The organism is Nocardioides pacificus, assembly GCF_054775955.1.
In genome coordinates this window covers 456685-513766 of record NZ_BAAHCI010000015.1, presented here as the reverse complement: position 1 = coordinate 513766, position 57082 = coordinate 456685, and the positions used below count along the sequence as shown (strand labels likewise).

The window sequence follows — 57082 nt, the reverse complement described above, 5'->3', positions numbered from 1 at the left end:
GTGGCCGCGCCCTCGCTGCCTCGGACGGTGACCACGGCCCTGCCGGCAGCGCGCGTGGTCGGCGCCTTCCCGACCTTGACAGCGAGCGCGGGCCGCACCTTCGCGGGCGCCTGCAGGGCCGACCAGTCGATGGTGACCGGGGTGACCGTGTCCTGCGTGGTGCTCGAGTGCGTGTGCGCCTGCCAGGTGAACACGGCGTACTCCGTGCCGGGCGTCAGCTTCTCGGTCGGCGCGACCAGCGACGCGGCGAAGGTGCTGCCGGTGAACCGGCTGGCCATCACCCAGTCGACGACGGCGAAGGGCGACGTGCCGCTCTCGCGGTCGGAGAAGTCGATCTCGGTGTCGGCCGGCGCCAGGCCGACGTAGACGCCGTTGTCCCCCGGGTTGGTCGCCGGGTTGAAGCCCACCCCTCGGACCCCGACGGTGACACCGTCCGCCTGCGACGCAGCGGTCACCGTCGCGGTGACGGTCGGGACGGCCACGGCGCTGACGGCCCCGGGCCCCTTCTTCGCGTCCGAGCCGGCGCCGCTTGCATAGAAGTGGGCGCGCACCCCGGGGGTGAGCTGGCCGAGGAAGTCGGGGTGGAAGCTCTGGCCGTCGACCGGCTTCCCTTCGGCGATGCCCAGCTCGCTGGCGCGCGCCGAGCCGGCCGGCAGCACGCCGGCCCAGTCGAGGGTCGCGCTCGTGCCGCCGGCACTCGTCGTGGCACCCCCGAACTCGGCCACGGTGACCCGCGTCGGCTCGGTGCTGGAGGCGGGGTTCCCCATCGCGGCGGCGTTCGTCGCGGACACCACGGCCGTGACCGCACCGTCGCCGTCCGCCTCGACCGTGACCTGCGGCTCGGCGATCGTGACGGCGTAGTACTCGGTCCCCATCATCGCGAACGAGCCGCGCACGCTGCCGTCGTAGGAGTAGGTCACGTCCCCGTCGGCGGCGACGCTCGTCGCCTCGCCCGGGAAGGAGAAGACCTGGGCGTCGGCGTCGAACGACGCCCCTCCGGTCAGCGCCCGGGTGGAGAGGTGGTCGACGAACTGCTGGGAGATCGACCACGTCAGCGACGGTGCAGCGACGGGGTCGGCGGCCTGCGCGGCCGGGCCGGCCAGCGCAAGGACCGAGGTCGCCAGCACTGTGGAGAGGCCGGCAGCGACGAGCCGCGACCTCAGACGGGTGGGAGTGGACATGGGTGTTCCTTTCGTGGGTGCACAGGGAGAGGGAGCAGGAGAAGGAGCGCGGCCGCCAGCAGCAGCCCGCCCCCGAGCCACCAGAGGCGCTCAGACGACCTGGGGACGGTCGGCCCTGGGGCGGTGGCGGACGACGCGGCCGTGAGTTCGACGGTCCGGGGGCCCTGACGCAGGCCCGGACTCGACTCCTCGGCGGCGGCGGGGACCGGTCCGGGGGCCGCTGCGGGGGCAGACCGGCTCGCGACGGGGATCGGTGCAGGATCCGCGGGTGCAGGGCTCGCCGGCGGCACGACCACCGGGTTCTCCACCTCGGGCTCGACGGGCACGTCAGTCGTCGGAGGCGGCGCCGCGACCTCGGCCGTCGACCAGCTCACGGTGAGTGGCAGCGGGGCCTTGGTCTCGTCGGAGCGCAACCCGGTGGAGTACCAGAACTGGTCGACCCCGAGATCGCGGAGATAGCCCACGAACGACGCGGGGAAGGCGCCGGCGTGCGGGCCGCTCAGGTCCTGGGGCTGGCTCCCGTCCACGCGGACACCGTGATAGGCCGGCGCCGCGGTGAGCCCGAGCTCTCCCAGGGTCACCGAGGGCAGGTCCGCGATGGTGACCCGCCGCGGCGCGGCCGGCGTCCAGCTGCCGGTGTCGTCGCGGTCGGCGACGAACCCGCCGAGGACCGCGGTGACGCTGCCCCTGCCGTCGGCCACCTCGAGGACGGGGTCGCTCACCGTGAACACGGAGTTGCCCGCGTAGTAGACGACCGTGAAGGTCCCCCGCCAGACGAGGCTCGCCGTACCGGCTGCCACGTCGACCGTCCCCGATCCGCCGCGGATCGCGACCGCGTGGTCGCTGAAGGGTCCGTAGACGCCGATCGGTGCACCGGCCGGCGAGGTCGCGAGACCGGCCCAGCTGGCGCGCCGCCACCCCGCCCCCGTCCGCTTCTCGACGGTGACCGTCCCCTGGGCCGCCCGCCACTGCGACTGCTTGAGGCTCGCGCCGCCCCGACCGGGATCGGCGACGCCTGCGGCCAGGAAGTTGATCGCGGCCGGGTTGTGGGAGCGCGCGTTGCTCTGGTTGCTCACGCCCCAGCGGAAGACCGCGCCGCTGACCTCGCGCGGCACCGCGGGGTCGGGGCTCTGCGCCGGCTCGGCGCTGGACGGCCCGACGCCGAGCCCGAGACAGACGAGGGCGAGCGCCACCAGGACGGCCGCGAGGTCACGCCGACGCACGACGCCTCCTCATCAGACGGACGACGGTGACCAGGAGCGAGGCCAGGAGGATGCCGGCCGCCACGCCGAGGAACACCCGGGGCGCCGTCGCTGCCTCCTGCACGGCCACCCGCTCCGCCGCCAGGGTTCCCGGCTCGGGTTCACCCTCCAGCCCCGGGGCGGCCGGAGCAGCCGCGAACCGGACGGACGGAGCCCGGTCGACCCCGAAGAGCCGCAGCTCATGGGTGCCTGCCCCCAGGTCGGCAGGCAGCGACACCACCCCGGCGAGCTGGCCGGTGTCACCGACGACGAACGGGCCGCTCGCGGCCAGCCCGTCGTCAAGGACCACCGACACCTGCTCGCCCGGCACCAGGTTGCTCGCGCTGAACGCCAGCACGTGGCCGGCGCGCGCCGAGTCACGATCGATCGCCAGGCGAGGGCGGCCCCGCGCGGACGGGCGCTCGGACTCGTCGCTGCCCGCGACACCGGGACGCCCGGCTGTCCCCGCCGTCCCGCCGGTCCCCGACTCCCGGGCCGCGCCCTGACGCACGCCACTCTCGCCGTACAGGTCCTTGACCACGACCGGGGTGAACGTCTCGTTGGTCGCGTTCTTGACGCCGTGGGCACCGACGGTGATCACTCCGCAGGTGACCCTGCGGCAGTCGACCGTGCGGACCGTGCCGTTGCGCCCGACGGCCTCGAAGACCGGGCCGGGCACGAGGAGCTCGGCCGACCAGTCACCGGTCTCGCTCATCGTGCCGCCGTTGGCGGAGTCTGCGGTGTCGGACCCGGGGAACGCGACGAAGCGCTGGAAGCCCTGGTTGGCCCGGGCCTCGCCGTCGGGCACGTAGACGTAGTCCTCCCCCGAGACGCCTCCCTTGCTGGGCCGCCAGCTGCCACTCGCCGTCCCGAACCACACGTAGATGCCACCGTGACCGCCGCGCACCGACTGGAAGCCACGGCCGCTGACCGTCAGCGTCGTGGAGTACGACGCGTCGATGGCCGCGCCGGACCCGGCGGCGTCGATGCTCACCCGGGCGGATGCCTGTGCCGGTGCCGGCACGACGAGCAGGGCCGCCAGCACGGACAGCAGCAGGGCGAGGACACGGGCCTTCATGGGCGCTCCTGGGGGACGGGGAGCCGCGGGCTCCGGACGGGTACGACGAGCAGCTGGTGGTCGTGGGCGATGACGTCGACGGGGTGCTGGTAGACCTCGCTGAGCAGCGGGCCGGTGAGCACGTCGGCGGGCGGGCCGCAGGCGCGGACGTGGCCGTGGGAGAGCACGCAGACCCGGTCGGCGTGGGCCGCGGCGAGCGAGAGGTCGTGCAGCACGACGACGACCGCGGCGCCGGCGCGGGCGCTCGTCCGAGCCACCTCGAGCAGCTGCTCCTGGTGCTTGATGTCGAGGGCCGCGGTGGGCTCGTCGAGGAGCATCACCGGCGCCTCCTGCGCGAGCAGCCGGGCGAACGACGTCCGCGCCTGCTCACCGCCCGACAGCGTCGGGAAGAGCCGCTCGGCCAGGTGGGTGACGTCGCCGGACTCCATCGCGGCGTCGACCACCACGTCGTCGTCATCGGCGCGGGTGGTGCGGTGCCACGGCGTGCGGCCCATCCGGACGACCTCGTGGGCCCGGAAGCCGAACGACAGCCCCTGCTTCTGCAGCAGCACCGCCCGCTCCCGCGCCAGGTCGCGTGCCGAGTGCCGCGCCAGTGGAGTGCCCCCGAGGTCGACGCTGCCGGTGGTGGGGACGGTGTCGCCGGACAGCACGGAGAGCAGCGTCGACTTGCCGGCGCCGTTGGGGCCGACCAGCGCCAGGACCTCGCCGGTCCGCACATCGAGGTCGACGTCGCGCAGGATCGGCGCGCCCCCGAGCACCACTCCGACGCCACGCGCGCTCAGCGCCACCGCGGCCCGCGCACTCACGGCCGCGCTCACGCCCAGCCCCCCGCCGTACGACGCGCGCGGCGCAGCAGCCAGAAGAAGAACGGGCCGCCCACCAGTGAGGTGAGCATCCCGATCGGCAGATCGGCGTAGGCGATCGCGGTGCGGGCCCAGAGGTCGGCGAGCACCAGGAGCACCGCACCCCCGAGGGCGCTGGCCGGGATCAGCAGCCGGTGTCCGGGGCCGACGATCATCCGGACCAGGTGCGGCACCACGAGGCCGACGAAGGCGATGACGCCGCAGAACGCCACCGCGCCCGCGGTCAGCACCGCGACGACGACGATGCTGACCAGCCGCAGCCGCTCGACGTCGACGCCCACGTGACGCGCGGCGCGGTCGCCGAGCGCGAGCAGGTCGAGGCGTCGCGCGAGCAGCAGCGCCCCGGCCAGGCCGACGAGCGTGAGCGGCAGCGTCACCATGACGTACTCGCCACGCGAGCCGTTGAGGCTGCCGAGCTGCCAGAAGACGATCTCCTCGCGGGCCTGGGTGTCTCCGAGGAACATCAGGAAGGCCAGCCCCGCGCCGGTCATCGCGTTGATCGCGATGCCGGTCAGCACCAGCGTCACCACCTCGGTCCGGCCCGCGTCGCGGGAGAGGACGTAGACGAGCAGCGTGGTGATGAGCCCGCCCACGAAGGCGGCGAGCGCGACAGTCCACGGGCCGGCGAAGGTGAGGTCGAACACGATGACGCAGGCCGCGGCGACGGCGGCACCCGAGGAGACGCCGACGACGCCGGGCTCGGCGAGCGGGTTGCCGAAGACGCCCTGCATCACGGCGCCGGCGGTAGCGAGCGCCGCGCCCGCGAGCACCGCCATCGCGACCCGTGGGAAGCGCACCTGCCACAGGGTGTTGTCGCCTTGGGGGTGGCTGGGCATCGGGCCCAGGTCGAGCCCGATCCGGTGCAGGACCGAGCCGAGCACCTCGCTGGAGGGGATCGCCAGCTGGCCGTTGCCTGCGGAGGCCACGACGGCCGCGAGCAGCCCGCACACGAGGACCGCGTAGAGACCGGTGCGGGTGGCGAGCACGCTCACGAGAGGGCGTCCGGGGCATGCACGGCGACGGCCAGCGCGTTGAGCACCTCGGCCGTGCGCGGGCCGTAGCCGAGGACCAGGGAGTCCTCCATGTCCACGAAGCGCTCGTGCTGGCCGGCAGGGGTCTGGGCCAGGGCGGGCAGCCGCTCGAGCAGACCCTCGACGCCGCCGGCCGACTCGAGGCCGTGGCTCATCATCACGATCAGGTCGGGCTGGGCCGCGATGAGCCCCTCGTCGGTCACCGGCTTCATGCCGGACCAGCCGATCTCCTCGGCGACGTCGTAGGCCCCGACGGCCTCGAAGAGCGAGTCGGCCCCGGAACCCGTGCCGAACATGTAGTAGACGCCGGCGTTGCCACGCACGTAGAGGAAGACCGCCCGCAGCCGGTCGCGCTGCTCGGCGGGAGCCACCGCCTCGATCTGCGCCACCACGTCGTCCACCTCGCTGCGCGTGCGATCGGCGAGCTGCCGACCCGCGCCCGGTACGCCGAGGGCCGCGGCGGTCTGCTCGATCAGCGAGCCGACGTTGTCCAGGGAGCGCTCGGCGTCGAGCACGACCACGGGGACTCCCGCGTCACGCATCTGCAGCACGACGTCCCAGGGCCCCAGCGAGGTGTCGGTGATGATCAGCGTGGGATCCAGGGCCAGGATCGCCTCGGCGTTGAGGTCGTGGCCGCCCTGCGTGACCAGGGGGAGGTCGGCGGCCTCGGGGAACTGCGTGGAGACGTCGCGACCCACCAGCCGGTCCCCGAGGCCGAGCTCGAAGACGGTCCGCGACAGCGTCCCGTGGACGTCGAGGGCGAGCACGCGGGACACGTCGCGGACCGTCACCCGGGTCCCCTGGGCGTCGGTGAGCGTGACCGGCAGCTGGGGGCGGGCGTCCGACACGGGGGAAACGGGCGCCTCGGCGACCCCGGCAGTCACGGGGCCCTCCCAGCTGCGCGGATCGGCCAGGGGCTCCACCGTGGACAGGGGCGGTGCGACGGTAGTCGCTGCCCCGCCCCCAGCCCCTCCCTCGTCGGCACCGCTCCGGTCGATCCCGCAGGCGCTGACGAGCAGGACGAGTCCGCCGGCGCACAAGGCTGCGACACGGGCACGGCCTCGCCGGGGCTGGGCTAGATGCCGGGTCCGACGCCGGGTCGGGGCCGCGGACGCACGGGAGAGAGCAGGCACGGAAGAGGGCTCCTGGTGAGGACAGGTGACGATCCCAAGGGACCAAGTAAGGTGAACCTAACATTACTAAGGCAAGCCTTACCTAATGGTCCAGACGTTTCCTGACGTACTGTCAGAATCGTGCTGACGTCGTGTCAACATGGGATCGTCCCGATTCCCGCCCCACCCCGCCTCCGGAGCCGCGCATGAACGTCCTCGAGCCCGTCGTCCTCGACCGCCCCCTCTCCGTCGCCATGCGGGAGGGATCGCAGGCTCAGCACACGGCAGCGGAGAACGCTTCGTTCACCTCCGAGCTGCTCGAGGGCCGCATCAACGAGCAGGGCTACGTCGACTACCTGCTGTGCCTCACCGAGGTCTACGGCGCCTTGGAGGCCGTGGGCCGAGAGCTCGCCGGCGACCCGATCGCGGCCGCGGTCCTCGATCCCGACCTGGACCGCGCCGAGTCGCTCGCGAACGACCTCGCGTACTGGGCACACAGGCTGCCAAGCGACTCCGCAACTGCGTCCGCCAGCCCGTCCGCCAGCCCAGCCGCCGCGGCGTACGCCGAGCGGGTGGGCGCGTCAGCGACCTCGCCGCTGCGGTTCGTGGCGCACCACTACACGCGCTACCTCGGGGACCTGTCGGGCGGCCAGGTGATCGGCCGCATCCTCGACCGGACCTTCGACCTGCAGGGGTGCGGCGTCGCGTTCTACGACTTCGCGGCCATCGCCAAGCCCAAGCCCTACAAGGACCGCTACCGGGCGCGTCTTGATGCGCTGGACCTGAGCGTCGAGGAGCGCCAGGTGGTCGTCGACGAGGTGAAGGTAGCCTTCCGGCTCAACCAGGACCTCTTCGAGGAGCTGGGCCAGAACTTGGACGCCTACCGCCGCTGACCCCTCGCGGCACGAGAGGTCAGCGATGCGGATTCTCGTCACCGGAGCCGCCGGCAGCATCGGCCAGGTCGTGATGCCGGGCCTGTGCAACCACGGCCACGAGGTCGTCGGCCTCGACCTGCTTCCCGCCCCCGAGGGGTACGACGGGCAGTGGCACACCGTGGACGCGACCGACGCCGACGCCGTCGCGGCCGCGGTCGGCGCCCAGCCGCTCGACGCGGTGGTGCACCTGGCCGGGATCCCCGACGAGACCGACCTCCCCGGGGCACTGGCCAGCCACGTCGTGACGACCGCCGCCCTGCTCGATGCGATGCTCACCCACGGGGTCCCGCGGATCGTCTACGCCTCCTCCAACCACGCGGTGGGCCGCACCCCGCGCCGACCGGACACGGACCTGCTCGGTGTCGACGCCCGCCCCCGGCCGGACACGTTCTACGGCGTCGGCAAGGTGGCGGCCGAGGCACTGCTCAGCCTCTATGCGGACCGCTACGCCCTGGACGCCGTGGCGTGCCGGATCGGCTCGTTCCTGCCCCAGCCGGAGACGCGTCGCCAGCTGGCCACCTGGCTCTCGCACGACGACTGTGTGCGGATGGTCGACGCAGCCCTGACGACGCCCGCCCCCGGCTTCGCGGTGCTCTACGGCATCTCCGCCAACACCCGCGCCTGGTGGGACCTCGCGCCCGGTCGCGCGCTGGGCTACGAGCCGCGCGACGACGCCGAGGCCTTCGCCACCGCGATCGGGGAGACGCCCGACGACGCTGCGGAGGCGGCGTACGTCGGTGGGCCGTTCGCGGGGCAGGCTTTCTACCGCAGCGCGCTCCCGCTCGCTGAGTCCTGAGGGGCGAAAGCGTTGTAACTCGGCGCGAATAAGGTAAAGACTTCGCCGCGACGTACTGTCGGACCCACTCGCGCATGAGCGTCAACCGACCTCCACATGCGGAGCCCGCCCTGAGAGCAGGCCAGCATGTCGCCCCGCCCCCGCACGTCAGCCCTCCGCCCCTCTGCAGTGGGCACCGCCGCGGCCTCACTGGCCGCGTTGCTCGTCGGGGGCCTCGCCCTCGTCGCCGTGACGCCGGCCCACGCCGCCGATCCGATCGGGCTGGGCACCGCCCGCTCCTACGCGGTCCTCGCGGCCAGCAAGGTGGCGAACACCGGCGGGACCGTCGTCTCAGGGGATCTCGGGCTCACCGGCACCGACTTCACCGGGTTCCCCCCGGGTGTGGTCACCGACGGCACCACCCACATCACCGACGCGGAGGCCGCCCGCGCCGCTCTCGACGCGAACACCGGCTATCTGCAGGCGGCGGCCGCACCCACCGACAGCGACCTGACCGGCTCGGACCTCGGTGGGATGACCCTGACTCCGGGCGTCTACGAGGACACCTCGACCCTGCAGCTCACCGGCGCCCTGACCCTGGACGGGCAGGGCGACCCCGACGCGGTCTTCATCCTCAAGGCCGGATCCAGCCTCACCACGGCCCCCGGCGCCCGCGTCGTCCTGACCGGCGCCGCGTCACCGTGCAACGTCTTCTGGCAAGTCACGAGCTCAGCCACCCTCGACACCGACACCGAGTTCGTCGGCACGGTGATGGCGCTGGCGTCCATCACCGTGAACAACGGCGCCACCATCGAGGGGGCCGTGCTCGCGCTCAACGGCGCGGTCACGTTGGACGACAACGTGATCACCCAGCCCGGCTGCGCGGACCGGGTCGCCGCTCCGACGTCGAGCGCCACGCCCACAGCATCCCCCTCCCCGACTGCAGCCCCGACTGCAGCCCCGACCCGCCCGTCGGCCACCGAGACGATCACCCCGTCGAGCACTCCCAGTCCGGCCGCCACGGTCCCCGGGACCTCGTCGCACGGTGACGTCGTGGTCCCGAGCGGACACCCCGAGACCGGGCGCACCCCGTCCGCGCGTCGTACCCCCTGAGGTCCGCACGCGTCGCCGCGGCCGTCTCGATCGTGAGCGCGGCGGTGATCCTGGGCGGGTCGGCCGCGCTCACGGCCGCGCAGGACCGCGACCCCGCAGCGGGGCGCGCCGACGACTCGGCCGCCACACAGGTCACGACGGCCACCCTCGTCGACCCCCCGCCCCCGGCCTCATCCCAGGCCTCGTCCCCCGCCCGACCCCGGCACCTGCGGATCCCGGAGATCGGCGTGTCCACCCGACTGTTGAGCCTCGGCCTCAACGCCGACGACAGCGTCGAGGTGCCCAGCGACGAGCAGGCCCTCCTCGCCGGCTGGTACGACCAGGGCACGATCCCCGGGCAGCCCGGGTCCGCGGTGATCCTCGGGCACGTCGACTCCACCTCGGGCCCCGCTGTCTTCCACCGCCTGGCCGACCTGCGTACGGGCAGCGCGGTGGAGGTGGCGCTCGCCGACGGCTCGATGGCGCGCTTCCGGGTCACGCACGTCGAGACCTATGCCAACGCGGACTTCCCGGCACAGAGTGTCTATGCCGGCAGCCCCGGCCGGACGACACTCAACCTCGTGACCTGCGGAGGCGTGTACGACGCGCAGCGCGGCGGCTGGCAGAGCAACGTCGTCGCCTACACCGAGCTCGACACCACCCGCCCCTGACCCCCGTCCTGACTCCCGTCCCTCACCCCGGCCTTGAACCCGGCACGTCCGAGGCGTTCACTCGTCCCATGACCTCCCTCGGCATCCGCGTCCTCGGCTCCACCAGTCCCCTCACCGTCTCGACCCTCGGCCTCGGCTGCATGGGGATGTCGGAGTTCTACGGAGCCCGCGACGAGGCGGAGGCGATCACGACGATCCAGCGCGCGCTCGACCTGGGCGTCACGTTCCTCGACACCGCCGACATGTACGGCCCCTTCACCAACGAGATGCTCGTCGGCAAGGCCATCGCCGGGCGGCGCGACGGCGTCCAGCTCGCCACGAAGTTCGGCAATGAGCGGCTGCCCGATGGCACCCGGCTCGGCATCAACGGCCATCCCGACTATGTCCGCAGGGCCTGCGACGCCTCCCTGCAGCGTCTCGGCGTCGACCACATCGACCTCTACTACCAGCACCGCGTCGACAAGACCGTCCCCATCGAGGACACCGTGGGCGCGATGGCCGAGCTGGTGGCGGCCGGCAAGGTGCTCCACCTCGGCCTCTCCGAGGCGTCGGTCGACACCATCCGGCGAGCCCACGCCACCCACCCGATCACCGCGCTGCAGACCGAGTACTCCCTGTTCACCCGGGACCTCGAGGACGAGATCCTGCCCACGATCCGCGAGCTGGGGATCGGCCTGGTGCCCTACTCCCCGCTCGGCCGCGGCCTGCTCACCGGTGCGATCACCAACGAGGAGGCCCTGAGCGAGGACGACTCCCGTCGGACCGCCTACTTCCCGCGTTTCCAGGGCGAGGCGCTGGCCAGCAACCTCGGCCTCGTCGCGCGGATCACCGAGCTGGCGCAGGAGAAGGGCATCACACCCGGGCAGCTGGCCCTCGCCTGGGTGCTCGCCCAGGGCGACGACGTCGCGCCGATCCCCGGCACCAAGCGGGTCCGCTACCTCGAGGAGAACGCCGCCGCGGCGGACGTGACCCTGACCGCCGACGATCTCACCGCGCTCGAGACCGCCGTGCCGCGCGGGGCCGTCGCGGGAGCACGCTACGGCGACATGTCCTCCATCGACTCCTGAGCGGCCAGCCGCTGCCGGAGCCCCGCGAGGCACCCGGCCATCATCCGGTCGTGGTTCCAGCGCAGCACCGGGCGCGCGACGTACGACGCGGCTCCGAGCAGGCGGCCGGTGACCCGGACGTCCTGCTCGAAGTCGACGCGGGTCCCCCCACCCTGCCCCCCGTCGCCAGCCCCGGACTCCTCGGTGAGCCGGAAGCGCACCTCGCCCTCGAGGTCACCCGCGATCGTGGTCTCCAGGACCGGCGGCTCGCGGTGGACCGCGTGCAGCTGCAGCTCGAGGGTGTAGGGCAGCACCGAGCGGCACAGCACGAGCGCGTCGTCCGGGCCGAGCCCGGCGACGGCGACCACCTGCGGCCACCAGCGCGGATAGTGCTCGAGGTCGCTCAGGTGGCGCGCCACGGAGTCCACCGGGTGCGGGAGGTGCCAGGAGTCACGGAACGAGTAGGTCGCCACGCACACATCCTGCCGACCCCACCCACGCACGGGCGCAACGCGTCCTTCGTCACTGTCGGCGGGGTGCTCGCGGCGTACCGATGTGACGGCATCCGTCCAGGCGCTACCGTGCCGTCATGACCACTGTCGACGTCTCGAACCTGCTGGACCTCGCCCGCGCCTGGATCGCGGAGGACCCCGACGACCAGACCCGCACCGAGCTGGAGCAGGTCGTCGCGGCCGTCGAGGGGGGCGCTGACCCCGGCGACCTGGCGGACCGGTTCGCCGGCACGCTGGAGTTCGGCACCGCCGGGCTGCGCGGCGCGCTGGGTGCCGGCTCCAACCGGATGAACCGCGTCGTGGTGACCCGCGCGGCGGCCGGGCTCGCGACGTACCTGCTCGACAGCGGGGTGCCCACCGGCTCCAGCGTCGTCATCGGCTACGACGCCCGCCACAACTCCGACGTGTTCGCCCGTGACACCGCCGAGGTGATGGCCGGTGCCGGGCTGCGGGCCCTCGTGCTGCCCCGTCCGCTCCCGACGCCGCTGGTGGCCTACGGCATCCGCGAGCTCGGTGCTGTGGCGGGCGTGATGGTGACCGCCAGCCACAACCCGCCGCAGGACAACGGCTACAAGGTCTACCTCGGTGACGGCTGCCAGATCGTGCCGCCGGCCGACGAGGAGATCGCGGCACGGATCGCAGCGGTCGGCCCGCTGGCCCAGATCCCCCGCGGCACCTCCGGCGAGATCCTCGACGAGCAGCTCGTCGACCGCTACCTCGACACCGTCGCCGGGCTGGCCGGTGACGGCCCCCGCGACCTCGAGATCGTCTACACGCCGCTTCACGGCGTCGGTGGGACCTCGGTCGTCCAGGTGCTGGAGACGGCCGGCTTCAAGGCTCCCCACGTCGTGCCCGAGCAGGAGCAGCCCGACGCCGACTTCCCGACCGTCGCGTTCCCCAACCCCGAGGAGCCGGGCGCGATGGACCTGGCTCTCGCCCTGGCCGCGAGCACCGGCGCCGACCTCGTGGTCGCCAACGACCCCGACGCCGACCGCTGCGCCGCGGCCGTGCCCGGGCCCCAGGGCTGGCGGATGCTGCGCGGCGACGAGGTGGGCGCACTGCTCGCCAAGCACCTGCTCGACAGCGGCAAGGCCGGCGTCTACGCGGCCTCCATCGTGTCGTCGTCACTGCTCGGCCGGATGGCGGCGGCAGCGGGACAGCCCTACACCGAGACGCTGACCGGCTTCAAGTGGATCGGTCGCCTCGACGGACTGGCCTTCGGCTACGAGGAGGCGCTGGGCTACTGCGTCGACCCCGAGCACGTGAAGGACAAGGACGGGGTCTCGGCGCTGCTGCTGCTGTGCGAGCTCGCCGCCTCGGTCAAGGCGCAGGGCCGCACCCTCACCGACGTGCTCGACGACATCGCCATCGAGCACGGCCTGCACGCGACGGACCAGCTCTCGGTCCGGGTCGCCGACCTCGCGATCATCGGGCAGGCGATGCAGCGGCTGCGCGCCACGCCCCCCACCTCGCTGGGCGGCCTGGCCGTCGAGCGGATCGACGACCTCTCGCTGGGCTCCCCGGAGCTCCCGCCCACCGACGGCCTGCGCTACCGGCTCGCCGAGGGTGCTCGGGTGATCGTCCGGCCCAGCGGCACCGAGCCCAAGATCAAGTGCTACCTCGAGGTCGTCGTCCCGGTGGAGGACTCCTCGGCTGGTTCCGTGGACGCTGCGCGGATCGCCGCCGCGGGCCGCCTCGACGCCGTCCGCAACGACATCAAGGCGGCCGCGGGACTGTGATGGGACTGTGACCGCTGGGGGCGGCGGAGAATCGGTGCCGGCGAGGCCGGCGACCTATGCTGGATCGGTGACGAGCACCCCAAGCGCTGCCCCTCCGGTCGCCCCCTCGACCACACCCTCGGCTGCACCGTCGGGAGCGGACTTCTCGGACATCACCGGCTCCGAGTCCTCGCTGCGCCGCTTCCTGCACGGCCTGCCAGGTGTCGACCAGGTCGGCGCGGACGCCCGCGCGGCCACCCTCGGCTCGCGGTCGATCAAGGCCGACTCGAAGGCCTATGCCCTCGACCTCGCGATCCGGATGGTCGACCTGACCACGCTCGAGGGGCAGGACACCCCCGGCAAGGTCCGGGCGCTGGCCGCGAAGGCGCTGCGGCCCGACCCCGCCGACCCGACCTGCCCGCGCACCGCGGCGGTCTGCGTCTATCCCGACATGGTCGCGCACGCGAAAGACGTCGTCGGCGACCTGGTCAACGTGGCCGCGGTGGCGACGGCGTTCCCGAGCGGGCGCGCCGCTCTCGACATCAAGCTGGCCGACACCCAGGACGCCGTCGAGGCGGGTGCCGACGAGATCGACATGGTCATCGACCGTGGCGCGTTCCTCCGCGGTCGCTACCTCGACGTCTACGACGAGATCGTCGCGGTCAAGCAGGCCTGCGGCGACGCCCACCTCAAGGTGATCTTCGAGACCGGCGAGCTGCAGACCTACGACAACGTACGACGCGCCTCGTGGCTGGCGATGATGGCCGGCGCGCACTTCATCAAGACCTCGACCGGCAAGGTGCAGCCGGCCGCGACCCTGCCGGTCACGATGATCATGCTGCAGGCGGTGCGCGACTTCCGCGACGCCACCGGGCAGATGGTCGGGGTGAAGCCCGCCGGCGGGATCAAGACCGCCAAGGACGCCATCAAGTACCTCGTGACCGTCAACGAGGTCGCCGGCGACGACTGGCTCGACCCGCACTGGTTCCGCTTCGGCGCCTCGAGCCTGCTCAACGAGCTGCTGATGCAGCGGACCAAGATCAGGACCGGCCGCTACTCCGGCCCCGACTACTTCACGCTGGACTGAGGACGATGACCTTCGAGTACGCACCCGCCCCCGAGTCGCGCAGCATCGTCGACATCCAGGAGTCCTACGGACTCTTCGTCGACGGCGTGTTCGGCGATGGCAACGGCACGCCGTTCAAGACGATCAACCCCGCGACCGAGGAGGTCCTGGCCGAGGTGGCCGAGGCCGACGCGGCCGACGTGGACCGCGCTGTCCAGGCGGCTCGGCGCGCCTACGACCGGGTCTGGTCGAAGCTGCCCGGCCGCGAGCGCGCCAAGTACCTCTACCGGATCGCCCGACTGATCCAGGAGCGCAGCCGCGAGCTCGCCGTCCTCGAGACGCTCGACAACGGCAAGCCGATCCGCGAGGCCCGCGACGTCGACGTACCGACCGCTGCCGCGCACTTCTTCTACTACGCGGGCTGGGCCGACAAGCTGGAGTACGCCGGCTACGGGAGCAACCCGAGCCCGATCGGCGTGGCGGCCCAGGTCATCCCGTGGAACTTCCCGATGCTGATGCTGGCCTGGAAGGTCGCGCCGGCTCTGGCAGCGGGCAACACGGTCGTGCTCAAGCCGGCCGAGACCACCCCGCTGACGGCACTGCTCTTCGCGGAGATCTGCCAGCAGGCCGACCTCCCGCCCGGTGTCGTCAACATCGTCACCGGCGCCGGCGAGACCGGACGTGCCCTGGTCGCCCACCCGGACGTCGACAAGGTCGCCTTCACCGGCTCCACCGACGTGGGCCGCGAGATCGCCAAGGCGGTCGCCGGCTCGCGCAAGCGGGTCACCCTCGAGCTCGGGGGCAAGGCCGCCAACATCGTCTTCGACGACGCTCCCATCGACGAGGCCATCGAGGGCATCGTCAACGGCATCTTCTTCAACCAGGGCCACGTGTGCTGCGCGGGCTCGCGCCTGCTGGTGCAGGAGTCGGTGGCCGAGGACGTCCTCGACCGGCTCAAGCGCCGGATGGGCACGCTGCGCGTCGGTGACCCGCTCGACAAGAACACCGACGTCGGCGCGATCAACTCCGCCGAGCAGCTGGCCCGCATCCACGAGCTCTCCGACATCGGCGAGACCGAGGGCGCCGGCCGCTGGTCGCCCGCCTGCGAGCTGCCCGACCGGGGCTTCTGGTTCCCCCCGACGCTGTTCACCGGCGTCACCCAGGCCCACCGCATCGCCCGCGACGAGATCTTCGGCCCCGTGCTGTCGGTGCTGACGTTCCGCACCCCGGCCGAGGCGGTCGAGAAGGCCAACAACACGCCCTTCGGTCTCTCCGCCGGCGTCTGGACCGACAAGGGCTCGCGGATGCTGTGGATGGCCGACAAGCTGCGCGCCGGCGTGGTGTGGGCCAACACGTTCAACAAGTTCGACCCGACCAGCCCCTTCGGCGGCTACAAGGAATCGGGATACGGCCGCGAAGGTGGCCGCCACGGCCTGGAGGGGTACCTCAAGTGATGGCGAAGCGCGACAGCTCGGACAGCACGCGGATCGATGTCCGCAAGACCTGGAAGCTCTACATCGGCGGGGCCTTCCCCCGTTCGGAGTCGGGCTACTCCTACGTCGTCAACGACGCAGAGGGGAACTTCGTGGCCAACGCCTCCCTGGCGTCACGCAAGGACGGCCGGGACGCCGTGGTGGCGGCCCGCAAGGCGTTCGGCGGCTGGTCCGGCCGCACGGCCTACAACCGCGCGCAGATCCTCTACCGCGTCGCCGAGGTGATGGAGGACCGCCGCCCGCAGTTCGTCCACGCGGTGCGCCAGGCCGAGGGGCTGAAGGAGGCCGCAGCCGAGGCGGTCGTCGACCAGGCCATCGACCGGCTGGTCTGGTACGCCGGCTGGGCCGACAAGATCGGCCAGGTCGTCGGCAGCGCCAACCCCGTCGCCGGCCCCTACTTCAACCTCTCCAGCCCCGAGCCGACCGGCGTGGTCGCCGTGCTGGCGCCGCAGCGCTCGTCCCTGCTGGGCCTGATCAGCGTCCTCGCGCCGGTCATCGTCACCGGCAACACGGCCGTGGTCATCTCCTCCCACGAGCGCCCGCTGCCCGCGGTCACGCTCGCCGAGGTGCTGGCCACCTCGGACGTGCCCGGCGGGGTCGTCAACCTGCTCACCGGCTCGGCCGCCACGATCGCCCCGTGGCTGGCCGCGCACATGGACGTCAACGCGATCGACCTCACCGGTGTCGCCGGTGACGCCGAGCTCGCGACCTCCCTCGAGGTCGCGGCCGCCGAGAACCTCAAGCGGGTACGACGCGCGCCCGACGCCGAGCCGGACTGGAGCGCCGCGCCGGAGCTGTCCGCGATGACGGACTTCCTGGAGATCAAGACGGTCTGGCACCCGATCGGGACCTGAACCCGGTTTGTCCGCCCTCGGGGGCGGGTAGGCCTCGGCACACGACCGGGTGTGCAGACGAGGGGACCGATGACCGACTACAGCCAGCTCGAGGACCAGCTCGACAAGGTCGGCGAGGCGGCCGTCGAGGCCGCCATGCACTTCCTGGGGTTCCGCGAGGGATCCTGCGCGGAGGGCGAGTTCCGCAGCACCGTCAACCTGACGCTGCCCGAGGGCGGCGGCTTCAACCCGGTGGACATGATCGTCACCTATCCGGGAGGTGACTGGTACGCCACCGACGGCTACAACAAGGTGCCCTTCGAGCAGACCAGCTGGGCCGGCTCCTTCAGCCCCCCGTTCGTGGCCCGGCCGGTCTACAACATGTGGCGCGGCGGCGTCACGGCGGCCTTCGCCAACTGGAAGGACCTCCCCCACCCGCGGGAGTTCAACGCGCCGATCGAGACGATCCGGTCGGTCGCCAAGAGCCTCAACGCCGGCGGCGCCTCGATCAACGGCGCGGGCGAGGAGATCGAGATCGACGGCGGGGACCTGGTCCTCGACGGCTACATCAGCTACATCGGGCGCGAGCTGGCGCAGTTCAACGGCACCATGATCGACACCTTCGACGCCAACTACGCCAGCCGGGTGCGTCCGACGGTGGCCGGCCAGCACGTGCTCACCTGCGTGCTCGGGACCATGTTGGCCGGGGAGCAGGAGGCGTGGAAGCGCACCCGCCAGGACGTGATCGACCTGGCCGTGCAGGCCGAGGCCGCCTTCAAGGGCCTCAAGACCCGACAGTCCGCCGACTGGAAGCAGGTGCTGCAGGTGGCGGGCACCGTCGCGGCGGCGGCCAGCCTCTTCGCGACCGGCGGGGCCGCAGCCCCGGCCATCGGCGCGGCTCGGACCGTGCTCACGATCGTGACGGGCTTCGTCCCGGACGCGCCCGACAAGGCCGAGGCCGAGCTGTCGGGGAGCACCCCTGGCGACGTGCTCGAGTCCATCCGCGACAGCCTGCGCACCTTGAACACCGCCCTGTTCGACCAGGAGGACGCCTTCCACCAGTGCGGCAAGCGCGCCCTGGACGCCATCGAGGCCAACCGGCAGTACTTCGACATCGCTACTCCCACGGACTTCCTGGAGAACAACGGCGGGGAGTACTTCAAGGCTGGGGAGAACCTCACGGTCCTGATGCCGCACCTGCGCCAGATCGCCGCCCGCTTCGACCTGATCGCGCAGGCGCAGTCCGATGCCGCCGCGTCGCTGGAGGCCGCCGACGGCAGTGGCAAGTGGACGCGCTGGTCGAGCCTCGGCTACAGCTACAACGGTCACTACGACTCCTGGAAGGATCTCTACACCGCGCTCGACGACGCACTGTCGGGCTCCGCGAAGGAGATGCGCGACGTGGCGGAGCGGCTGGTGCTGGTCTCCTATGACTTCGAGGCCACCGAGGAGCAGATCGAGGCCGCCATCCGGCAGGCCACCGAGCAGGTCAGGGACGCCCAGCCGGAGTACTGAGCGGTCATCCCCCTCCCCGGGGTCCGGAACCCCTGCGGCAGAATGGCCCGGTGCGCGCTCGAGTGATCGTCCTGGCCGGGCCCTCGGGCTCCGGCAAGTCGCGGCTCGCCGAGCGGCTCGGGCTCCCCGTCCTCCGGCTGGACGACTTCTACCGCGACGGCAGCGACGCACACCTCCCTCGCATCGAGCACGGCGCGAACGCCGGGATGGTCGACTGGGACGACCCGGCGTCCTGGCTGCACGACGACGCGCTCGAGACCCTCGAGACGCTCTGCCGCGAGCAGCGCGCCGAGGTGCCGATCTATGAGATCGCCCAGGACGGTCGCTGCGGCTCACGCCCCCTGGACCTCGGCGGGCACCGTCTCTTCGTCGCGGAGGGGATCTTCGCCCAGGAGATCGTCCCGGCCGCCCGGACACGCGGCCTCGTCGCCGCGGCGTACTGCGTCCACCACCACCCCCTGGTGACGTTCTGGCGCCGGCTCACCCGCGACCTGCGCGAGCACCGCAAGCCTCCCCTTGTCCTCGTACGACGGGGCATGGCGCTGATGCGCGACCAGCGCCGGGTGGTCGAGCACGCCGTGGAGCTGGGCTGCACGCCGATGCGGCCGCACGACGCCTACGACGCCATCCAGTCGCTCGTCCACGCCTGAGCCTCCCGTGGACCCCGCCGTGCCCTTCCCCGCAGGTCTGGTCCAGCCCGACCAGACGACCTGCGGTCCGGCCGTCGCGGTCACTGCGCGGATGCTCCTGGAGCCGGCCTATCGGGCGTGGGTCGCGCAGGGCACTCCCCCGGCCTCCCGGTTCGTCCACGAGGTCGCGTCCACGCACGCACGGCTGGCGTCGTGGCTGGGGCCGGACGGCCGGCCCCAGCTGCCGTGGCCCCGGGCGCTCGGCACGGCCCCGTGGGCCCTGGCCCGGTTGCTGACCGCGCACGGCGCCCAGCCGCGATCGTCGTACGGCGTGCGGCCGGTGTGGCCCACCCGGCGCGGCCGCTCGCGTGCCTTCGACCGGCTGGTGGCCACGCTCGTCGCCGGGGCGCCCGCGCCGCTCTTCGTCGGCAACAGCCGGTCCCCGCGCCACGTCGTACTCGTGGTCGGCGCGGAGCCCGGGCGGCTGCGCTGCTACGACCCGGCCCGGGGGCGGCCCGTCGACGTGCTGCGGAGCGCCTTCGTCGACGGGCCCCTGAAGGTCTCGGGCTGGGCCGTCCCCTGGCTGGTGGTCGTCCCGGTCAGGACGGGTCGGCGTACCACGGCTTGATGACGCCGTCGATGATCGCCAGCCGCTCGTCGAAGGGCAGGAACGCCGACTTCATCGCGTTGATCGTGAACCAGCGCAGGTCGTGCAGCGTGTAGCCGAACGCCTCGACCAGGGACCACATCTCGGCCGTCATCGAGGTGCCGCTCATCAGGCGGTTGTCGGTGTTGACCGTGACCCGGAAGCGCAGCTCGCTCAGCAGCCCGATCGGGTGCTCGGCGATGGAGGCGGCGGCCCCGGTCTGCACGTTGGAGGCCGGGCACATCTCCAGCGGGATCCGCTTGTCGCGCACGTAGGCCGCCAGCTTGCCCAGCTCGACCGTGCCGTCGTCGTGCACCGTGATGTCGTCGATGATCCGCACGCCGTGGCCGAGCCGGTCGGCGCCGCACCACTGGATGGCCTCCCAGATCGACGGCAGCCCGAAGGCCTCGCCGGCGTGGATGGTGAAGTGGGAGTTCTCGCGCTGGAGGTACTCGAACGCGTCGAGGTGACGGGTGGGCGGGTAGCCCGCCTCCGCTCCGGCGATGTCGAAGCCCGCGACGCCGCGGTCGCGCCAGGCCACGGCCAGCTCGGCGATCTCGCGCGAGCGGGCCTGGTGGCGCATGGCCGTGAGCAGCTGGCGCACCACGATGCGGGAGTCGGCGGCGGTGGCCTCGTCGAAGCCGCGCTGCACGGCGCCCACCACCTCGTCCAGGCTGAGCCCACCGGTGACGTGCTGCTCGGGCGCATAGCGGATCTCGGCGTAGACGACGCCGTCCGCAGCGAGGTCCTCGACGCTCTCGCGGGCCACGCGGGTCAGCGCGTCGGCTGTCTGCATGACCGCGACAGTGTGGTCGAACGTCTCCAGGTAGCGGGGCAGCGAGCCGGAGTCCGCCGACTCCACGAACCAACGCCCCAGGGAGTCCGCGTCGGGCGCGGGCAGCTCGTGCCCGATCTCCGCGGCCAGCTCGATGATCGTCGACGGACGCAGCCCGCCGTCGAGGTGATCGTGCAGCAGCACCTTGGGCGCGCGGTGGACCTGGTCCCGGGTCACAGGCGTGGCGGCGGTAGGTTCGGCGAGGGAGTCGGACGTCGTTGTCATGGGCGTCATTCTCCCACCCGACCATCACAGCCGCAGAACCAAGGGAGCAGACGAATGCGCGTGTTCACCACCCTCGACGAGGTCGCCGCCGCGGTCGGCGAAGAGCTCGGCACCAGCGAGTGGGTTGAGATCGACCAGGAGCGGGTCAACCAGTTCGCCGAGGCCACCGGGGACCACCAGTGGATCCACGTCGACGTCGAGCGCTCCAAGGACGGCCCCTTCGGCGGCACCATCGCGCACGGCTACCTGACGCTCTCGCTGGTGCCGTGGCTCGGCAGCCAGGTGTTCAGCCTGGACACGCCGGGAGCGAAGCTCAACTACGGCGTCAACAAGGTCCGCTTCCCCAACCCCGTCCGGGTCGGATCGCGCGTGCGTGCCACCGTGTCGGTCGGCGAGGTCACCGACCTCCCGGCGGGCAAGCAGCTGACGCTGAAGTACGTCGTGGAGATCGAGAACGAGTCCAAGCCCGCCTGCGTCGCCGAGACCGTCGTACTCCTGCTGCCCTGAGCGCCCGCCCCCCATGTAACGCGGGGTTATGCCGTCCACCACAGCGAAATAGCGCTGCGGCAGTTCGGATAACCCCGCGTTACATGGGCGGGGGCGGCGATCAGGAGATGCGGTCGATCAGCAGCGGCTGCGCCTGGTACGACGCGCGTTCGCCGATGTCGTAGCCGCCCTCGAGGCTGGCCAGGGCCCGCTCGAAGCGCTCGGGCTCGTCGGTCAGCAGAGTGAACAGCGGGGCCCCCGCGACGACCTCGTCGCCGGGGCGCGCGTGCCAGATGACGCCGGCGCCGTCCTGGACCGGGTCCTCCTTCCGGGCGCGACCTGCGCCGAGGCGCCAGGCGGCCATCCCGACGGCCATCGCGTCCAGTCGGGTGAGCACGCCGGTGCTGGGCGCGGTGACGACGTGCGACTCGCGCGCCGTGGCCATGGGGGCCTCGGGATCGCCGCCCTGGGCGCGGATCATCGCCTTCCAGGCGTCCATCGCCGAGCCGTCGGCGAGCTTGTCGGCGGGGTCGATGCCGGTGACGCCCGCACCGGCGAGCATCTCCCGGGCCAGTGCCAGCGTGAGCTCGACGACGTCGGCCGGGCCGCCACCGGCGAGCACCTCGACCGACTCCGCGACCTCGATCGCGTTGCCGGCGGTGAGCCCCAGCGGGGTCGACATGTCGGTCAGCAGCGCGACCGTGTGCACGCCCGCGTCCTTGCCGAGCGCGACCATCGTCTCGGCGAGCTCGCGAGCCCGGTCGAGGTCCTTCATGAAGGCGCCCGTGCCGACCTTGACGTCGAGGACCAGCGAGCCGGTGCCCTCCGCGATCTTCTTGCTCATGATCGACGAGGCGATGAGCGGGATGGCCTCGACGGTGCCGGTCACGTCACGCAGGGCGTAGAGCTTCTTGTCGGCGGGAGCCAGTCCGTCGCCGGCCGCGCAGATGACCGCACCCACGGACTCGAGCTGCGCCATCATCTCCTCGTTGGAGAGCAGCGCGCGCCAGCCCGGGATCGACTCGAGCTTGTCGAGGGTGCCGCCGGTGTGGCCCAGCCCGCGCCCGGACAGCTGCGGGACAGCCACGCCGCAGGCGGCGACGAGCGGGGCCAGCGGCAGCGTGATCTTGTCGCCGACGCCGCCCGTCGAGTGCTTGTCGGAGGTGGGGCGCGAGAGGGCAGAGAAGTCCATCCGCTCCCCCGAGGCGATCATCGCGGCGGTCCAGCGGGAGATCTCGCGCCGGTTCATGCCGTTGAGGAGGATCGCCATGGCCAGCGACGACATCTGCTCGTCAGCGACCGCTCCGCGCGTGTACGCGTCCACCACCCAGTCGATCTGGCTGTCACTCAGCTCGGCCCCGTCGCGCTTGGCGACGATGACCTCCACGGCGTCGTGCTGCGCCATTGCAGCCGTCCTTCCCTCGGGCGCCCCTCGGCGCCATGTCGTCGGTCCCCCTGCGGGACCCATTGAATCGTGCAGGACTCAGCCGCTGACCGGCACCCGGTGGTAGCCGCGCAGCACGAACGTGCCACGCGACTCGGGCTCGCCCGCCAGCCGCAGGTCGGGGAACCGCTCCCACAGCGCGGCGACCGACTCGGCCAGCTCCATGCGTGCCAGCGGCGCTCCCAGGCAGAAGTGCACGCCCACACCGAACGCGAGGTGCGGGTTGGGGTCGCGCGCGACGTCGAACTCGTCGGGATCCGCGAAGGCGGCCGGGTCGCGGTTGGCGGCACCGAGCAGGGCGGCGATCTTCTCGCCCTCGCGGACGACGACACCCCCGACCTCGACGTCCTCGGTCGCCGTCCGCTCGAAGAGCTGCAGCGCCGAGTCGAAGCGCAGCATCTCCTCGACGGTCAGCGGTACGTCGGGACCGGGGCGCAGCCCGCGTCGCAGCATCGCGGTGAGCCCGTTCCCGAACACGTTCACCGAGGCCTCGTGGCCGGCGTTGAGCAGCAGCACGGCCGCCGCCACGACCTCGTCGGAGGTGAGCTCGGTCCCGACCAGGTCGCTGATCAGGTCGTCGGTGGGGTGGGCCCGCCGCTCGTCGGCCAGCTCGCGCACCAGGCCCGCGAAGTCCACCGACGCCGCGACGGCCGCGTCGACCACGCTCTGCGGCGGCGCCGCCTCATACATCCGCACGATCGCCTGCGACCAGTCGCGCAGCGACGGCGAGTAGGAGCGCGGGACGCCCAGCAGGTCCGCGATGACGAGCACCGGCAGCGGCTCGGCATAGTCGCCCACGACGTCGAACGACGTCGCGTCGACCTCGTCGAGCAGCTCGGTGGCCAGCTCCCGCACCCGCGGGCGCAGCCGCTCCACGTGTCCCCGGCTGAAGACGCGCGCCACGGGACGACGCAGCCGGGTGTGCTCCGGCGGCTCGTTCTCCATCATCTGGTTGCGGTGGAGCAGGTTGAACGGCTCCAGCACGTCGGTCGGCTGGCGGTCCTGCCACAGCCGCCCCAGCCGCCGGTCGCGCTGGACGGCGCTCGTCGCGGCGTGGCTGAACGTCACGTAGCGCTGCGTCGGCTCGTGCCACGCCACCTCGTGGCGCGCACGCTCCTGAGCGAAGAAGGGATAGGGATCGGCCACCACCTCGGGCGAGCTCAGGTCGAGGTGCGTGGTGGGTGAGTCAGTGGGGGTCAGCAACGGTGTTCAGGTCCTCAGGTCCGAAGGCGTCGGGCAGCACCTCGTCCATGCGGCGCAGACCGGAGACGGTCCACAGCAGCAGGCTGGGGCCGCCGTTCTCGAAGAGCAGCTGGCGACAGCGGCCGCACGGCATGATGACCTCGCCGCGGCCGTCCACGCACACGAAGTGCGTCAGCCGTCCGCCGCCCGTGATGTGGAGCTGCGAGACCAGCCCGCACTCCGCGCACAGTCCCACGCCGTACGACGCGTTCTCGACGTTGCAGCCCGTGACCACGCGGCCGTCGTCGACGCGGGCGGCAGCCCCGACCGCGTAGTGCGAGTAGGGGATGTAGGCCCGGCTGGCAGCCTCGACCGCGAGCGTCTTGAGCGCCTCCCAGTCGAAGTCGCCGACGGGACCGCCGTGGGGGCCGTCCGGGCCGGCCGCAGCCGGCCCGGACGTCTCGTGGGCAGCCATGGCTAGCCCGCCGATCCCTTGCGATAGATCTCACCGTCTGCGGCCGGCATGCGTAGCCGTTGGGCTGCGAACGCGAGGACCAGCAGGGTGATGACGTAGGGCGTCATCGCGGTGAAGTCACCGGGCACGGTGTCGATCGAGAAGTAGACGGCGCCGAGCACGACGCCCACCATCATCATCACAGCCATCGTGACCTTCTGGCCCTGACGGACCTGCCAGATCCCGTAGGCCAGCGCGAGCACCGCCAGCGCCAGCAGCAGCGCGTGCACGGACTCGCCGCCGCTGCGCAGACCCAGCGCCTGGGTGTAGCCGAAGAGGCCCGAGCCCGTGAGCAGCCCACCGGGGCGCCAGTTGCCGAAGATCATCGCGGCGAGGCCGATGTAGCCACGACCACCGGTCTGGCCGTCGCGGTAGTTGCTGGAGGCGACCAGGGCCAGGAAGCCGCCGGCGAGGCCGGCCATGCCGCCCGAGATGAGCACCGCGGCGAACTTGTAGCGCAGCACCTTCACTCCCAGCGACTCGGCGGCCGTGGGGCTCTCACCCACCGAGCGCAGGCGCAGACCGAACGACGTACGCCACAGCAGGACGTAGGTCAGGAACAGCAGCAGCAGGCTGACCACGACGAGCATGGAGAGGTTCGTGACCAGGGCCCGCAGCAGCGCCGAGACCTCGGAGACGAAGAACAGGTTCTTGTCCTCGATCTCGCCGAGGGCGTCGCTCAGTGGGCCGATGGTGATCGACTGGACGTCGTCGAGCTTCGGCGACTGGGTCTGGCCACCACCGGGCAGGTCCGCGAAGGTGAGGTTCGCGAGGTACTGCACCGCACCGAGCGCGATGATGTTGATGGCGACACCCGAGATGATGTGGTCGACGCCGAACGTCACGGTGGCGACCGCGTGGATCAGGCCGCCGATCGCGCCGAGCAGGATCGCCCCGGCAACGCCGGCCCAGGCACCGTAGTGGTAGCCGAAGAAGCCGGCCCCGTAGGTGCCGAGCACCATCATGCCCTCGAGGCCGATGTTGACGACGCCGGCGCGTTCGGACCAGAGACCGCCCAGACCGGCCAGCATGATCGGCATGGTCGCGATCAGCGTCGCGGACAGCGTGCCGCTCGACGCGACGTCGTCGGCCCCGGTGACCAGGCGCAGGAGCGAGAGCAGGAGCAGGATGCCGCCGATGGCCAGCAGGATCCATCCCACCGAGAGCTTGCGACGGGGGGCAGGCTTGGCCGCCTCGACCTTGCCCGTCGCGGTTGCGGGGACGCTCATGCCGAGACCTCCTTGGTCAGGTTCGTCGACGGACCACCGTCATCGGTTGGTGCTTCGGAGTCGAGCGCCTGGGCGACCCGGCGCTGCTCGACGCGGACACCGGCGCGTCGGACCACCTCGTAGGAGATCACCACGGTGAGGACGATGACGCCCTGGGTGATCGCGACGATGTCCGGGGAGACGCCGACGACGATCTGGAGCTTGTTGGAGCGCTCGTCGAGGTAGGCGAAGAGCAGGGCGCCCAGGGCGATGCCGGCGGGGTGGTTGCGCCCCAGCAGCGCGACCGCGATGCCCGCGAACCCGAGTCCGCCCTGGAACGTCGATCCATAGCTGAAGGAGCTGCCGAAGATGATCGGCAGACCGACCAGCCCGGCCATGCCGCCCGAGATCAGCATGGCGGTGATCGTCATCTTCTTGACGTTGATGCCGCTCGCGACCGCGGCCGTCGTGGACGCGCCGGTCGTGCGCAGGTCGAAGCCGAAGCGGGTCTTGTTGATCACGAACCAGAAGAGGAAGCCCGCGAAGATCGCGATGAAGAGGAACCCGTAGACGTCGGTGCCGGGACCGTCGCCGATCGAGAAGCTCGGGATCCGGCTGCTCTCCGGGATCTCCTTCGTGGCGATGATGTTGCTGCCCTCCTCGCGGACGGCGGCCTTGCGCAGGAAGTAGGCCACCACCGAGGTGGAGATGGCGTTCAGCATGATCGTGCCGATCACCTCGCTGACGCCGCGGGTGGCGCGCAGGACACCGGCGATGCCGGCCCAGGCGGCACCCACGAGGATGGCCGCGAGGATCGCGAGGGCGGTGTTGAGGTAGCCCGGGAGCCAGGCCTCGCCGGCCACCACGGCGGCGACGAAGGCCGCGATGCGGTACTGACCGTCGACGCCGATGTTGAAGAGGTTCATCCGGAAGCCCACCGCGACGGCGAGACCGGAGAGATAGAGCACGGTGCCGTTGTTGATGATGTTGGCGGTGTTGCGGGTCTCGGGGACCGACAGCAGGGTCGACCACACCTCGCCCACCGGGTCGCCGGCGACGATCAGCACCAGGCTGGTGATCGCGAATGCGGCGATCAGCGCGAGCACCGGGGCGGCGAACCCCAGCACCATCTTGGTGATCCGCGGTGTCATGCCTTGTCCTCCCCTGCTCCGGTCATGGCGGAGCCGAGCTGTTCGGGTGTGACGGTGGCGGGGTCGAAGGTCCCCACCATCCGTCCGCGCAGGATGACCTCGATCCGGTCGGACAGGCCGATCAGCTCGTCGAGGTCGGCGGAGATGAGCAGCACCGCCAGGCCCGCCTTGCGGGCGCGCTTGATGTGGTCCCAGATCGCGGCCTGGGCGCCGATGTCGACGCCGCGGGTCGGGTGGGCGGCGACCAGGAGGATCGGCTCGCTGCTCATCTCGCGGCCGACGATCAGCTTCTGCTGGTTGCCGCCGGACAGGGCGCGCGCGAGCACGTCGGGTCCGGGGGTACGCACGTCGTACTCCTCGATGATGCGGATCGTGTCGTTGCGCGCGGCGCGCTTGTCAATGAGACCGTGCTTGTTGGAGGGCTGGCGGGTCTGGTGACCCAGCACGCGGTTCTCCCACAGCGGCGAGTCGAGCAGCAGGCCGTGGCGGTGCCGGTCGGCGGGGATGTAGCCCACGCCGGCCTCGCGGCGATCGCGCGTCGACAGGTCGGTGAGGTCGCGGCCGCTCAACGAGATCGTCCCGGACGCTCCGGGCCGCATGCCGATGATGGCCTCGACCAGCTCCTCCTGGCCGTTGCCCTCGACGCCAGCGATGCCGAGGATCTCGCCGCGGTGGATGTCGAAGGAGATGCCGTCGAGCAGCGCCCGGCCCCCGGTCGTGCTGGGCAGGCTCACGTCGGCGACGCTGAGCAGGACCTCGTCGGTGACCGTGGAGCTCTCGGTGCTCGGGGAGGGGAGCTCGGAGCCGACCATCAGCTCGGCGAGCTGGTGGGAGTCGACCGTGGAGGCGGGGACCGTCGTGACGGTGGTGCCGCCGCGGATCACCGTCACCTCGTCGGCCACGGAGAGGACCTCGTCGAGCTTGTGGGAGATGAAGATGACGCTGAGTCCCTCGGCCTTGAGCTCACGCAGGTTCCCGAAGAGCTCGTCGACCTCCTGCGGGACGAGGACTGCGGTGGGCTCGTCGAGGATGATGATCTTGGCGCCGCGGTAGAGGACCTTGAGGATCTCCACGCGCTGGCGCTGGCCGACGCCGAGCTCCTCGACGAGGGTGTCGGGCTCGATCCCGAGCCCGTAGGCCTGGGAGAGCCGCTCGATCTCGGCACGGGCACCCGAGCCGATGCCGTGGAGCTTCTCGGCCCCGAGGACGACGTTCTCGAGCACCGTCAGGTTGTCGGCGAGCATGAAGTGCTGGAACACCATGCCCACGCCGGCCCGGATGGCGTCGGCGGGCGAGGACAGCGAGACCGTCTGACCGTTGAGCTCGATGGTCCCGGAGTCCGGGGCCTGGACGCCGTAGAGGATCTTCATCAGCGTCGACTTGCCGGCGCCGTTCTCCCCCACGATGGCGTGGATGGTGCTGCGACGCACGTCGATGTTGACGTTGTCGTTGGCGATGACGCCGGGGAACCGCTTGCCGATGCCTTGGAGGCGGACGACCAGGTCACCTGCGGGTGCTTGCGCGGGGCTTGACACGACGCGCATCTCCTTCCGGGGGCGGTGGCTGAGCACGTGTTCGCCCCGGGGAGGTGGGGGACGGGCGACATCGTGTCAGACAGGAGTGGTCCGGGGGTACGCCGCGTGGGCGGCGTCCCCCCGGACCACGGAGTTGATGAGAGGTTGCAGACTACGGAGCGGTCGGGACCGTGATCTCGCCGTCGATGATCTGCTGCTTGTACTCGTCGAGCTGCTCGGAGATGTCGTCCACGAAGCCACCGGTGGTGGAGTAGCCGACACCGTCGACCGAGAGGTCGTAGACCTTCTCGCCGGCAACGTCCTCGCCCTCCTCGAGGGCCTTGAGGTAGTTGTAGACGGCGACGTCGATGTTCTTCAGCATCGAGGTCAGGATGACGTCGCGGACCGACTCGTCGGCGGTGTTGTACTGGTCGGAGTCGACACCGATCGCCCAGCCCTCGGCCTCGGAAGCGGCCTCGAAGACACCGCCACCGGAGCCACCAGCGGCGTGGTAGACGATGTCAGCGCCACCGTCGAACATGCCGGTCGCAGCGGTCTTGCCCTTGGCCGGGTCGGCGAAGCCGGAGAAGTCCGGCGCCTGGCTGAGGTACTGCGTCTCGACCGTGATGTCGGGGTTGACCGTCTCGGCACCAGCGATGTAGCCGGCCTCGAACTTCTGGATGAGCGGGGTCTCGACGCCACCGACGAACCCGATGGTGTCGGTCTCCGTCTTCAGCGCGGCGGCCGCACCGACCAGGAAGGAGCCCTGCTCCTCGGCGAAGACCAGGTTGGCGATGTTGTCGCCCTGAGCACCGGAGTCGTCGATGATCGCGAAGTTGACCTCGGGGTACTCCGGGGCGACCTTGGCGACCGACGCGGAGTAGGCGAAGCCCACCGCGATGACGGGGTTGTAACCGTTGTCGGCGAAGACGCGCAGACGCTCCTCACGAGCGGTCTCGGCCTCACCGTCCTTGGCCTCGGACTCCTCGGTCTCGAAGCCGAACTCCTCCATGGCCTGGTCCATGCCCTTGGCGGCCGAGTCGTTGAACGACTGGTCACCGCGGCCACCGACGTCATAGGCCATGCCGACCTTCAGCTCGGACTCGCTGGCGTTGTCGGATCCGCCATTGCTGGTCTCATTGTCATCATCGTCGCTACCGCAAGCGGACAGGGCGAGAACCCCTGCCGTCAGCACAGCTGCGAACTTCGTCGTACGACGCAAGACGCCTCCTCAGGCTCTGTGCGCCTCATGTGGGGCGCTACATGGTCACCTAACCATGCCGTCAGGGCCGTCGCTGACAACTGCGCCGAACCGTTATCAGGCAGTGACCACAGGTCCCGTCGGGCGCGGGACCTCAGTCCCGTCGACCCCTGTCCCAGAGTCCCGAATCCCCCATTTCAGGCGCGATCCGCCGGACGGGTTCAGACAGGCGCGAGGCTGATCAGGGCCGCATGGGCGAGCACGCCGCTGGCGATCAGCAGCGCCCCCTCGTCGACGCGCAGGTTGCCCTGGTGCAGGTCGTAGGTCGGACCGCCGGGCGTGCGCGTCCCGAGCCGCCCCATCGCTCCCGGGACGCGGTCGAGGTACCACCCGAAGTCCTCTCCGCCCAGGCTCTGCTGGGTCGAGACGTGACCCACCGAGCCGACCACCCGCTCGACGGCGCGACCCAGGAGCCCGGTGCACGCATGGTCGTTGACCACGGGCGGGACACCGCGCTGATAGCCGACCTCCGCGTGCACGCCGTACGGCGCGACGATCTGCTCGACCAGCTCGCGCACGAGGTGCTCGGCGTCGGACCACGCGACGGCGTCGAGCATCCGCACGGTGCCGGCCACCCGCCCGGTGTCGGGGATGACGTTGTGCGTGGCACCCGCGCGGACCAGCCCCCACACGACGCTCGCGCCCGCACGAGGGTCCAGCCGGCGCGACAGGATCGCGGGAAGCTCGGTGACCAGCTTGCCCAGCGCGAAGGTCAGGTCCTCGGTCAGGTGGGGCCGCGAGGTGTGGCCGCCGGCCCCGCGCAGCCGGACGTCGAGCTGGTCCGCGGCTCCGGTGAGCGGCCCCTCGCGCAGCCCCACCTGACCGACGTCGAGGGTGGGGTCGCAGTGCAGCCCGAAGACCTGGCCCACCTCGTCGAGGGCGCCGAGCCCGATCAGCCGCAGCGCGCCTCCCGGCATGACCTCCTCGGCGGGCTGGAACAGCAGCCGCACCCGCCCCTGGAGCAGACCCTGGCGGTGCAGGGCCGCCAGCGCGATCCCCGCGCCCACCAGTCCCACGGTGTGCACGTCGTGCCCGCAGGCGTGCGCGACGCCCTCCACGGTGCTCGCCCACGGGTCGCCGGTGGTGTCCTGCACGGGAAGGGCGTCGAGGTCGGCGCGCAGCGCGATCCGCTGGCCCGCGTCGCCGAGGTCCGCGATCAGTCCTGAGCGCGGGAGCGCGGTGATCTTCCAGCCGACGTCCTGCAGACGCTGCGAGACGAGGGCGGAGGTCCGCGCCTCGTGCCACGACAGCTCGGGGTGGGCGTGCACGTCGCGACGCATGGCGATGAGCTCGTCCGCGTGGTCGTGGAGCACGGAGGTGAGCAGGCGTGAGGCGTCGGAGGCTTCCGGAGCGGAGGTGGACATCGCGGTCAACTCTAGTTCAGCGGTCGTCAGCCGTGCGTTTCCACTGCCGTCTCCCCCTGGCCCCGCGTCCCCGCGTCGTACGCCGCCAGGATCCGGTCGGCGGCCTCGGGAGCCGCCATCTCGCCGGCCAGCACCGCCTCGTGGACCTCGTCACGGACGGCGGCCACGGCGGCCGAGCGCCGCAGCCGCTGGTCGAGCTCGTCGCGGACCAGGGCCCAGGTGAAGTCCAGCTGCTGACCGGCGCGCTTGTGCGCCAGCCCCTCGTCGCCGAGATGCTCGCGATGGGCCAGCACCCGCTCCCACAGGTCGCTCACGCCGGTGCCCTCCAGGGCCGAGCAGGTGACGACCGGCGGCGCCCACTCCCCCCTGCCGTGCACCAGCCGGAGCGCGCCGGCCAGCTCCCGGGCGGCGCCGCGCGCCTCCTGCTCCCGGTCGCCGTCGGCCTTGTTGACCGCGATCACGTCGGCGATCTCGAGGATGCCCTTCTTGATGCCCTGCAGCTGGTCGCCGGTGCGAGCCAGCGTGAGGAAGAGGAACGTGTCGACCATGCCGGCCACGGTCACCTCGGACTGCCCGACGCCGACGGTCTCGACCAGCACGACGTCATAGCCCGCGGCCTCGAGGACGATCATCGCCTGGGTGGTGGCGCGCGCGACACCGCCGAGCGTCCCGGCCGACGGCGAGGGCCGGATGTAGGCGTTCGGGTCGGCCCCGAGGCGCGCCATCCGGGTCTTGTCCCCGAGCACCGAGCCTCCCGTGCGCACCGACGAGGGATCGACCGCCAGCACACCGACCCGCTGGCCCGCAGCGGTCAGCTCGCTGCCGAGCGCCTCGATGAAGGTGGACTTGCCGACGCCGGGCACGCCGGAGACGCCGACCCGGATCGCTCCCCCGGCGTCGGGGGTGAGGTCGGCGAGGAGCTCGCGCGCCGCGGCGCGATGGTCGGGGCGCGAGGACTCGACCAGCGTGATCGCGCGGGAGACGTCGGCGCGGCGCCCCTCACGGATCCCCGCGAGGAGGGCCGCCACGTCGACGGCGCGCGAGCGCCGGGAGGAGGCTTCGGCCATCAGTCGGCGAGCTGCGCCGACAGCTTCTCGAGCAGCTCGAGACCGGCCTCCGCGATCACCGTGCCGGGCAGGAAGACAGAGGCGGCCCCCATGTCCCTGAGCGTCTGGACGTCGTCGGGCGGGATGACCCCGCCGATCACGATCATGATGTCCGGACGGCCCTGCTCGGCCAGGGCTGCCTTCAACGCAGGCAGCAGCGTGAGGTGGCCCGCGGCGAGCGATGAGACACCGACGACGTGCACGTCGGCGTCGATCGCCTGCTGCGCGACCTCCTCCGGGGTGGAGAACAGCGGCCCCACGTCGACGTCGAAGCCCATGTCGGCGAAGGCCGTCACCACGACCTTCTGTCCGCGGTCGTGACCGTCCTGGCCCATCTTGGCGACGAGGATGCGGGGACGGCGCCCCTCGTCCTCCTCGAACTTCTCGGTTGCCTCGAGGACGGCGGCGAGCTTGCCGTCGGAGGCGTCGGCGGAGGCGTCGCGATACACGCCGCTGATCGTACGGATCACCGCCTGGTGGCGGCCATAGACCTTCTCCAGCGCCTCGGAGATCTCACCCACGGTCGCCTTCGCCCGAGCGGCGTCGACGGCCAGCTTGAGCAGGTTCCCGTCCAGCGAGCCCCCCTCCTGGTGGCCGGCCGCGGCCGAGTTGGTCAGCGCCTCCAGCGTGCGTCGTACGTCGTCGTCGTTGCGCTCGGCGCGCAGCCGCTCGAGCTTGGCGACCTGCTGGCGGTAGACGTCGTCGTTGTCGACGCGCAGGACGTCGAGCTTGTCCTCGGCAGCCAGGCGGTAGGTGTTGATGCCGATGACCTTCTGCGCACCGGAGTCGATCCGGGCCTGGGTGCGGGCCGCGGCCTCCTCGATGCGCATCTTGGGGATGCCCTGCTCGATGGCCTTGGCCATGCCGCCGGCGGCCTCGGCCTCCTGGATGTGGGCCCAGGCCTTCTCGGCGAGGTCGTGGGTGAGCCTCTCGACGTAGTAGGAGCCTGCCCACGGGTCGATGATCCCGGTCGTGCCGGACTCCTGCTGCAGCAGCAACTGGGTGTTGCGCGCGATCCGGGCCGAGAAGTCGGTCGGCAGCGCGATCGCCTCGTCGAGGGCGTTGGTGTGCAGCGACTGGGTGTGCCCCTGGGTCGCGGCCATCGCCTCGATCGCCGTGCGCTGGACGTTGTTGAACACGTCCTGGGCGGTGAGCGACCAGCCGGAGGTCTGGCTGTGCGTGCGCAGGCTCAGCGACTTGGGGTTCTTCGGGTCGAACTCCCGCACCAGCCGCGCCCACAGGGCCCGGGCGGCGCGCATCTTGGCGACCTCCATGAAGAAGTTCATGCCGATCGCCCAGAAGAAGCTCAGCCGCGGCGCGAACTTGTCGATGTCGAGGCCGGCCGCCAGGCCCGCCCGGATGTACTCGACGCCGTCGGCCAGCGTGTAGGCCAGCTCGAGGTCGGCGGTCGCGCCGGCCTCCTGGATGTGGTAGCCGGAGATGGAGATCGAGTTGAAGCGCGGCATCTTCGCCGAGGTGTAGCTGAAGATGTCGGAGATGATCCGCATCGACGGCAGCGGCGGGTAGATGTAGGTGTTGCGGACCATGAACTCCTTGAGGATGTCGTTCTGGATGGTCCCCGTGAGCTGCTCCGGCTTCACCCCCTGCTCCTCGGCCGCCACGATGTAGAGGGCCAGGACCGGCAGCACGGCGCCGTTCATCGTCATCGACACCGACATCTCGTCCAGCGGGATGCCGTCGAAGAGGGTGCGGGCGTCGTAGATCGAGTCGATCGCCACGCCCGCCATGCCGACGTCGCCGCGCACCCGGGGGTGGTCGGAGTCGTAGCCGCGGTGGGTCGCGAGGTCGAAGGCGACGCTCAGCCCCTTCTGACCGGCCGCGAGGTTGCGGCGGTAGAACGCGTTGGACGCCTCGGCGGTGGAGAAGCCGGCGTACTGACGCACGGTCCAGGGCTGGGTCGTGTACATCGTCGGGTAGGGCCCGCGCAGGAACGGCGTGAGGCCCGGCCAGGTGTCGAGGGCGTCGAGGCCCTCGAGGTGCTCGGGGCCGTAGACCGGCAGGATGTCGATGCCCTCGGGTGAGGGCCACGGCGCGGTCCCCGACTCGACGGCCGGCTTCTCGCCTGCCGAGCCGGTGACGGCCCTCTCCCCCTCGAGCGGGAGCCCCGCGAAGCTCTTCGGAATACTCATGCCAGGTTCTCCCTCGTGCGGGTGAGGAACGCGAGTGCGTCGACCCCGATCGAACAGCTGTCGTCGACCGCGAGCCCGTCACCGACGGACTCGGGCTTGCCGGCCAGGATGATCCAGCGGGCGCCCGCCTCGCGCAGCGCGGAGACCAGCTCGCCGGCCCACGCGGCGTACGTCTTGTCGGCGCCGGCGAGGCACACCACCGGCTGACCGGCGTAGGAGGCCAGCACGTCGGCGACCCCGTCGGTCGCACCGGCGAGCTCCACGCGGATGCCGCCGGCGGCGAACAGGTTGGTGGCGAAGGTCGCGCGGGCGGTGTGCGAGGCGATCGTGCCCATGGTCGCGAGAAAGACCGGCGTGGTGGCCGGCTCGTCGCGCAGCGCCTCGAACGGCGCCCCGTAGCGGCGTACGGCGCTCGCGGCCGGGTGCGGCTCGCGCTCGGGCAGCACCTCGTCGAGGTTCGGGAACTCGCTCACGCCGGTGATCGGGCGCTTGCGCCGGGCGATCTCCTTGTCGCGGCGGGCGGCGACCTCGTCGATGCGCGCCTGCAGGGATCCGTCCGCCAGCGCGGCGGCGATGCCTCCGGCCTCCTCGATGCGTCCGAACTCCTCCCACGCCACGCGGGCGAGGTCGTCGGTCAGCTTCTCGACGGCGTAGGAGCCGCCGGCCGCGTCGGTCACCTTCGCGACGTGCGACTCGGAGATCAGCAGCGAGGAGGTGTTGCGGGCGATCCTGCGGCCGAACGCGTCGGGGACGCCGAGCGTCGAGTCGAACGGCAGCACCGTGATCGCCTCCGCTCCCCCGACACCGGCGGAGAAGGTGGCGACGGTGGTGCGCAGCATGTTGACCCAGGGGTCGTACTTGCTCATCATCGGGCGGCTGGTGACCGCCTGCTGGCGCTGGCCGCCGGCGTCGGCGGACGCTCCGCTCAGCTCGGCCACCCGGGCCCACAGGCGGCGCGCGGCCCGGAGCTTGGCGATCGTGGGGAACTGCTCGTCGGTGGCGGCGTAGCGGAACTCGATCAGACCGAGCGCGTCATCGACGCCGATGCCGGCCGCCTCGAGCGCCCGGAGGTACGCCGCCCCGACGGCGAGGCTGTAGCCCAGCTCCTGGCCCTCGGAGGCCCCGCGGTCGTGCACGGCGGTCCCGTCGACCACCAGGCCCAGGACACCCGCCTCACGGGCGAGCTCGGCGATGCGGGCGAGCGCGGAGAGGTCGACGTCGAGGGATGCCCGCACCGCGGCGGCGACGGGGTCGGCGCCGAGGTTGGTGCCCTCGGCAGGGCTGACGCCCCGCTCGCGCAGCACGGCCAGCAGGGCCTCGGCGGCACCCACCTGGTCACCGGGCGCATCGAGGACCACCGGCGCCAGGTCCAGCAGCACGCCGTCGAGCACGGTGTCGAGGTCGCCGGCCGCGAGGCCCTCGCCGATGCCGACCCACAGCGAGGTGGCGCCGTTCTCGAGGTCGACCAGCACGGACTCGTTGGCGGCCTTGGCCGCCGGACCGTCGACGTGCACACGGATGTCCCAGCCGGTCTCCGGGCGGGTCACGACCCGGCCCCGCGTGAACGGGGCCGCGCCGGCGTCGCCGAGGGCCGGGAGCCCCTCGACCGCCTCGGCGGTCCCGATCGGGGCGACGGATATCCCGTCGAGGGTCGTGCGGGACAGCTTGTCCCACACAGTGGAATCGGAGTCTTCGTCTCGGAGCCGTCCCGACTTGCGCAGCACGGCGGCGGTGATCTTCTCCCAGTCCGCCGCGGTGTGCCGATCCTCGGGAGACGCCAGAGCGAGTCGGTCCTGCTCGGAGCCAGAGGTCATGTGGGCAGGATAGAACAGCCCGCGCGGGGTCCGTGACGGGTCCGAATCCACGCGGGACGATTGGTGCCTTTGGTCCCGGCCGGCGGGTCGGACGACATTGACCGACGGGTAACAAGGCATAAGTCACAGGGTCCGCACCCCCAGCCACCGCCAAGTGCCGGTACGGTGACCTCTTGTGGCAACCCCGACTCTCGTAAACGGCAGCCGGTCGACGCGATCCACGATCGCGCTGAAGATCCTGATGGCCGTCAGTGGCCTGATCTTCGTCGGCTATCTCCTGCTGCACATGTACGGCAACCTCAAGGTCTTCAACGGGCAGGAGGCGTTCGACGAGTACGCCCACCACCTGCGGACCTTCGGCGAGCCCATGCTCCCCTACAGCGGTCTGCTGTGGGCGATGCGCGTCCTCCTCATCGCTGCCCTGGTGGGACACGCCTACGCGGCGTTCCAGCTGTGGGCGCGGGCGAAGAAGGCACGACCGACCAAGTACGTCATGAAGAAGGCGGTGGCAGCGACCCTCTCCTCGCGGATGATGCGGTGGGGCGGTGTCGCCCTCCTGTTCTTCGTGGTGTTCCACATCCTCCACCTGACAACGCACACCATCAACCCGGCCGGCGACTACGACTCGCCGTACTCGAACGTGGTGGAGTCGTTCCAGGAGTGGTGGGTGACGCTCATCTACCTGTTGGCCCTGGCTGCCCTCGGGATGCACCTGCGCCACGGCGTGTGGAGCGCGTGCCAGACCCTGGGCTACACCAACACCGCCAGGTCCCGCGCCCGCGCCAACTTCGCCGGCGTGGCCGTCGCGGTCATCATCGCCGGCGGGTTCGCCCTCGTTCCCCTGGCCGTTCTCGTCGGCCTCGTCGACTAAGGGCTGATTCCATCCATGACAACACTCAAGGACTCCGACCTCGTGTCTGATGCAGCCGGGTACTTCACCCTGGGCGAGCCGATCGCCGACACCAAGGCACCCGCCGGGCCCCTCGCCGAGAAGTGGTCCCGGCGCAAGTTCGAGGCTCGCCTCGTCAACCCCGCCAACCGCCGCAAGATGTCGGTGATCATCGTCGGCACCGGCCTGGCCGGCGGCGCCGCCGCCGCCACGCTGGGCGAGGCCGGCTACGTCGTGAAGTCGTTCTGCTACCAGGACTCGCCGCGTCGTGCCCACTCGATCGCCGCACAGGGCGGCATCAACGCCGCCAAGAACTACAAGGAGGACGGCGACTCCACCCAGCGTCTCTTCTACGACACCGTCAAGGGCGGTGACTACCGCGCCCGGGAGACCAACGTCTACCGGCTCGCGGAGGAGAGCGCCAACATCATCGACCAGTGCGTCGCCCAGGGCGTCCCCTTCGCCCGCGAGTACGGCGGACTGCTCGACAACCGCTCCTTCGGCGGCGTGCAGGTCTCCCGCACGTTCTACGCCCGCGGCCAGACCGGTCAGCAGCTGCTGATCGGGGCCTACCAGGCCATGGAGCGCCAGGTGAAGGCCGGCACCGTCACGCAGTACACCCGCCACGAGATGCTCGAGCTGATCATGGTCGACGGCAAGGCTCGCGGCATCGTCGCGCGCGACATGGTCACCGGTGAGATCCAGACCCACCTGGCCGACGCGGTCGTGCTCGCCACCGGCGGCTACGGCAACGTCTTCTTCCTCTCCACCAACGCGATGGGCTCCAACGTCACCGCGTCGTGGCGTGCGCACCGCAAGGGCGCGCTGATGGCGAACCCCTGCTACACGCAGATCCACCCGACCTGCATCCCGGTCGCCGGCAGCCACCAGTCCAAGCTCACGCTGATGAGCGAGTCGCTGCGCAACGACGGTCGGATCTGGGTGCCCAAGCGCGCCGAGGACTGCACCAAGGACCCGCGTGACATCGCCGAGGAGGACCGCGACTACTACCTGGAGCGGATCTATCCCTCCTTCGGCAACCTGGTCCCCCGCGACATCGCGTCGCGACAGGCCAAGAACATGTGCGACGACGGCCGCGGCGTCGGCCCCGAGGTCGACGGCGTGCGTCGGGGTGTCTACCTCGACTTCGCCGAGGCGATCGGCCGGCTCGGCAAGGACGCGGTCGAGGCGAAGTACGGCAACCTCTTCGACATGTACGCGCAGATCACCGGCGAGGACCCCTACACCACGCCGATGCGCATCTACCCCGCCGTGCACTACGTGATGGGCGGGCTGTGGGTCGACTACGACCTGGCGTCCAACCTGCCCGGTCTCTTCGTCGCGGGCGAGGCGAACTTCTCCGACCACGGAGCCAACCGCCTCGGCGCCTCGGCGCTGATGCAGGGCCTCGCGGACGGCTACTTCGTGCTCCCCAACACGATCCGCGACTACCTCGCGGACGCGCCGTTCGACAAGATCGACGAGAGCCACCCGGCGGTCGTCGAGGCGCGTCAGTCCGTGGAGTCGCGCATCGCTCAGTTCCTCAGCACCAACGGAACCCGCAGCGTCGACAGCTACCACCGCGAGCTCGGCAACATCATGTGGGAGTACTGCGGCATGGAGCGGACCGAGGAGGGCCTGAAGAAGGCCATCGGCCTGATCCAGGCGCTGAAGGCGGACTTCTGGAAGAACGTCAAGGTGCTCGGCACCGCGGACAGCCTCAACCAGTCCCTCGAGCGAGCCGGCCGCGTGGCCGACTTCATCGAGCTCGGTGAGCTGATGTGCGTCGACGCCCTCAACCGCCGCGAGTCCTGCGGCGGCCACTTCCGTGCCGAGTCCCAGACCGAGGACGGCGAGGCACTGCGCGACGACGCCAACTTCGCGTACGTCGCCGCGTGGGAGTGGGGTGGCGATGACGGCCAGCCCGTCCTGCACAAGGAAGACCTGGTCTACGAAGCCATCGAGATGAAGCAGCGGAGCTACAAGTGAGACTGACCCTCAACATCTGGCGCCAGCCCAACTCCTCGTCGCCGGGCAAGATGCAGACCTACGCGGTCGACGAGGTCTCGGAGGACATGTCGTTCCTCGAGATGCTCGACGTCCTCAACGAGGATCTCAACGCCAAGGGCGAGGACCCTGTGGCGTTCGACTCCGACTGTCGCGAGGGCATCTGCGGCGCGTGCGGCCTGATGATCAACGGCCAGGCGCACGGCCCGGAGGTCACCACGACGTGCCAGCTGCACATGCGCTCCTTCAAGGACGGTGACGAGATCACCATCGAGCCGTGGCGCGTCGACGCGTTCCCCGTGCTCAAGGACCTCGTCGTCGACCGTGGGGCGCTCGACCGGATGATCCAGCAGGGCGGCTTCATCTCCGTCAACACCGGATCCGCTCCCGACGCGCACGCGGCGCCGGTGCCGAAGAACAAGGCCGACCGGGCCTTCGACGCCGCCACCTGCATCGGGTGCGGCGCCTGCGTGGCCGCCTGCCCCAACGGGTCGGCCTCGCTGTTCGTCGGCGCGAAGATCACCCACCTCGGCGAGCTCCCCCAGGGGCAGCCGGAGCGCGACACCCGCGTCGTCAACATGATGGCCCAGCACGACCACGAGGGCTTCGGTGGCTGCACCAACATCGGTGAGTGCACCGCCGCCTGCCCCAAGGGGATCCCGCTCGACGTGATCTCCCAGCTCAACCGGGACCTGCGCACCGCGATGAAGCACGGTCTCTGAGCAGACCCGCAGCACGACACACGAGCCGCCCGGAGTCCTCGACTCCGGGCGGCTCTGTCGTCACGTGGGCCTCACGCCTTGGGCCTCACGCCGTGCGGGCTCACTCCGTGCGCGTCGCCCGCCAGGCCCTGAGCCCCAGTGCCCCCAGCGCCGCCGCGATCGCGAAGTTCACGACGATCAGCACCGTGTGCGCGACCCAGTAGCCGGTCGCCCGCTCCTCCCCTGCCTGGTAGGCCTCCAGCAGGTTCCTGGCGAAGTTGCCGAAGGAGAAGACGTTCCAGGCGGCGACGGCCAGCAGCAGCATCGCGTGCTTGCGTTCGAACCTCACGGGTGGGGATCCTTTCGACGGCGGATGGCGACCAGCGCCAGCGTCGCGGCCCCTCCGGCCGCGAAGATCTTGCCCCGTTCGGCCAGCGAGGGGCCCCGGGGGCCGGGGAGCTTGCGCAGCTCGACCCGGGTGGCGGCGATGCGGGCCGCCTCACGCTCCTGCTCCCGCTCGCGGCGCAGGCGCGCCCGCTTCGCGGTGTGTGCCCACGACGCGGCGAAGAGCACCACCCGCGAGAAGTAGTTGATCCAGACCGCGACGATCAGGGCGATCCCGAACGCCTGGAAGGCCGGCTGGCCGCGCGTGCTGGCAAGCAGCAGCCCGGAGAGCTCCTTGAGCAGCTCGAAGCTGAGGGCTCCCAGCAGGGCGCCCTTCCACAGTGACAGTCTCGGGGTGTCGGAGTCGGCCAGCAGCCGGAAGAGCAGGTAGAACAGCAGGGCGCTGGCGGCCACGCCGATCACGATGGTGAGCACGAGCAGCAGCGGCGCGAGCTCCGTGCCCAGGCGGACCAGCTCGAGGGCCTGCTCCGAGAACCCGCGCACGAAGCCGGACACCGTCACGCTGAGCAGCAGCGCCGCGCCCACCACGACCAGGGTGAGCAGGTCGCGCAGCTTGCCGGCCACGAAGCTGGGCTGCTCGTCGTCGGGGAGCTCGAAGACCGTTCGCAGGCCGTTGCGCATCGCCGAGAGCCAACCCAGCCCGGTGTAGAGCCCGGCCACGAATCCCACGAGCCCGACCGCGCCGGCCGCGTCCTCGATGTCGGCGAGCGACAGGTCACCCTCGTCGGGGCCCAGGATCCCGGGCAGCACCTCGTTGAGCGCGCGGACGAGGTCGATGCGGACCTCGGGGTAGGCCTTCGCCACGAACCCGACCACGAAGAACGAGAGAGCCAGGATCGGGAAGAAGGACAGGAAGCCGTAGTAGGTGATGCTGCCGGCCAGGACGTTGCCCTTGACCGCCAGGTAGTGCTGCACCATCCGCACGGCATGGTCGACCAGCGGGCGACGCAGCCGTGCCGTCTCCAGCCTCCGGGAGGCGCGGCTCGCCAGGTCGCTCATGGCTCAGCAGACCGAGGTCACGTCGTGGGTGAGGGCGCGCGGAGGGGGAAGTCCTCCGTGGGCTTCCAGCCCACGTCGGCATCGTGGACGTAGAGGTGGAACTGGCGGGCCTCGAAGACGCACTCGAACTCGGCGAGCTCCTCGAACGCCCGGTCCAGGGCCTCGTCGGAGAGGTGATGGGCCACGGTGACGTGCGGGTGGTAGGGGAAGTCCAGGTCCACCGCCAGCGGCCCGCGTCGTACGGCGATCGCGAGCTGCTCGCACTCGGAGATTCCCTCGGCGACCATCACGAACACCACGGGCGAGACCGGCCGGAAGGTCCCCGTGCCCCGCAGCCGCACCCGGAAGCCGTGTCGCTGCGCGGAGACCTCGCGCAGGTGCTCGACCACCGCCGAGAACTGCTCGTCGGGCACCTCGGTCGGGGGGATCAAGGTGATGTGCGTCGGGATCTTGGCCGCGGTCGCGTCGCCGATCGACGTCCGGTAGTCCTGGAGCTGCTGCGCCCAGGGCTCCGGCAGGGCGAGGGCTACTCCGATGGTGGGCACGCGGACGACCCTACTGCGCCACGAGCGGCACGAAACCGACCCGGTCGTAGACGTCGCGCAGGGTGGACTCGGCGACGGCGTTGGCCTTCTCGGCGCCCTGGCGCAGGACCTTGTCGAGCTCGCCGCGATCAGCCATCAGCTCCAGGGTGCGGTCCCGGAAGGGCGTCACGAAGTCGACCACGACCTCCCCGAGGTCCTTCTTGAGGTCGCCGTAGCCGCGTCCCTCGTACTCCTGCTCGAGGGCGGTCACCTCGCGGCCGGTGAGCGCAGAGAAGATCGTCAGCAGGTTGCTCACGCCGGGCTTGTTCTCCGGGTCGAAGCGCACCACTGCCTCGGAGTCGGTGACCGCGGAGCGGATCTTCTTGGCGCTGACCTTGGGGTCGTCGAGCATGTCGATGATGCCGCCCGCCGACGACGCCGACTTCGACATCTTGGCGGTGGGCTCCTGCAGATCGGTGATCTTCGCCGTGGCCTTCATGATGTAGGGCTCGGGGAGCCGGAAGGTCTTCTTGTAGCGGTGGTTGAACCGCTGGGCCAGGTCGCGGGTGAGCTCGAGGTGCTGGCGCTGGTCCTCGCCCACCGGCACGAAGTGCGGGCGATAGAGCAGGATGTCGGCGGCCTGCAGGATCGGGTAGGTGAAGAGGCCGACGCTGGCCGCGCCCTCGCCGCCCTTGGCGGACTTGTCCTTGAACTGCGTCATCCGCCGGGCCTCACCGAAGCCGGTCAGGCACTGCAGCACCCAGCCGAGCTGGGCGTGGGCCGGCACCTGGCTCTGCACGAAGATCGCGGAGCGCTCGGGATCGACGCCGGCGGCGATCAGCTGGGCCGTCGAGCGCAGGCAGCGCTCACGCAGCACCTTGGGGTCCTGCTCGACCGTGATCGCGTGCAGGTCGGCGATGAAGAAGAACGGCTCATGCTCGTCCTGCAGCGTCACCCACTGACGCAGCGCCCCGAGGTAGTTGCCGAAGTGGAACGAGTCGGCCGTCGGCTGGATGCCCGAGAGGATGCGTGGGCGGCGGTCAGTCATGGGGGGCGCTGCGGAGGGCATGGCGCGATTGTTTCATTCCTGCTCGGTCTGCGGCGGGTCCGGGTAGGACGGCTCGCGCAGACGCCGCACCACGCCGTACTGCCGCACGCCGGCGGGCGCGTGGCGCACTGGGTCGAAGCGCAGCTCGGGATCGTCCTCCCCCGGCTCGGCGACCTCGAGGAAGCCGCGCCGCGTCCAGGCGCCACCGGGGCGCGACGTGGAGAGCTCGAAGCGCAGGTGGGCGCCGGGCGGAGCGCCGACCGGCGTCAGGGAGAGCAGCAGCGGTCCGCCCGCGGTCGCGACCGGCAGCAGCGAGGTGAGGGCACCGTCGTCGACGGCGATCCGCGGCAGCAGCACGTGCCGGGTCGCCACTCCGAGGCCGGTGCTCGCCACCAGCAGGTCCGCATCCCGCCCGGTCGCGGGGTCAGGCACGCGGATCGCCAGACCCCAGATGTCCGGAACAGGCGCAGGCAGACCCACCGCGCGGGAGATGCGGACGCGGCAGGCGTGGGAGCCGGGTCGGTCGAGCAGGGCGACACCGGTCTCCTCGCCGGCCGCCTCGATCACCAGCGTCGCGTCGGCGACCTGGCCGCGCGGGTGCAGCGACCGGCCGTGAGCGAGGCCGGTGCGCAGGGCGCCGACGACGGTGAAGGCACCGCGCAGGCCGGCACCGATCAGCCGAACGGGGGCGGTCGCGTCGAGCGTGGGGGCGGGCATGGGTCGCACTCCTCGGGTCGGCGTCGAGTGATGGGTACCCCTCAGTCGGTGGGACACACCTGCGCGCCGCGCCGTACGTCGCGCTGGTGCAGCCCGGCGGAGACGAGCAGGACGGCGAGGCCGACCACCGAGAGGCCCGCGCCCACCAGAGCCGGTGCGCGGTAGCCCAGACCAGCAGCGATGACGAGCCCGCCGAGCCAGGCGCCCAGGGCGTTGGCGAGGTTGAGCGAGGCGTGGTTGAGCGCCGCGCCGAGCGTCTGCGCCTCGCCGGCCACGGCCATCAGCCGCAGCTGCAGGTTGACGACCAGGACGGAGCCGGTGACCGTCACCAGGAAGGCTCCGCCGATGGCCCACCAGCCGAGAGGCGTGAGCAGCGCGAAGAGCAGCAGGACCAGCCCCATGGCCACCGAGGAGAGCAGGAGCGAGCGGAAGACCGACCAGTCGGCGAGCACGCCGCCCAGCCAGGTCCCGACGATCATGCCGAGTCCGAACACGAGCAGGAAGACGGGCACGGCCGAGGAGGTCAGCCCGCCCACCTCCGTGATCGTGGGCGAGATGTAGGACAGCACCGCGAACATGCCGCCGAAGCCGACGGCACCGACCGCGAGGGTGAGCCAGACCTGGGGGCGGGCGAGGGCGCCCAGCTCGCGGCGACCGGTGGCGGCCCGGTCCCCGGCCACCGACGGCACGAAGAGCAGCACCAGGAGCACGGTGAGCGCCCCGAGCACGGTCACCGCCCAGTAGGCCGATCGCCAGCCGAGATGCTGCCCCATCCAGGTCGCTGCCGGCACGCCGGCGACGTTGGCCACGGACAGGCCCATCATCACGCTGGCCACGGCGCGACCCCGGCGCTCGGGGGTCGCGAGGCTGGCCGCGAGCAGCGAGGCGACACCGAAGTAGGCGCCGTGCGGGAGACCCGCGACGAAGCGGGCGCCGGCGAGCGTGGCGAAGTCCGGGGCCACGGCGCTCGCGGCGTTGCCCACCGCGAAGGCGACCATCAGCCCGACCAGCACCGCGCGACGCGGCAGACGGGCGAAGAGGAACGCGAGCAGGGGTGCTCCGACCACCACCCCGAGGGCGTACGCCGAGATGATGTGGCCGCTGGTGGGGATGGAGACACCCACCCCGTCGGCGATCTCCGGCACCAGCCCCATCGTGACGAACTCGGTCGTGCCGATCGCGAAGCCGCCGGTGGCCAGGGCCAGCAGGGCCAGGGCGAAGTGGGCCGGTCGACGGGGGGAACCGTCCAGCGTCGGGCCGATGTCCTCGGGCGCGATCGTGGAAGGGGGCACTCAGCGTGGAACGACCCGCGCGGGGACGCTATTCCGTCCTGGGGTGTGACACGAGCCGCTCGACGCGGACGCCCCCGCCCCGAGTGCCTGCCACAGGGGCAGGTGCTCGGAACGAGGGCGTCGGGTCAGGCGCGGAGCGGGTCGCTCAGGCCAGCTGCGCGAGCGCCGCGTTCAGCGTCGCGGAGGGACGCATCACGTCGGCGGCCTTCTGCGCGTCGGGCTGGAAGTAGCCGCCGATGTCGGCGGGCGAGCCCTGGACCGCGAGCAGCTCCTCGTTGATCTTGTCCTCCTGCGAGCCGAGGGTCTCGGCGAGCTGGGCGAAGGCGGCGGCGAGCTCCGCGTCCTCGCTCTGGGCGGCGAGCTCACGTGCCCAGTAGAGCGCGAGGTAGAAGTGGCTGCCCCGGTTGTCGATCTGACCGGCCTTGCGGCTGGGCGACTTGTTCTCGGTGAGGAAGGTCGCCGTCGCCCGGTCGAGGGTGTCGGCCAGGATCTGCGCGCGCGGGTTGTCCGAGGTCTGCGCAAGGTGCTCGAAGCTCACCGCGAGCGCGAGGAACTCGCCCAGGCTGTCCCAGCGCAGGTGGTTCTCCTTGACCAGCTGCTGGACGTGCTTGGGGGCCGAGCCACCGGCGCCGGTCTCGAAGAGGCCGCCGCCGTTGATCAGCGGGACCACCGAGAGCATCTTGGCGCTGGTGCCGAGCTCGAGGATCGGGAACAGGTCGGTGAGGTAGTCACGCAGCACGTTGCCGGTCACCGAGATGGTGTCCTCTCCGCGACGGATCCGCTCGAGGGAGAACTTCGTCGCCTCGACCGGAGACATGATCTCGATCTGCAGGCCCTCGGTGTCGTGCTCGGGGAGGTACTGCTTCACCTTGGCGATCAGGTTGCGGTCGTGGGCACGGGTCTCGTCGAGCCAGAAGACGGCCGGCGTGCCGGTGGCGCGGGCGCGGGTCACGGCCAGCTTGACCCAGTCGCGGATCGGGACGTCCTTGGCCTGGCAGGCGCGCCAGATGTCACCGGGGGCGACCTGGTGCTCCATCAGCACCGTGCCCGCCGAGTCGAGCACCTGGATGGTGCCGGCGGTGGGCGCCTCGAAGGTCTTGTCGTGGCTGCCGTACTCCTCCGCCGCCTGGGCCATCAGACCGACGTTGGCGACCGAGCCCATGGTGGTGGGGTCGTAGGCGCCGTTGGCGCGGCAGTCGTCGATGACGACCTGGTAGACGCCGGCGTAGCTGCTGTCCGGGATGACGGCGAGGGTGTCGGCCTCGTTGCCGTCGGGGCCCCACATGTGGCCCGAGGTGCGGATCATCGCGGGCATCGACGCGTCGACGATGACGTCGCTGGGCACGTGGAGGTTCGTGATGCCCTTGTCGGAGTCGACCATGGCCAGCTTCGGGCCCTCGGCGAGGTCGCGGTCGACGACGGCCTTGATGGCGTCGGCGTCGGGCAGCGAGGAGGCCGCGTTCAGCAGGGCGCCGAGGCCGTTGCTCGAGCTGACGCCGGCGGCGGCGAGCTGCTCGCCGTACTCGGCGAAGAGCTGGGGGAAGAACGTCTCGACGACGTGGCCGAAGATCAGCGGGTCGGAGACCTTCATCATCGTGGCCTTGAGGTGCACCGAGAACAGGACGTCGTCGGCCTTGGCCCGGGCGATCTGGGCGGCCAGGAACTCGCGCAGCGCCGCGACGCGCAGGACGGTGGCGTCGACGACCTCGCCGGCCAGCACGGGGGTGGACTCCTTGAGGACGGTCGTGGTGCCGTCCTCGGCGACGAGCTGGATCTTCAGCGTGTCGTCGGCCTCCATGACCAGCGACTTCTCGTTGTGCCGGAAGTCGTCGTCCGACATCGTGGCGACGTTGGTCTTCGAGTCGGCGGTCCAGGCCCCCATCGAGTGCGGGTTGGTGCGGGCGTACTGCTTGACCGAGGCGGGGGCGCGGCGATCCGAGTTGCCCTCGCGCAGCACCGGGTTGACGGCGGAGCCCTTGACCTTGTCGTAGCGCGCCCGGGCCTCCTTCTCCTCGTCCGTGGACGGGGAGTCGGGGTAGTCCGGAAGGTCGTAGCCCTTCTGCTGCAGCTCGGCGATGGCCGCCTTGAGCTGCGGGATCGAGGCGCTGATGTTGGGGAGCTTGATGATGTTGGCCTCGGGCTTCTTGGCCAGGGCGCCCAGCTCGGCGAGGGCGTCGTCGATGCGCTGGTCCTCGGCGAGGCGCTCGGGGAAGCTGGCGATGATGCGCCCGGCGAGCGAGATGTCGCGGGTCTCGACCTCCACACCGGCGGTCGAGGCGAAGGCCTCGACGATCGGCAGGAAGGAGTAGGTGGCCAGCTGCGGCGCCTCGTCGGTGAGCGTGTAGATGATCTTGGCCATGGGTGCGGCGACTCCTGGAATGTGGGACGCCACTCCTCGGGTGCGAGGCGGAGCGTCGGTGCGTGCCTGCATATTTCGCTTGACGTCAAGATACCTGACGGTGCTACACCTGCCAGCCTTGCACCCACCCGGCGCCCCGGCAACGCGGCTGGCAACGCACGTCTGGGGGAGACCGAGGAGCGGAACTGGTTTCGCGGGGCGTGCGCATGGGAAGGGCGGTGGCAGCACGCGAGCGGTGACGCTCGCGCCCGAACACCTGAAGGGGTCCTGAGACACATGTCAGAAACAGCATCGGCCACGGTGGACACCCCCACCTTGGTGCAGAAGATCGCAGCGGAGGCGCTGGGCACGTTCGTCCTCGTGCTGATCGGCGCGGGAACCCTCGCCATCGCCCAGCAGGGAGAGTCCTTCGGCGGCATCATGTCGGTCGCCCTCACCTTCGGCTTCCTCTACGCCGCCTTGATCTACGCGTTCGGCCGGCTGTCCGGCGGACACTTCAACCCCGCCGTCACGGTCGGCGCTGCGCTCGCCGGACGGATCGCCTGGCGCGAGGCCCTCATCTACGTCGGCGCCCAGATCGGTGGCGCGATCGTCGGCGGGATCGCCCTCTTCGTGCTGCTGCAGGGCCACGAGTCCTTCGAGGCCGAGGGCGCCATGGGCCAGACCTTCTTCGGTGACGACTTCAACGGCTACGCCTGGTGGGCGGCCTTCCTGCTGGAGATGCTGCTGACCGCGCTGTTCCTCTACGTGATCCTCGCCGTCACCGACCGACGCAACGAGCACCCGGGCCTGGCTCCGCTGGCCATCGGTCTGACCCTGCTCGCGCTCACCCTCTTCGCCGCCGGCCAGACCGGCGCGTCGTTCAACCCGGCCCGCTCGATCGGCCCGGCGCTCTTCGCCGGCGGTGACTCGATCATCCAGCTGTGGCTCTTCATCCTCGCTCCGCTGCTCGGCGCGGCCATCGCCGGTTTCACCTACCCGCTGCTCTTCGGCCGTGACGGCGAGCAGGTGCCCGGCTCCGGGCTGAACTTCGCCCGCTCCCCGAAGCAGACCCCCGGCTTCGGCGCCCCGGACGCCTACCAGCAGCAGTGGAACCAGAACGACTCCTACGCGCAGTACGGCGGGGCCGGCTACGGCCAGGGCCAGGGTCCGGTCCCGCCCCAGGGCTACCCGCAGCAGTCGTGGGAGCCGGCTCCCGGGCAGCAGGCACCCGGCCAGCACGCCCCGGGCCAGCACGCCCCGGGCCAACACGCTCCGGGCCAGCCCGCCCCGTGGGAGCCGCAGGCCCAGCAGTGGCAGCCCGAGCAGCCCGGCCAGGAGGACCCCTCGGGCCAGCAGACGGCCCAGTGGGAGCAGTCCGGGCAGTGGGAGCAGTCCGGCCAGCCGCACCAGGAGCAGCCCCAGCAGTGGGAGCAGCAGTGGGAGCGCCCCCCGGGCCAGCCCGCGCCTGACGCGGGTCAGCCGTTCAGCCCGCCCCCGGTCAACCCCAACGGGCCCGATGACGACGAGGGTCGCACCCAGATCCGCCCCTCAGGGCACTGAGTCGACCGACACCAGCTCGATCCTGCGTACGCCGCCGGCGACGACCTGCTCCGCGAGCAGGCCCGTCCCGGCGGCGTACCACGTCGTGGAGGTCCCCGTCTGCTCCCCAACGGAGGTCACCTCCGTCTCGAGAGCTCCCGTGAAGTCGCCCGCCGGGACGTCCACCGCAGCGTCGAGGTCGACGATGCGGACCCGCACGTCGGGTGCTCCGTCGGCGAGCCCCTCGCGGAAGCCGTCGCCGACCCGGGGCTCGGCGGGCATCACCAGGCCGGCCCTCGCGCCGGCGACCCCGGCCTCCCACGCGCCACCGCCCGCCCACCAGCTGCCCCAGGCGTCCTCGTCGTCCCCCGAGGAGCTCCGACCGAGCAGCCACACGTTGCCGTCCGCGTCCTCGGCCAGCCAGCGTTCGCGCTCGGCCAGGGTCTCGCCCGTCTGATCGAGCAGCGTCTCCTCCACGACGGTCGCGTCGATCCCGGCCACCGAGCGGGTGCGCTCCCCCACCGACATCGTCATCGTCAGCTCCCGGGGGGCCGAGGACGTCGGATCGACGACCGCGTAGGTCCAGACGGTGCCCGGCTCGAGCGCCAGCCACGGGTTGTCGACTCCCTCGACGAAGTCGTCGGGCTGCGGGGAGGGCGTGGGGATCTGGAGGCCGTCGACGCCGGTGGGGTCGCTGGGCTCGGGCGCCGATCCGCACCCTGCCAGGAGGGCCGCACAGCCCAGGGAGAGCGCGGCGAGGAGGGCCCGGGCGCGGAGGCGATGCATCGGGTCAGCATGGCAGCCGGCTGGCTGGTCGGCTGGCTGGGCACCTCGCCGCGGTTCGCCCTCCGACCCGCTCTCGTCCCGCCCTGCGGCCGCTGCTAGCGTCGGATCGGAGATCCACACCACCCAGAATTCTTCCCGCTAGGAGTCCTCGTGAGCGCTACTCCCCTCAAGGTGGCCGTCACCGGCGCCGCCGGTCAGATCGGCTACAGCCTGCTGTTCCGCCTCGCCAGCGGCGCGCTGCTGGGCCCCGACCGGCCGATCGAGCTGCGGCTGCTGGAGATCACCCCGGCGCTGAAGGCGCTCGAGGGTGTGGTCATGGAGCTCGACGACTGCGCCTTCCCGACCCTCGCCGGCGTCGAGATCGGCGACGACGCCGAGAAGATCTTCGACGGCGTCAACCTGGCCCTGCTCGTGGGCGCTCGTCCCCGTGGCCCGGGCATGGAGCGCGGCGACCTGCTGTCGGCCAACGGCGCGATCTTCACCGCCCAGGGCAAGGCCCTCAACAAGGTCGCGGCCGACGACGTGCGCATCGGTGTCACCGGCAACCCCGCCAACACCAACGCGCTGATCGCGATGACCAACGCCCCCGACATCCCCAACGAGCGGTTCTCGGCGCTCACCCGCCTCGACCACAACCGGGCGATCTCGCAGCTGGCCGCCAAGACCGGCGCTCCGGTGACCGACATCACGAAGATGACGATCTGGGGCAACCACTCGGCCACGCAGTACCCCGACCTCTTCCACGCCGAGATCGGTGGCCGCAACGCCGCCGAGGTCGTGGGCGACCAGGCCTGGATCGAGTCCGACTTCATCCCCACCGTCGCCAAGCGCGGCGCGGCCATCATCGAGGCGCGCGGCTCCTCGTCGGCCGCCTCGGCGGCCTCGGCCACCATCGACGCTGCCCGTGACTGGCTGACCACCAGCGCCGAGAACGACTGGGTCTCCATGGCGGTCGTCTCCGACGGCTCCTACGGCGTCCCCGAGGGCCTCATCTCGTCGTTCCCCGTCACCACCAAGAACGGTGACTGGGAGATCGTCCAGGGCCTGGAGATCGACGACTTCTCGCGCGCCCGCATCGACGCCTCGACCGCCGAGCTGGCCGACGAGCGCAGTGCCGTCACGGACCTCGGCCTGATCTGAGGACTGATACCCCGCACCACGCACGGCGCCCCCTGTCCACGGACAGGGGGCGCCGCCTGCATTTCGGACCCTGCGTACGAGATCAGACGGGCTGGTCGGGGATCGTCAGTGCCAGGAAGATCAGCAGCCCGCCCACGACCGCCATCATCATCGCGTCCACGAACCTGTTGCGTACGGCGAGCATCCCCGCGTCGCGTCCCCGCAGGACCGAGCGGACGAGCGCAGCGAAGATCAGCGCCCCGCCGATCCAGCAGACCCCGTCGCGCCAGGAGCCACGGTTGGCGATGACCAGCCCGACCAGGGTGGCCGCGAGCACGACCAGGTAGAGCATCCCGCCGAGGGTGCGGGGATAGCGGCGCGGCTCCTCCTCGCGCGGCTCCTCCTCGGGCGGCTGCTCGTCCGGCGGCTGCTCGTCCGGCGTCTCCTCGGAGGGCTCGGGCACGGGCTCCGGGGTCACGAGCCGCTCGCGGCACTCTCGGCGATGGAGACGATGTTGGACAGCAGCATCGCGCGGGTCATCGGCCCGACCCCGCCGGGGTTCGGCGAGACCCAGTCGGCGACGTCCCAGACGTCGGCGGCCACGTCACCGGCGAGCTTGCCGTCGACGCGGGAGACGCCGACATCGAGCACGGCGGCCCCCGGCTTCACCATGTCGCCGGTGACGATGCCCGGCACGCCGGCCGCGGCCACGACGATGTCGGCGGTCCGCACGTGCGCAGCGAGGTCGCGGGTGCCGGTGTGGCAGAGCGTGACGGTGGCGTTCTCGCTGCGCCGGGTGAGCAGCAGTCCGAGCGGCCGACCCACGGTGACGCCGCGCCCCACCACGACGACCTCCGCCCCGGCGATCGGCACCTCGTGGCGGCGCAGCAGCTCGACGATGCCGTACGGCGTGCACGGCAGCGGGGCGGGGTGCCCGAGCACCAGCCAGCCGAGGTTCGTCGGGTGCAGCCCGTCGGCGTCCTTGGCCGGGTCGATCAGGCCGAGCACGCGGTTCTCGTCGCGCCCCTTGGGCAGCGGGAGCTGGACGATGTACCCCGTGCACTCCGGGTCCTCGTTGAGGCCGCGGACCGCCGCCTCGATCTCCTCCTGGCCGGCCGTGTCGGGGAGATCGACGCGGATCGACCGGATGCCGACCTCGGCGCAGTCCTTGTGCTTGCCGTTGACATACCACCGCGAGCCCGGGTCGTCGCCCACGAGGATCGTGCCCAGACCGGGGACGACGCCCTTCTCGCGCAGGGCGGCGACCCGGACCGTCAGCTCGTCCTTGATGGCCTTCGCGGTGGCGGTTCCGTCGAGCTTCTGTGCGGTCACGAGTGGTTCTCCCTCGGTGTGCTGATCAGTGCGCGAAGTGGCGGGTGCCGGTGAAGTACAGCGTGGCGCCGGCGGCGGCCGCGGCGGCGACGACCTCCTCGTCACGGATCGACCCACCGGGGGCGACCACGGCCCTCACCCCGGCGTCGAGCAGCACCTGCAGCCCGTCGGCGAAGGGGAAGAACGCGTCGGACGCGGCCACCGCGCCACGGGCCCGCTCCTCGCCGGCTCGCGACACCGCGAGGTGGCAGGAGTCGACCCGGTTGACCTGTCCCATCCCGACGCCGACCGAGGCGCCGTCGCGGGCGAGCAGGATCGCGTTGGACTTGACCGCGCGGATGGCGCGCCAGGCGAACTGCAGGTCGGCCAGGGTCGCGGGGTCGGCTGCCTCACCCGCCACCAGGCGCCAGCGGGAGGCGTCGTCTCCCGTCGGGTTGCCGTCCTTGTCCACGCCCGCGGCGTCGATGGCGTCCCGGGTCTGGACGAGCAGCCCACCCGAGATCGGGCGCGCCTCGACACCGCCCACCGCCGGCGGGTCGGCGACGAGCAGTCGCAGGTTCTTCTTGGCCGTGAGGATGTCGAGGGCGTCGGAGTCGAAGCCTGGCGCCACGACGACCTCGGTGAAGATGTCCTTGACCGTCTCGGCCATCGCGGCCGTGACGTTGCGGTTCGCGGCGATGATCCCTCCGAAGGCGGAGACGGGGTCGCAGGCGTGGGCCTTGGCGTGGGCCTCCGCGATCCCCTCGCCCTCACCGGCCACGGCGATGCCACACGGGTTGGCGTGCTTGATGATGGCCACCGTCGGCTGGTCGCCGTGGTCGAAGGCCGCGCGCCAGGCCGCGTCCGCGTCGACGTAGTTGTTGTAGGACATCTCCTTGCCGTGCAGCTGACGCCCCTGGGCCACCCCGGGCCAGCGCTGGAAGCCGTTGGTGTAGAGAGCCGCCGACTGGTGCGGGTTCTCGCCGTAGCGCAACGGAGTCGCCAGGTTCCAGGTGGCGCCCATCCACTCGGGGAACGCGGTGCCGGCGGCATCCTCCGGACCGGCGGTGAGCACGTTGCCCATCCAGCTCGCCACCGCCACGTCGTACGTCGCGGTGTGGACGAAGGCCTCGGCCGCGAGCACGCGCCGCTCGGCGAGGGTGAAGCCGCCGGCCGCGACGGCACGCAGCACGTCGTCGTAGCGGTCGGGCGAGGTCACGATCGCCACCGACGGGTGGTTCTTGGCGGCCGCGCGCACCATCGAGGGGCCGCCGATGTCGATCTGCTCCACGCACTCGTCGGGCGTGGCACCCGAGGTGACGGTCTGGGTGAACGGGTAGAGGTTGGAGACGACCAGGTCGAACGGCTCGATGCCCAGGTCGGCCAGCTGCTGGACGTGGGAGTCGAGGCGACGGTCGGCCAGGATGCCGGCGTGCACCGTGGGGTGCAGCGTCTTGACCCGGCCGTCGAGGCACTCGGGGAAGCCGGTCAGGTCCTCCACCTTGGTGACGGGGATGCCGAGATCCTTGATGAGTCGGGCCGATCCGCCGGTCGAGACCAGCGTCACCCCTGCGGCGTGGAGCCCTCGGGCGAGCTCCTCCAGACCGTCCTTGTCGTAGACGGACACCAGTGCCCGGCGGATCTCGATGCGTGCGTCCTGCTGCTCAGTCACGGCCGAACCGGACCTTCCTGTCGGAGATGGAGAATCCTTCGCGGGCCATCCGGCCCACGTTGTCGACGAGCATCCGGCGCTCGGCGACCTTGATCCGCTCGTGGAGCGAGGCGACGTCGTCGTCATCCTCCACCGGCACGACGGTCTGGGCCACGATCGGCCCCGTGTCGACACCGGCGTCGACCACGAAGAGGGTGGCGCCGGTGACCTTGACGCCGTACGCCAGCGCGTCCGCCGGCCCCTGGGTGCCGGGGAACGACGGGCACAGCGCCGGGTGCGTGTTGACCACCCGGTGCTCGAAGCGGGCGAGGAACTCGGGGCCGACGAGCTTCATGAACCCGGCCAGCACGACCAGGTCGGGCTCGAAGGCGGCGACGGTGTCTGCCAGGGCGCGGTCCCAGTGCTCCCGGCTGGTGAACTGGCCCACCTTGCGCACGAAGGTCGGGACGCCCGCCCGGTCCGCGCGCGCCAGACCCTCGATGTCGTCGCGGTCGGCGCCGACGGCCACCACCTGCACGCCGTACGACGCATCCGCGGCGGCGTCGAGCAGCGCCTGCAGGTTGGTGCCGGACCCGGACACGAGCACCACGAGACGTGCGGGGCGGGGGCTGGGGGGCACGGGCGGCAGTCTAGCGACGGCGCGACGGCGCCGATGACCCCTCCCCGGCGCTGGTCAGGCCGAGGACGCGATAGGGGCGCTGCGCCGCTGCCACCAGGTGATGGCGAGCCCTCCGACCAGCCCTCCGAGCCCGAAGGCCGGGACGGCGTGCACGAGCACCTCGAAGGCCAAGGGCTCCACCAGACGCATCCGTCCCGGGCCGACCGCGCCTCCGGCGACGCCCGCGAGCACCCCGAAGCACAGGCCCGCGAGGACACCGGCCGCCCCGCCGCGCAGCGCCCCCTGCTCCCAGCGGTACGTCGGGTGCCGGCGCTGGTTGCGCATCACCGCGATCGCTGCGACCAGCGGAGGCAGGGCCACGAGCGAGGCGGTCAGGGCGCTGGTCTCCCCGTCGTCCGGGAGGGCGGCGAGGAGGGGGAAGAGCGGCAGCGGGCCCAGCACGACCAGCCCCGGGGAGACGAGTGTCTGTGCCCCCACGAGGAAGCCGGGGCCGAGCAGGTAGGAGCCCGAGAAGACCGTCGCGTTGGGGAGCAGCAGCGCTCCGAGGGCCGTGATCGTCGTGGCGTCGCCCGCGTCGGCGTGCAGCCGCTCGTAGACGTTGGCCGCCTCGCTCAAGTCCACCAGCAGGGCGCCGAGCAGGAGCACGAACGACACCGACAGGAAGCCACCGAGGATCCGGGCGCACGCCGCCAGCGTCGCCCCGACCGACTCGGGCACGCCCGCGGCCCAGATGGCGGCACGCCCGGAGCCCACGGCGATCGCCGGCCCACCGAGGAGCAGGGTGAGGAGCAGAGCCCACCCGAGGGCGCGTCCGACCGAGAGTCCCACCTCGTCGGAGGCCGCCAGCAGCGCTGTCACGACGACCACGAGCGCATAGCCCGTGGCGAAGAGCACCACCGCCACAGGGACGGTCCAGTCGCGCTCCCCGTCGGCGATCCGGTCCGCGTCGGGTCCGTGCCCGGAGACGGCGTCGCCGACGCGGTGCCCCATCCGCCACGCCGCCCAGGCGGCCAGTGCGGTCACCGCGAGCGGCATGACCGTGATCTGCACGCCCTGGAGGGTCAGGCCCGAGCCGTGGGCCGTCAGCCATCCGAGCGCCCCGACGCGCAGGCCGTCGCGGGAGGTCCCGTGGGCCCCGGCATCGGTGAGGAACCAGCCGACCACGCCGAGCGAGAGACAGACGAGCAGGGTGGCCAGGGCGGCGGCCACACCTCCGGAGAGGGCGGTCAGGGCGAGGGGGCGGTGGCGCCGCCGGTCGTCCCCGGGACGAACGGCAGAGCGACTGGGGGGCGACAGCTTCGTGGTCATGACCTCGCCATCATCACCCGGCTCGACGGCCCGGACGGTCTGCCACGCCGGGCCGTCGAGCGTCCGGCCGGGGCGGACGGTGGTTCGCTCCGCGCGCGGCGCTCACGTACGGTGGACAGGTCATGAGGCACCCCGACGACTTCGACGCGTTCTACACCGATGCGCGGGAACGACTGCTGCTGCAGACGTACTCCCTCACCGGTGATCTGCCCGCTTCGAGAGCAGCCGTGCGCGACGCGTTCATCGGCGCCTGGCACCACTGGCGCAAGGTCTCGCGGCTCGACGACCCCGAGGCCTGGGTCCGCCCCCAGGCCTGGGCGCACGCCCAGCGGCGTCACACCACCCGGCTCCTGCACCGCGACAAGTCGCTCGACGACGACGGGCGAGCCACGCTCGAGGCCCTGGGCAAGCTCTCGCAGCAGCACCGCCGGATCCTGCTGCTCAACCAGCTGGTGGGCCTGACCCACGAGGAGGTCGGCCGCGAGGTCGGCGTCCGGCCCGAGGTGGCCGAGCGGGACCTGCGGGCCGCGCAGATCAAGGTCGCCGACCGGCGCGGCATCCTCGCCAGCGAGGTGCCGACGCTCTTCGTCCCCCTCCAGCGCGTGGTCGACGACGTCACCTGGCCACGGGCGTCGGTCATCCGGCGCACCGGCACCGCCCGGCGGCGTACTCACACGCTGGTCGGGATCGCCGTCGCCACCGTCGCCCTGATCGCCAGTGGCGCGGTCGTGGTCCAGGGCAACGGCGTCCGGCCCTCCCTGGCCGAGGAGCGCCTGACCGGCAGCGACGCCCCCTCCGCCGGCGTCGCGGAGAGTGCCCCGATGATCGATGCCGAGCGGCTGCTCACAGCGGAGCAGGTCGCCCGGGTGGATCCCTCGCGCACCTGGCGCCAGCCGCGGACCGACGACAACACCAGCGGCAACGGACTGGTCCTGCCCTGCCAGCAGCAGCGGTTCGCGGACCCGGAGGGAGCCGCGGCCCTCTTCCGGAGGTTCCCCAGCCAGGCCCCCGCCAAGGAGCCCCGGACCAAGGTCACGCAGGTCGCGGAGCTCTCCGACGACGAGCGCAGCGCCCGCAACGCGTTCCGGACCACGGTCGGCTGGTTCGGCGGCTGCCTCGACGAGCGCGTCCAGGTCCTGGCGACCTACGACGTGCCGAGCGTCGGCGACGAGGCGTCGATGCTGGTCGTGCGCGCGTGGGGCCCGCCCACCTCGACGATCACCGTCGGCGTGGCCAGGACAGGACGGTTGACCACCTCGGTCGTCGAGCAGGTCGGAGGCGACCGCGCACCCGACCTGGCGTCGATGTCGTCCCTGCTCGCCGCTTCCGTCAACGCCATGTGCGGCGCCGACGGCACGGCGACCTGCGCCGCACCGCCGCGACCTGCGGCGGTCCCGCCCGTGCCCGTGGGCCAGGCGCCCGGCATGCTCGCCCAGGTCGACCTGCCCCCGCTGCCCGGCATCGACCAGTCCTGGGTCGGCACCGATCCGGCCCGCGCCACCGACAACGTCGCCGCCACGCGCTGCGACGAGACCGACTTCAGCAAGGCCCCGGTACGCCGTGGGACGACGCGCGACTTCCTGGTGCCCGAGGCACGCCTCGCCGACGAGTTCGGCCTCACCGAGACGATGGGCGTGCTGCCCTCGGCCGAGGCCGCCCGCGGCTTCGCCGACCAGGTCCGCCGCAAGATGAGCACCTGCGACGACAAGGATCTGGGCACCGACGTCTCGCAGATCTTCCAGCAGCTCGGCAAGGACCGCGACACCACCGTGTGGCGGGTCGCGACCGAGGTCTCCGACAATCGCACCGTGGAGTTCCTGATGGCCATCGTGCGCAACCAGGACGCCGTGGCCCAGATCGGCTTCGTCCCGAGCGGCAAGGTGACGCTCGCTGCGAAGGACTTCACCGCCCTCGCCCAGCGGGCCGGCGAGCGCCTCGCCGAGCTCGGCCGCCCCGGCAACGACTGACCCAGGCGCCCCACGTTTCACGAGTTAACGTGTGAAACGCGCACTTACCACGCGATCCTTCACGTGGTAAGTGACAGTTTCGTGTGGTCAGTGGCCCGCGAGTACGACGAGCGCGGGGCGCCGCCTCTCCCGAGGACCGCGCCGGGC

Annotated in this window: 51 protein-coding genes (1 of these 51 cut by a window edge); 19 read left to right on the top strand and 32 right to left on the bottom strand. The window is 71.6% G+C overall.

Annotated elements, in window-relative coordinates; genetic code table 11:
- The 6 genes in view from ACYU7L_RS20940 to ACYU7L_RS20915 are tightly spaced (at most 26 nt apart) and all read right to left on the bottom strand, a layout consistent with a single transcriptional unit that may run on beyond the window.
- Positions 1-1181: the 5' portion of a hypothetical protein gene (locus ACYU7L_RS20940; protein WP_460800626.1), read on the bottom strand. The gene continues 196 nt to the left of window position 1, outside the view; only the first 1181 of its 1377 coding nucleotides appear in the window; its start codon is at positions 1179-1181; the stop codon falls past the left edge of the window.
- Positions 1160-2404 (bottom strand): hypothetical protein, encoded by a 1245-nt coding sequence (locus ACYU7L_RS20935; RefSeq protein WP_460800624.1) that lies wholly within the window; start codon positions 2402-2404, stop codon positions 1160-1162. Before ACYU7L_RS20935 ends, ACYU7L_RS20940 begins: the two co-directional genes overlap by 22 nt.
- Positions 2391-3500, bottom strand: coding sequence for a hypothetical protein (locus tag ACYU7L_RS20930; RefSeq protein ID WP_460800623.1), 1110 nt, complete (start codon positions 3498-3500; stop codon positions 2391-2393). Before ACYU7L_RS20930 ends, ACYU7L_RS20935 begins: the two co-directional genes overlap by 14 nt.
- The gene (locus tag ACYU7L_RS20925; protein ID WP_460801732.1) at positions 3497-4288 is read right to left on the bottom strand and encodes a heme ABC transporter ATP-binding protein; all 792 of its coding nucleotides are present in this window, start codon (positions 4286-4288) and stop codon (positions 3497-3499) included. The genes ACYU7L_RS20930 and ACYU7L_RS20925 overlap by 4 nt, the downstream gene beginning before the upstream one ends.
- A 26-nt stretch (positions 4289-4314) precedes the next feature.
- The gene (locus tag ACYU7L_RS20920) at positions 4315-5355 is read right to left on the bottom strand and encodes a FecCD family ABC transporter permease (protein WP_460800621.1); all 1041 of its coding nucleotides are present in this window, start codon (positions 5353-5355) and stop codon (positions 4315-4317) included.
- Positions 5352-6278: a heme/hemin ABC transporter substrate-binding protein gene (locus ACYU7L_RS20915; RefSeq protein WP_460800617.1), complete on the bottom strand. Its 927-nt coding sequence runs from the start codon at positions 6276-6278 to the stop codon at positions 5352-5354. Before ACYU7L_RS20915 ends, ACYU7L_RS20920 begins: the two co-directional genes overlap by 4 nt.
- A gap of 434 nt (positions 6279-6712) precedes the next feature.
- Here ACYU7L_RS20915 and ACYU7L_RS20910 point away from each other — a divergent pair, with 434 nt between their 5' ends.
- From ACYU7L_RS20910 to ACYU7L_RS20890, 5 genes are all read left to right on the top strand, one after another.
- Positions 6713-7399: a biliverdin-producing heme oxygenase gene (locus ACYU7L_RS20910; protein ID WP_460800615.1), complete on the top strand. Its 687-nt coding sequence runs from the start codon at positions 6713-6715 to the stop codon at positions 7397-7399.
- Between the two features lie 25 nt (positions 7400-7424).
- Positions 7425-8237, top strand: coding sequence for an NAD-dependent epimerase/dehydratase family protein (locus ACYU7L_RS20905; protein ID WP_460800613.1), 813 nt, complete (start codon positions 7425-7427; stop codon positions 8235-8237).
- 126 nt (positions 8238-8363) lie between these two features.
- Positions 8364-9329: an ice-binding family protein gene (locus tag ACYU7L_RS20900; protein ID WP_460800611.1), complete on the top strand. Its 966-nt coding sequence runs from the start codon at positions 8364-8366 to the stop codon at positions 9327-9329.
- A gap of 32 nt (positions 9330-9361) precedes the next feature.
- Positions 9362-9979, top strand: coding sequence for a class F sortase (locus ACYU7L_RS20895; RefSeq protein ID WP_460800609.1), 618 nt, complete (start codon positions 9362-9364; stop codon positions 9977-9979).
- A gap of 68 nt (positions 9980-10047) precedes the next feature.
- On the top strand, positions 10048-11046 hold the full coding sequence (locus tag ACYU7L_RS20890) for an aldo/keto reductase (RefSeq protein ID WP_460800607.1): 999 nt from the start codon (positions 10048-10050) through the stop codon (positions 11044-11046).
- Here the strand turns inward: ACYU7L_RS20890 and ACYU7L_RS20885 are convergent.
- A complete protein-coding gene (locus tag ACYU7L_RS20885; RefSeq protein WP_460800605.1) occupies positions 11016-11498 on the bottom strand; it encodes an SRPBCC family protein in 483 nt (160 codons plus the stop codon). The two genes, ACYU7L_RS20890 and ACYU7L_RS20885, sit on opposite strands and share 31 nt — an antisense overlap.
- Before the next feature lie 116 nt (positions 11499-11614).
- On the opposite strand from ACYU7L_RS20885, the gene ACYU7L_RS20880 reads away from it, so the two are divergent.
- The 7 genes from ACYU7L_RS20880 (at position 11615) to ACYU7L_RS20850 (ending at position 19419) form a co-directional block, all read left to right on the top strand.
- Positions 11615-13276: a phospho-sugar mutase gene (locus ACYU7L_RS20880; protein ID WP_460800602.1), complete on the top strand. Its 1662-nt coding sequence runs from the start codon at positions 11615-11617 to the stop codon at positions 13274-13276.
- A gap of 67 nt (positions 13277-13343) precedes the next feature.
- Positions 13344-14342 (top strand): deoxyribose-phosphate aldolase, encoded by a 999-nt coding sequence (gene deoC / locus ACYU7L_RS20875; RefSeq protein WP_460800600.1) that lies wholly within the window; start codon positions 13344-13346, stop codon positions 14340-14342.
- 5 nt (positions 14343-14347) lie between these two features.
- Positions 14348-15775 (top strand): aldehyde dehydrogenase family protein, encoded by a 1428-nt coding sequence (locus tag ACYU7L_RS20870; protein ID WP_460800598.1) that lies wholly within the window; start codon positions 14348-14350, stop codon positions 15773-15775.
- Positions 15775-16668 carry an aldehyde dehydrogenase family protein gene (locus ACYU7L_RS20865; protein ID WP_460800596.1) on the top strand — a complete coding sequence of 298 codons (894 nt, stop codon included), beginning with the start codon at positions 15775-15777 and terminating at the stop codon, positions 16666-16668. Before ACYU7L_RS20870 ends, ACYU7L_RS20865 begins: the two co-directional genes overlap by 1 nt.
- A gap of 69 nt (positions 16669-16737) precedes the next feature.
- A complete protein-coding gene (locus ACYU7L_RS20860; RefSeq protein ID WP_460800594.1) occupies positions 16738-18162 on the top strand; it encodes a hypothetical protein in 1425 nt (474 codons plus the stop codon).
- A 50-nt stretch (positions 18163-18212) separates the two neighbouring features.
- On the top strand, positions 18213-18812 hold the full coding sequence (locus ACYU7L_RS20855) for a uridine kinase family protein (RefSeq protein WP_460800591.1): 600 nt from the start codon (positions 18213-18215) through the stop codon (positions 18810-18812).
- 19 nt (positions 18813-18831) lie between these two features.
- On the top strand, positions 18832-19419 hold the full coding sequence (locus ACYU7L_RS20850; RefSeq protein ID WP_460800587.1) for a hypothetical protein: 588 nt from the start codon (positions 18832-18834) through the stop codon (positions 19417-19419).
- Here ACYU7L_RS20850 and ACYU7L_RS20845 read toward each other — a convergent pair.
- Entirely contained in the window at positions 19391-20497 is a 1107-nt protein-coding gene (locus tag ACYU7L_RS20845; protein WP_460800584.1) for an adenosine deaminase, read from the bottom strand. The two genes, ACYU7L_RS20850 and ACYU7L_RS20845, sit on opposite strands and share 29 nt — an antisense overlap.
- Positions 20498-20551: 54 nt before the next feature.
- Between ACYU7L_RS20845 and ACYU7L_RS20840 the strand changes: the two genes are divergently transcribed.
- On the top strand, positions 20552-21004 hold the full coding sequence (locus ACYU7L_RS20840; protein ID WP_460800580.1) for a MaoC family dehydratase: 453 nt from the start codon (positions 20552-20554) through the stop codon (positions 21002-21004).
- A 100-nt stretch (positions 21005-21104) separates the two neighbouring features.
- Here the strand turns inward: ACYU7L_RS20840 and ACYU7L_RS20835 are convergent, their stop codons facing one another.
- The 11 genes from ACYU7L_RS20835 to ACYU7L_RS20785 form a co-directional block, all read right to left on the bottom strand.
- Positions 21105-22388, bottom strand: coding sequence for a thymidine phosphorylase (locus ACYU7L_RS20835; protein ID WP_460800577.1), 1284 nt, complete (start codon positions 22386-22388; stop codon positions 21105-21107).
- Positions 22389-22466: 78 nt separating this feature from the next.
- Positions 22467-23630: a cytochrome P450 gene (locus tag ACYU7L_RS20830; protein ID WP_460800575.1), complete on the bottom strand. Its 1164-nt coding sequence runs from the start codon at positions 23628-23630 to the stop codon at positions 22467-22469.
- The gene (locus ACYU7L_RS20825) at positions 23614-24084 is read right to left on the bottom strand and encodes a cytidine deaminase (RefSeq protein WP_460800571.1); all 471 of its coding nucleotides are present in this window, start codon (positions 24082-24084) and stop codon (positions 23614-23616) included. Before ACYU7L_RS20825 ends, ACYU7L_RS20830 begins: the two co-directional genes overlap by 17 nt.
- Positions 24085-24086: 2 nt before the next feature.
- Entirely contained in the window at positions 24087-25352 is a 1266-nt protein-coding gene (locus tag ACYU7L_RS20820) for an ABC transporter permease (RefSeq protein WP_460800569.1), read from the bottom strand.
- Positions 25349-26482, bottom strand: coding sequence for an ABC transporter permease (locus ACYU7L_RS20815; protein ID WP_460800567.1), 1134 nt, complete (start codon positions 26480-26482; stop codon positions 25349-25351). The genes ACYU7L_RS20820 and ACYU7L_RS20815 overlap by 4 nt, the downstream gene beginning before the upstream one ends.
- The gene (locus ACYU7L_RS20810; protein ID WP_460800565.1) at positions 26479-28017 is read right to left on the bottom strand and encodes an ABC transporter ATP-binding protein; all 1539 of its coding nucleotides are present in this window, start codon (positions 28015-28017) and stop codon (positions 26479-26481) included. The genes ACYU7L_RS20815 and ACYU7L_RS20810 overlap by 4 nt, the downstream gene beginning before the upstream one ends.
- Positions 28018-28168: 151 nt before the next feature.
- On the bottom strand, positions 28169-29080 hold the full coding sequence (locus tag ACYU7L_RS20805; RefSeq protein ID WP_460800563.1) for a BMP family lipoprotein: 912 nt from the start codon (positions 29078-29080) through the stop codon (positions 28169-28171).
- A gap of 338 nt (positions 29081-29418) precedes the next feature.
- Positions 29419-30621 carry an amidohydrolase gene (locus tag ACYU7L_RS20800; RefSeq protein ID WP_460800560.1) on the bottom strand — a complete coding sequence of 401 codons (1203 nt, stop codon included), beginning with the start codon at positions 30619-30621 and terminating at the stop codon, positions 29419-29421.
- A 26-nt stretch (positions 30622-30647) separates the two neighbouring features.
- A complete protein-coding gene (gene meaB, locus ACYU7L_RS20795; RefSeq protein ID WP_460800558.1) occupies positions 30648-31688 on the bottom strand; it encodes a methylmalonyl Co-A mutase-associated GTPase MeaB in 1041 nt (346 codons plus the stop codon).
- Positions 31688-33877, bottom strand: coding sequence for a methylmalonyl-CoA mutase (scpA, locus tag ACYU7L_RS20790; RefSeq protein WP_460800556.1), 2190 nt, complete (start codon positions 33875-33877; stop codon positions 31688-31690). Before scpA ends, meaB begins: the two co-directional genes overlap by 1 nt.
- The gene (locus ACYU7L_RS20785) at positions 33874-35691 is read right to left on the bottom strand and encodes a methylmalonyl-CoA mutase family protein (RefSeq protein WP_460800553.1); all 1818 of its coding nucleotides are present in this window, start codon (positions 35689-35691) and stop codon (positions 33874-33876) included. The genes scpA and ACYU7L_RS20785 overlap by 4 nt, the downstream gene beginning before the upstream one ends.
- Before the next feature lie 175 nt (positions 35692-35866).
- On the opposite strand from ACYU7L_RS20785, the gene ACYU7L_RS20780 reads away from it, so the two are divergent.
- The 3 genes from ACYU7L_RS20780 to ACYU7L_RS20770 are packed head-to-tail and all read left to right on the top strand — an operon-like array spanning position 35867 to position 39309.
- On the top strand, positions 35867-36562 hold the full coding sequence (locus ACYU7L_RS20780) for a succinate dehydrogenase cytochrome b subunit (RefSeq protein WP_460800551.1): 696 nt from the start codon (positions 35867-35869) through the stop codon (positions 36560-36562).
- 15 nt (positions 36563-36577) lie between these two features.
- Positions 36578-38569, top strand: coding sequence for a fumarate reductase/succinate dehydrogenase flavoprotein subunit (locus tag ACYU7L_RS20775; RefSeq protein ID WP_460800549.1), 1992 nt, complete (start codon positions 36578-36580; stop codon positions 38567-38569).
- Positions 38566-39309, top strand: coding sequence for a succinate dehydrogenase/fumarate reductase iron-sulfur subunit (locus tag ACYU7L_RS20770; protein ID WP_460800547.1), 744 nt, complete (start codon positions 38566-38568; stop codon positions 39307-39309). The genes ACYU7L_RS20775 and ACYU7L_RS20770 overlap by 4 nt, the downstream gene beginning before the upstream one ends.
- Before the next feature lie 100 nt (positions 39310-39409).
- On the opposite strand, the gene ACYU7L_RS20765 is transcribed toward ACYU7L_RS20770, so the two are convergent.
- The 7 genes from ACYU7L_RS20765 to ACYU7L_RS20735 all read right to left on the bottom strand — a co-directional run bounded on the left by ACYU7L_RS20765 (position 39410) and on the right by ACYU7L_RS20735 (position 46632).
- A complete protein-coding gene (locus ACYU7L_RS20765) occupies positions 39410-39637 on the bottom strand; it encodes an SCO4848 family membrane protein (RefSeq protein WP_460800545.1) in 228 nt (75 codons plus the stop codon).
- Positions 39634-40692 (bottom strand): YihY/virulence factor BrkB family protein, encoded by a 1059-nt coding sequence (locus tag ACYU7L_RS20760; RefSeq protein WP_460800543.1) that lies wholly within the window; start codon positions 40690-40692, stop codon positions 39634-39636. Before ACYU7L_RS20760 ends, ACYU7L_RS20765 begins: the two co-directional genes overlap by 4 nt.
- Before the next feature lie 17 nt (positions 40693-40709).
- Positions 40710-41237, bottom strand: a complete 528-nt coding sequence (locus tag ACYU7L_RS20755; protein WP_460800542.1) for a 2'-5' RNA ligase family protein — start codon at positions 41235-41237, stop codon at positions 40710-40712.
- Positions 41238-41247: 10 nt separating this feature from the next.
- Positions 41248-42264: a tryptophan--tRNA ligase gene (gene trpS, locus ACYU7L_RS20750; RefSeq protein ID WP_460800540.1), complete on the bottom strand. Its 1017-nt coding sequence runs from the start codon at positions 42262-42264 to the stop codon at positions 41248-41250.
- A 33-nt stretch (positions 42265-42297) separates the two neighbouring features.
- Entirely contained in the window at positions 42298-42981 is a 684-nt protein-coding gene (locus tag ACYU7L_RS20745) for a hypothetical protein (protein ID WP_460800538.1), read from the bottom strand.
- 41 nt (positions 42982-43022) lie between these two features.
- A complete protein-coding gene (locus ACYU7L_RS20740; RefSeq protein WP_460800536.1) occupies positions 43023-44273 on the bottom strand; it encodes an MFS transporter in 1251 nt (416 codons plus the stop codon).
- A gap of 145 nt (positions 44274-44418) precedes the next feature.
- Positions 44419-46632 carry an NADP-dependent isocitrate dehydrogenase gene (locus ACYU7L_RS20735; protein ID WP_460800535.1) on the bottom strand — a complete coding sequence of 738 codons (2214 nt, stop codon included), beginning with the start codon at positions 46630-46632 and terminating at the stop codon, positions 44419-44421.
- Positions 46633-46908: 276 nt separating this feature from the next.
- Here ACYU7L_RS20735 and ACYU7L_RS20730 point away from each other — a divergent pair, with 276 nt between their 5' ends.
- Positions 46909-48174: an MIP/aquaporin family protein gene (locus ACYU7L_RS20730; protein WP_460800534.1), complete on the top strand. Its 1266-nt coding sequence runs from the start codon at positions 46909-46911 to the stop codon at positions 48172-48174.
- Here ACYU7L_RS20730 and ACYU7L_RS20725 read toward each other — a convergent pair.
- Positions 48163-48939: a hypothetical protein gene (locus ACYU7L_RS20725; protein ID WP_460800532.1), complete on the bottom strand. Its 777-nt coding sequence runs from the start codon at positions 48937-48939 to the stop codon at positions 48163-48165. The genes ACYU7L_RS20730 and ACYU7L_RS20725 overlap by 12 nt on opposite strands.
- A 150-nt stretch (positions 48940-49089) precedes the next feature.
- Between ACYU7L_RS20725 and ACYU7L_RS20720 the strand changes: the two genes are divergently transcribed.
- Positions 49090-50079 carry a malate dehydrogenase gene (locus tag ACYU7L_RS20720; RefSeq protein ID WP_460800530.1) on the top strand — a complete coding sequence of 330 codons (990 nt, stop codon included), beginning with the start codon at positions 49090-49092 and terminating at the stop codon, positions 50077-50079.
- Between the two features lie 82 nt (positions 50080-50161).
- Here the strand turns inward: ACYU7L_RS20720 and ACYU7L_RS20715 are convergent, their stop codons facing one another.
- Genes ACYU7L_RS20715 through ACYU7L_RS20695 form a run of 5 tightly spaced genes read right to left on the bottom strand, consistent with a single transcriptional unit; the run spans position 50162 to position 54968 of the window.
- A complete protein-coding gene (locus tag ACYU7L_RS20715; RefSeq protein WP_460800529.1) occupies positions 50162-50536 on the bottom strand; it encodes a DUF3017 domain-containing protein in 375 nt (124 codons plus the stop codon).
- Positions 50533-51390 (bottom strand): bifunctional methylenetetrahydrofolate dehydrogenase/methenyltetrahydrofolate cyclohydrolase, encoded by an 858-nt coding sequence (locus ACYU7L_RS20710; protein WP_460800528.1) that lies wholly within the window; start codon positions 51388-51390, stop codon positions 50533-50535. The genes ACYU7L_RS20715 and ACYU7L_RS20710 overlap by 4 nt, the downstream gene beginning before the upstream one ends.
- 25 nt (positions 51391-51415) lie before the next feature.
- A complete protein-coding gene (gene purH / locus ACYU7L_RS20705) occupies positions 51416-53041 on the bottom strand; it encodes a bifunctional phosphoribosylaminoimidazolecarboxamide formyltransferase/IMP cyclohydrolase (protein WP_460800526.1) in 1626 nt (541 codons plus the stop codon).
- On the bottom strand, positions 53034-53660 hold the full coding sequence (gene purN, locus ACYU7L_RS20700) for a phosphoribosylglycinamide formyltransferase (protein ID WP_460800524.1): 627 nt from the start codon (positions 53658-53660) through the stop codon (positions 53034-53036). Before purN ends, purH begins: the two co-directional genes overlap by 8 nt.
- Before the next feature lie 54 nt (positions 53661-53714).
- On the bottom strand, positions 53715-54968 hold the full coding sequence (locus ACYU7L_RS20695; protein WP_460800522.1) for a cell division protein PerM: 1254 nt from the start codon (positions 54966-54968) through the stop codon (positions 53715-53717).
- Between the two features lie 122 nt (positions 54969-55090).
- Between ACYU7L_RS20695 and ACYU7L_RS20690 the strand changes: the two genes are divergently transcribed.
- Positions 55091-56935: a hypothetical protein gene (locus tag ACYU7L_RS20690; RefSeq protein ID WP_460800519.1), complete on the top strand. Its 1845-nt coding sequence runs from the start codon at positions 55091-55093 to the stop codon at positions 56933-56935.
- The last annotated feature ends 147 nt before the right edge of the window (positions 56936-57082 follow it).

Excerpts from the sequence above, each read along its gene's own strand:
- ACYU7L_RS20865 (WP_460800596.1), top strand. The coding sequence starts at position 15,775 with ATGGCGAAGCGCGACAGCTCGGACAGCACGCGGATCGATGTCCGCAAG.
- ACYU7L_RS20860 (WP_460800594.1), top strand. The coding sequence starts at position 16,738 with ATGACCGACTACAGCCAGCTCGAGGACCAGCTCGACAAGGTCGGCGAG.
- ACYU7L_RS20735 (WP_460800535.1), bottom strand. The coding sequence starts at position 46,632 with ATGGCCAAGATCATCTACACGCTCACCGACGAGGCGCCGCAGCTGGCC.
- ACYU7L_RS20760 (WP_460800543.1), bottom strand. The coding sequence starts at position 40,692 with ATGAGCGACCTGGCGAGCCGCGCCTCCCGGAGGCTGGAGACGGCACGG.
- ACYU7L_RS20695 (WP_460800522.1), bottom strand. The coding sequence starts at position 54,968 with ATGACCACGAAGCTGTCGCCCCCCAGTCGCTCTGCCGTTCGTCCCGGG.
- ACYU7L_RS20905 (WP_460800613.1), top strand. The coding sequence starts at position 7,425 with ATGCGGATTCTCGTCACCGGAGCCGCCGGCAGCATCGGCCAGGTCGTG.
- ACYU7L_RS20690 (WP_460800519.1), top strand. The coding sequence starts at position 55,091 with ATGAGGCACCCCGACGACTTCGACGCGTTCTACACCGATGCGCGGGAA.
- ACYU7L_RS20800 (WP_460800560.1), bottom strand. The coding sequence starts at position 30,621 with ATGTCCACCTCCGCTCCGGAAGCCTCCGACGCCTCACGCCTGCTCACC.
- ACYU7L_RS20845 (WP_460800584.1), bottom strand. The coding sequence starts at position 20,497 with ATGACAACGACGTCCGACTCCCTCGCCGAACCTACCGCCGCCACGCCT.
- ACYU7L_RS20785 (WP_460800553.1), bottom strand. The coding sequence starts at position 35,691 with ATGACCTCTGGCTCCGAGCAGGACCGACTCGCTCTGGCGTCTCCCGAG.
- trpS (WP_460800540.1), bottom strand. The coding sequence starts at position 42,264 with ATGACTGACCGCCGCCCACGCATCCTCTCGGGCATCCAGCCGACGGCC.
- ACYU7L_RS20890 (WP_460800607.1), top strand. The coding sequence starts at position 10,048 with ATGACCTCCCTCGGCATCCGCGTCCTCGGCTCCACCAGTCCCCTCACC.
- ACYU7L_RS20870 (WP_460800598.1), top strand. The coding sequence starts at position 14,348 with ATGACCTTCGAGTACGCACCCGCCCCCGAGTCGCGCAGCATCGTCGAC.
- ACYU7L_RS20930 (WP_460800623.1), bottom strand. The coding sequence starts at position 3,500 with ATGAAGGCCCGTGTCCTCGCCCTGCTGCTGTCCGTGCTGGCGGCCCTG.
- ACYU7L_RS20840 (WP_460800580.1), top strand. The coding sequence starts at position 20,552 with ATGCGCGTGTTCACCACCCTCGACGAGGTCGCCGCCGCGGTCGGCGAA.
- ACYU7L_RS20775 (WP_460800549.1), top strand. The coding sequence starts at position 36,578 with ATGACAACACTCAAGGACTCCGACCTCGTGTCTGATGCAGCCGGGTAC.
- ACYU7L_RS20745 (WP_460800538.1), bottom strand. The coding sequence starts at position 42,981 with ATGCCCGCCCCCACGCTCGACGCGACCGCCCCCGTTCGGCTGATCGGT.
- ACYU7L_RS20910 (WP_460800615.1), top strand. The coding sequence starts at position 6,713 with ATGAACGTCCTCGAGCCCGTCGTCCTCGACCGCCCCCTCTCCGTCGCC.
- ACYU7L_RS20725 (WP_460800532.1), bottom strand. The coding sequence starts at position 48,939 with ATGCATCGCCTCCGCGCCCGGGCCCTCCTCGCCGCGCTCTCCCTGGGC.
- ACYU7L_RS20825 (WP_460800571.1), bottom strand. The coding sequence starts at position 24,084 with ATGGCTGCCCACGAGACGTCCGGGCCGGCTGCGGCCGGCCCGGACGGC.
- ACYU7L_RS20820 (WP_460800569.1), bottom strand. The coding sequence starts at position 25,352 with ATGAGCGTCCCCGCAACCGCGACGGGCAAGGTCGAGGCGGCCAAGCCT.
- meaB (WP_460800558.1), bottom strand. The coding sequence starts at position 31,688 with ATGGCCGAAGCCTCCTCCCGGCGCTCGCGCGCCGTCGACGTGGCGGCC.
- ACYU7L_RS20805 (WP_460800563.1), bottom strand. The coding sequence starts at position 29,080 with ATGGCCTATGACGTCGGTGGCCGCGGTGACCAGTCGTTCAACGACTCG.
- ACYU7L_RS20880 (WP_460800602.1), top strand. The coding sequence starts at position 11,615 with ATGACCACTGTCGACGTCTCGAACCTGCTGGACCTCGCCCGCGCCTGG.
- ACYU7L_RS20900 (WP_460800611.1), top strand. The coding sequence starts at position 8,364 with ATGTCGCCCCGCCCCCGCACGTCAGCCCTCCGCCCCTCTGCAGTGGGC.
- ACYU7L_RS20835 (WP_460800577.1), bottom strand. The coding sequence starts at position 22,388 with ATGGCGCAGCACGACGCCGTGGAGGTCATCGTCGCCAAGCGCGACGGG.
- ACYU7L_RS20815 (WP_460800567.1), bottom strand. The coding sequence starts at position 26,482 with ATGACACCGCGGATCACCAAGATGGTGCTGGGGTTCGCCGCCCCGGTG.
- scpA (WP_460800556.1), bottom strand. The coding sequence starts at position 33,877 with ATGAGTATTCCGAAGAGCTTCGCGGGGCTCCCGCTCGAGGGGGAGAGG.
- ACYU7L_RS20730 (WP_460800534.1), top strand. The coding sequence starts at position 46,909 with ATGTCAGAAACAGCATCGGCCACGGTGGACACCCCCACCTTGGTGCAG.